Origin of the sequence: Paenibacillus residui, from assembly GCF_042677205.1 — a bacterium.
In the GTDB taxonomy this organism is placed as follows: Bacteria; Bacillota; Bacilli; order Paenibacillales; family NBRC-103111; genus Paenibacillus_L; species Paenibacillus_L residui.
In genome coordinates this window covers 191,360-249,030 of sequence record NZ_JBHTIU010000039.1, presented here as the reverse complement: position 1 = coordinate 249,030, position 57,671 = coordinate 191,360, and the positions used below count along the sequence as shown (strand labels likewise).

The window sequence follows — 57,671 nt, the reverse complement described above, 5'->3', positions numbered from 1 at the left end:
GGAACCGGTAAGACGGAAATTTTGCGAGGACTGGCCAATCAGGGCTTCCCTGTGCTGGATTTGGAAGAGCTTGCCGGCCATAGAGGCTCAATCTTCGGCCATATCGGCAAAAAACCGAGCAACCAGAAAAATTTCGAATCCATGCTGATCCAGGAGCTGCTGAAATATAAGGATGCGCCTTATTTGCTGATGGAGGCCGAGAGCAAGAGAATCGGCAAAGTGGTTCTGCCCGATTTCCTGGTGGAGGGAAAGAAGAGGGGCGAGCATTATATGATCGAGCTTCCCTGGGACGTTCGGGTTAGGAACATCCTTAACGATTATAAGCCGGAGGAGCACAAGGAAATGTGCGTGGAAGCTTTCCAACGGATCAAGAACCGCATCCATACGCCGGCTGCGCAGCAGATCGAAAACTGCCTCAAGGAGGAGCGGTACGGCGAAGCCGTCTCCCTGCTTCTAGAATATTATTATGATCCGCGTTATGACCATGCGGGACTGCAATATAACGGTGAAAGCAGAAGTATTCAGGCAGGCTCCGTTCAGGAAGCGACAGACAAGATTGCGGCACTGCTGCGGATGCGTACCGACCGGGCAAATCCGGTTCGGGAGCAGGTAACTAAATAAGCCTAAGCCCCACTTATCACAATTACGGCCCAAAGCCGGAATTTTGTCACCACATAGGAATTCTCAAGTTCTTTTCAGTGTTAATGTGTTGAAGATCGAGGATTCCTATTGGCATAACAAGCTGCCTCCAATACCGGGTTATTCATCTTCGAGAAGCTCCGTTAGGAGCTTTTTTTTATGAAAATTTGAATATTTGCGAAGTTTTTCCTGTTTTGCTGTGTCAAAATGAAATTACTAACTTATAATATTAGTAGTATATGGGCATCAACCCATCGGCGGAAGGAAGGGAGGAGTTCTATTGGCTGCTTGGGAGATTTGCTTGGCGGTCATTACGGCCAGCATCGTTGTTCTTGTCTTTTATTTAGTCCGTACTATTCAAACTGCGAAAAAATCATTGGAGATTACGCAAGAGACATTGCAGAAGGTTCAACAGGAGCTGGCTGAGGTTAGCAAGGAGACAACCCGCCTCCTTAAATCCACTGAAGCGGTAACGAACGATATTCACGAGAAATTGAGGACTCTGGACCCCGTCTGCCGTTCGGTCGGCGAGACCGGAGAAGCCTTGCGACAGGTAACGAATTCCGTCCGTCAGGTTTCAACGGCGGTCGCCACCTCCGCGAATACCGCTCAGAAAGCCATTCAGAGCAGTCGGGTAACCGATTTGATTGAATGGGCCGTATCCGGTGCCCAGCTATGGTCAGCCTGGAAGGAATACAGAGGGTCCAAGAACAAATCCAAATCTTAAGGAGAGTTGATACCATGTCTAACAAAATGAACGGAAAAGATTTTTTGGTGGGAGCCATGGTTGGTAGTGTGATTGGCGCGGTGACGGCTTTGCTGCTGGCTCCGAAATCCGGACGGGAGTTGCGCAAAGATATCGCGGATCAGGCGCAGCAGTTAAGCGACAAAACCCAGAAAATCGCCGGCAATATCGGGCATCAGACCAGTGAATGGTTCGGTAAGGCTAAAGAAGTAGCGGGTACGGTAGTGGAAGAAGTGAAGGCCTGGAAGGAAGCCGGCAAAGAAGTGGCTGTGACCGCTTTGGAAGAGGCGGAAGGGAAAGTGGCGGAAGAACGGGCGAAGCTGGAAGCGGATATGGAGGAGAGCAAGAAAGAATAACGATTGCTAGAAGAAGGGGCCGGCAGGGCCCCTTTTTTAATATAAATGTATAAGTTTTGCATGTTTATTCCGTTCTTAGTCTTAGATTGTGAAGAAACAGAGAATCTGGTAAGCTTGGATTATTCATATGTTTCTATGAGGCTTATGCGGGAGGAAATTACATGAACTGGAGAAAGTTCGTACTCAACAACGGTCTGCATTTGAGCTTTGCGGTCGCGCTGGTAGCGACGATGGGAAGCTTGTATTTATCCGAAATTCTCCGATACGAACCATGCAAGCTTTGCTGGATACAAAGAATTTTCATGTATCCGATGGTAGTTTTGTTTGCTGTCGCCACGGTCAGGAAGGATTATAAAGTGTATACTTATGCTCTGCCGCTAGCGATCGGAGGAGGCCTATTCTCAATCTATCATTATTCCATTCAGAAGATTCCTTTTTTACAAGATTCGGCCGCTTCATGTGGTCTGGTTCCCTGTAATACCGATGCGCTGGATTGGTTCGGCTTCATTACCATTCCGCTGCTTGCTCTTATAGCTTTTATTATCATTGCCGTTCTTCAATGGCTTATCCGTAAAGCTCAATAAAGGCCTGTGAGATATCCGCGCAGCAGGATGATTTTACTAGAGGTCTGCTAGAAGTCACAACCAGAGGTGATTATGATAAAGATCAAGTTTACAGCCTATATAGCCGTACTCGTAACTGCGTCAGCGTTATTGCAGGCCTGTTCCGGAGCAAGCCGTCCCGCTCTGCCGGAGGATACTCCAACAGTTACAGCAAGCCCTTCGCCAAGACCGTCCGAAGCTCCTGCGGAGACGCCTGCTGCTTCACCATCGCCGAGTCCGTCCGTCACGCCGGAAGGAACTCCCGAGCCTTCGGATACACCGGAGCCTGCTCCGACCGAATCGCCGAAGCCTTCTCTCACGCCCGCACCCACCCCGCAGCAGACGGCCAAGCCAGAGCCTTCTCCGGCTCCGGAAGACCCAAGCCGCAAAGCGGTCTCCTGGTACTATATGAAGAAGGGCAAGGGGGAAGTGCCCGGATTTCCGTCTGAAACCAAGCAGTATAAACCGGATCACAGGGTAATCTATGTCGGAACGGGCAAGAAGGTCTATCTTACCTTCGATACGGGCGGACCGCTCGGGGATGTGGATAAGATGCTGCAGACGCTCAAGGACAATGATGTTAAAGCGAATTATTTCCTGGCCGGCTATAATGTGAAGAAGCATCCGGATTTCCTTAAGAGGCTTGTAGAGGATGGGCATTTGGTGGGCAACCATACGATGACTCACAAGGACCTGACCACCCTGACGGATGAGCAGGTGAAGCAGGACCTGGAGGAATATGAACGCATGTATGAGGAAATTACAGGTGAGCCGATTCCGCGCTTCTTTCGGTTCCCTTATGGAAAATATAGCATGCATCTGCTGGATCTAGTTTCCGGGATGGATTATTCCTCGGTATTCTGGTCTACGGCAATGAGAGATTGGGAGCCCAGGGAGAATGGGGCCGAAGATCCGTATAACGACATAATGAATAATCTGCATGACGGCAATATTATTTTGATGCATCAAGGCTCCGAGGAAAATATTGAAGCGCTGGACCGCATTATTAAGGCCATCAAGGAAGAAGGCTACGAATTTGGGCTTCTGACCGATTTTGAGCAGTGAACCGCAGGCCGATAAACCCCTTCCCTTCGGCTGGAACAGGATGATCCCGACAGTGTATTTGAATGCTACAGACAAGGACGCTTTGGAAGTCACTTACATAGTCTATAAGGAAAGCAGCTAGTTATTTTACAGCAAAGGAAGCGTATAAATGTGCAGCGTGCCATAGCTATATTGGATTCCGGGGTGGGGGGATTGACTGTCGTCAAGGAAGTGATGAGACAGCTCCCAAGGGAAAAAATTATTTATTTCGGCGATACGGCCAGAACCCCTTACGGGCCCCGTTCATCCGAGGAAGTCGTAATGTTTACCCGGCAAATCGTTGATTATTTATTGCAATTCGGGCCGAAGATGATTGTCATTGCCTGTAACACAGCTACCGCTGTAGCGCTTCAGGAAGTCCGCAAATCCGTCTCGGTCCCAGTGGTAGGAGTCATACACCCGGGGGCTCGGACCGCGATCAAAACAACACGCACCGGGATAGTCGGCGTCATCGGAACCGAAGGAACGATTCGAAGCGGTGCTTATGAGCAAGCCCTTCAGGAAATTTCCCCGCAGACGGAAGTGTTAAGCTTGGCCTGCCCGACCTTCGTTACACTGGTGGAACGGGGATTGTTCAACGGGGAAGAGGTGCGTAAGGAGATTGGATGCGTTCTGGAGTTGTTCCGTAAGCAGCCTATGGATTGCCTCATTCTCGGATGCACTCACTACCCGTTCCTGGCTGACGTGATAGGAGAGGTCATGGGGCCGGAAGTATCCTTAATCAATTCCGCGGAAGAAACCGCCCGGGAAATAAGCACCATCTTGTCGCACAGCGGACAATTGGCTCTAACGGGTGAGCAGCCTATCCATCAATTTTTTTGCAGTGGGGACCCGAAGCTCTTTCAGAGGATTGCTCAAAGCTGGTTGGAGGAGCAAATTAAAGTCACACCCATTGTATGGCAGGTTTCCCGACTCTATTAATTTAGATTCGGGCATGAAGGATATAATTTTATCATATGTTTAGGGCATAGGCCATCTTCTGTGGAGGTGGGGTTTATGCCCTTTTCTTATGTCGTGCAAAAAGGTGATACGCTGTACCGGATAGGACGAAAATACGCGCTCTCGGTACCGGCTTTGCTGGCGGCCAACCCGCAATTATCGGAGCAGGACTACCTGGTTCCCGGGCAAGTCATCGTGATTCCAGACCGGACAACGAATCAGTACGTTATTCAGGCGGGAGATACCTTCTATTATATTGCCCGCCGGTTTAATATCGAGCTGAATGATCTGCTTGCGGCGAATCCGGGAATCAACCCGCGATATTTGCGCATCGGACAAACTGTTGTACTGCCCCCTGGCCGTGGAATGTCCATTGTGAATACGAATGCGCCTTACGGTTATAGGGAAATGATGGAGGACTTGGAACTGCTGAAACAGAGGTATCCTTTCCTGGAAATCGTTGTGATCGGCTATAGTGTCATGGGAAAACCGATACCGGCCGTTAAAATTGGCGGGGGAACGAGAAGGGTGCACTATAACGGGTCCTTCCATGCCAATGAATGGATCACGACCCTGCTGCTGATGAAGTTTATCGAGGAATACAGCTCGGCATATGCCGCTGGAGGAAGGATCAGGGGGAGGGATGCCGCTGAATTGTACCGGCAGACTTCTCTCTGGATCGTGCCTATGGTTAACCCGGACGGGGTGGAGCTGGTTCAGGAAGGAGTCACCCCTCAGCATCCGTTCTACCGGGAGCTGCTGCAATGGAACGAAGGATCGTACGATTTCTCGGGCTGGAAGGCAAATATTCGCGGCGTGGACTTGAACGACCAGTATCCCGCGTTCTGGGAAGTGGAGAAGGAACGACGGGAAGTCCCCGGACCCGGGCCGAGAGATTATCCCGGAACGGCGCCGCTTACGGAGCCGGAGGCCATCGCTGTTGCCCAATTTACGAGGAATAACGATTTTCGTCTGGTCATCGCCTTCCATACCCAAGGAAGAGAAATCTACTGGAATTACCGCGACCTGGAGCCGCCTGAATCGGAGGGAATCGCCGAGCGGTTCGCACGTGTGAGCGGATACCGGCCGGTCAGGCTGACAGGAAGCGATGCGGGTTATAAAGACTGGTTCATTCTGGAGTTTCGGAGGCCCGGATTTACGGTAGAGGCCGGGCAAGGAACGAATCCGCTGCCCATCAGCCAATTCCCGCAAATCTATAACGATGTGATCGGGATCATGCTGGAAGGGCTTGTCGTGTAAGAGGGGCCGATCAAGGCCGAATGGTCACTTCAGTACCGATTCCGACCAGGCGGGCAAGCTCCAGCACATCCTTATTATGCATTCGGATGCAGCCTTTGGACACCTGCTGCCCAATGGAAGACGGCTGGTTCGTTCCATGAATGCCGTAATGGGGCTTCGACAATCCCAGCCAGAAAGCTCCGTACGGCCCTCCGGGATTCGCTTGCTTATTAATAATCGTGAAATGTCCGACTGGTGTAGCGGAGACGATTTTACCGATACCGACGGGAAATTCCCGGACGACTTGGTCATTCTCCAGCAAGTACAGCTTCCGGTCGGACAAATCAACAATGATGCGATAGGCCGGCACACGATCTCCTCCTTATCCTAATCAAGCAATCCTGTGCTTGTCATCAGTCTATGTTTGGAGGAGTGCCCGGGTGCATGGAATTACAGTTCAAGGGCGTGATATTCTTCGATATATCCACACGAAGCATAGACGCCATGCGGCCAGAAATAAATAGACAAACACAAGAGCAACAGGCGCAAAGGTAGTGAAAGCCGGTTTGTTATATAAAATCCAGCGCAGAGCTAACGCCAGAGGATGGGTAATGATCCACGCGCATGCGGTAACGATGGCCGCTTTGCCGTATCCGGAATAAGCGGTGCGGCGGTAAGCTCCTGTCCATAAAGCGATGACAGGCCATACCAATAGATAGGGCATCGCAACGATGACTACGTCCCAGAGAGACAAGCCCATCCTGTGCTCCAAACCTCCCAGCATTGTAAATAAGAGAAGAACGGCCCAATCTCCTGCCAGAAGCAAGAGAACAGCCGTCCTGGATCTTTTCTGAACGTGCTTCATGGTTTGCTTTCTCCTCTCGGGAGGCTGCCAATAAGACCGGCGAAGGCTCTGAGCGGGCTAAGAATCCGAATCATGAATACCTCCGCCTCGACGCAAGGTGATCAGTGACTTTAGCTTGGCAAACACCTCAACCGCTTTCCCCATTTCTTCCTCCGTCAATTCGCATAGATATTCACGGAACCAGGCACCTCTTGCTTCGCGAATTTGATTGACCGTTTCCCGCCCTTTCTCCGTAATGGAGAAGAGCACGACCCTCCGGTCTTCCTCTGAGCGCTCCCTCGTAATAAATCCCATATTGACCAGCTTGTCGGTCATCCCGGTTACGGCCCCGGAAGTGATTCCTATGTGACTAGCTATATCCGTAGCTTTGCAGTAAGGAATTCTGGATAGAAGAATCAGCAGAAAAATCTGCCCATCCGCCAATTGGACCTTTCCTTTGATTTGTCGGAGCTCGTGTCCGACAAGATGGACGAATTCACCGGCCAAGCCCTCCAATTGGTCCAGCAACTCATTCTTTCTAGAGTTGTGCTTGTCGTTGATCCGATGAGTCATAACTTCACTCCTTAACTGCCCGCTAATAATAAATCGATAAATGACTTGCGCATGGGACGATCCAATACAACCGTCGGAAGAAACGTTACCTCCGCAGCCGAGCTGCCTCACAATTAAAGCCGGTAAAGTACTCGGCTAAATCATAAGGAAATTGCCATATGATGTCAAGTGATAGGATAGAAGCAATAAAGATGTCTAAACATTTCTGAGTATGGCACAATAGACATAGGAAGGAAATCCCGGCCAGGAGGGAAAATTCATGCGCAAGCTTCTGTCTCTAAAGCATTGGTCCCATGTCTTCCGAAAAGTATACCGTCTTCTTGCTGCCTCCCAGGTTCCCCTGAGGGTGAAGCTGCTCTTTCTCATCCCGGTATTGCTGTATTGGGTGCTGCCTGATGTACTCCCATTCATGCCGCTGGATGATATCGCCGTTACTATGCTGGCAGCGAACTGGTTCGCCGACCGAATAGGCAGCAAATATTTGGGCCCGGACAAGACGGAGTAATCATTGCCCTTACTCATATTCTTCTTCGGGGAGACGGATCCAGCTTTTTAAATAGCCCTGCTCATACAAAGCCTTAAGAGTAATAATAAGAATCGGCGACAGAATCAGGCCGGCCACGCCGAACAGAGACAAGGAGATAATCATAAAGGAAAGCATTGTGAAGGCTGATACTCCCAGCGTATCTCCGGTGATCTTGGGCTCCAGCAATTGCCGGACAATAATGACGGTAGCGAACAGGACCGTTAACCAAATCGCCATGGTCGTCTGGCCGACGATAAATAAATAAATGATCCAGGGGATGAAAACGGTCGATACGCCGAGCAGCGGCAGCAGATCAAAAATGGCCATCAACAGCGAAATCGAAAAGGCATTCTTCACTCCAAGCACTAGCAGGGCGGCGAAGATGACGATGAACGTGACCGAAATCATTTTGAGCTGGGCCTTTAAATAGCCGCCGATTCCGAGCAGAACGTTCTCCTTGATGAACTGGAAGGCCTTCTTGAAAGTTTTGGGTGTGTGGGTTTGGGCAAGTCGTTTCCAGTTCTCGCTTTCAATGCTGAGAAAATAGGCCAGAATAATCCCGATCAGGAAATTGACGAGAAAGGTCGAGACGGAAGTCAACCCGGTGAACAGGGCATTTAAGAAGCCGGTAGCTAATTTACCGCCCCTTTCAATAATGGTCGATGAGAATTCCTTGGCTCTCTCTATCCATTCCGGGGAGACGTTGCTCAGCTTCTTCTGCCAGAAGTCCACATTGTTAACGATTTGTTCCTGAAGGATACGTTGATAAACCGGAATTTTCTCTACAAGATTGTAAATTTGGCTCGTGAAGATCGCGCCGAGCCCGGTCAGGATGGCAAGAATGACGAGAATGAACACCAGGGTGGAGATGGTGGAAGCGATCGACTTTTTCACTCCCTTGCGGTGCAGGAATTTGGCCAGCGGTTCAATAATGACATAGATAACCAGAGCGAAAAAGATCGGAGTCGCAATTTTGTACAAATAGCTGAACAGGAGCATGAACAAGTAAATGGTAATGCCTATCAAGGCGATGTCAAAGATGGTTTTGTAGTATTTTCGATAGAACGACTGCATAACTGTGCTTTCACCTCGTTATATTAAGGGTGTTAGATCCGGCAACAAGATACCATAATGTTATCATAGCCGAAAAAATCGATAGTTACCACATGGAAAGACATGATACAATAGCAGTATGGGCAATTAGGTTATAATTTAGTTACAGGCTGAATGAGAGGATGAAAACTATGAAATGTAAAATTACCCGCAATGCGGCTAAAAAAATTTTGCAAGAACTGAACAAGGAAGAGAACAAAGAGCTGAAGCTGAGGGTCCTGGTTACTCACAAGCATGGAGACCATGCCCACTACGGCCTCGATTTGGACAAGCCCGGGGATAATGATGAAATCGTCATGACCGATAAAGAGATTGAGGTGCTGCTGGACCGAAACGAGCCGATGCTGGATGGAGTAAAGATCGATTATTTGTATCTTCCTCAGGAAGGTTTCGTTATTACCAACCCGTCCAAAGGCAACCACGGAGATCACTAGCGCTTTAGGAGGTAGAGCCAGGGATGGCCAGGAATGATATTCGAATATGCGAGAAATGCAGACACACGAAAGTGAAGACGCTTGTCCCCAAGCTGGAGAAGCTTGCACCCGGTACGGAAATTAAAATCGGCTGCAAATCGTACTGCGGCCCGTGTATCCGGAACGCTTTTATTTTTGTCAACGGTCGCTACGTGACCGCTCCGACGGAGGATGAAGCGGTGGAGAAAGCGAAGAAGTACATCAGGACATAAACCGGGAGAGCCTTGCTGCACCCATTGAAAACCGCCCGAATCCGAAAGAATATACTTCCGGACACGGACGGTTTTTATTGATATATAAGAAAGTATAAGTTTTCATCTATACCGGTTCTTATATTTCATCGGTAAACGCGCCCGTCCTAAGGACGGCGATAGCCGTTTATCCTTGATATTTGAGTTTTTATATGAATTCCATGGCAGTTATATGGGGTTAAGTGAAGCCTTCTATCCTATTTTCCGGTGTTTGCCGCTGCAAACTTTACAATATCGGCCAATTTCTACTATAGTTAGAGAAACTAACTTTGGTCAGGAGGGAATTCCCGTGCAACGAATTACACGACTTATGAAATCTTGGATGCCGTTTGTTTTGCTACTGGGTATTATGCTGTTTGTCAGAACGAATGTGGGACAGGCTGCCTACATACCTTCGGAATCCATGCTGCCTACCCTCAATGTGCACGATATTCTAATCATTGACAAGACGGTCAAACCGGACAAGTTACAATTTGGAGACATAGTTGTCTTCTACCCGCCGGAAGAAGCTCAGCTCGACAAAAAGCTCATTAAGCGCCTGATCGGCTTGCCGGGAGACACTATAGAAATAACGGAAGGAAAGCTATATCGCAACGGGGTAAAGGTAGAAGAGAGCTACATTAAGGAATCGATGCAGTATTATTTCGGCCCGGTAACTGTTCCGGATGAGCATTATTTATTCCTGGGCGACAACCGGAATGAGAGTCTGGATTCTCATCTGTGGTCGAACCCGTTTGTGGAGAGCAAACGAATTATAGGCAGGGCGGTTTTCCGGATCTTTCCCTTCGACCAAATCGAATCCATTCATTAGCCGGATTATTGTTGGGGCAGGCCGTGATAACTCCCCGGTGCAAAATTCAACCGGTGTGCTGACGGCGGATAGAAGTATCTATGATCATTATCAGCCTATTTTCAGTAGAAAATAGATTCCTGTCTAACAAAAACTAGTTATAGGTCCAACCCTAAAACAGAGTCAACTCATAAGATAAACCAGTTCTATAGGGAGGTGTCTTCATTGAGTTGTCTCATAGTCCGCAAGAAAAAGTCCGTTAGACTATGTCCGTCGTCAAAGGGAGTTTCCGGCGTTAGTGAAAAAAAGGCTGAAAAATTACGCGAGCTGCGCAAATTACGCGCGGAAATAGCCGCACTCCGCAGACTGCGGAGGCGGCGCGGCCTGCAAGGTCCTCCGGGTCCGCAAGGCCCGCAAGGTCCAATCGGTCCGCAAGGCCCCGCTGGTCCCCAGGGCCCGCAGGGAGTTCCGGGAACCCCGGGAGCACCGAGTACGAACGGTTTGTCGGCCTTTGCCCATTTCTTCAGAACTTCCACTCTTATTGATATCATCGGACCAGGGGCTGCGGTTCCATTCAACAATACAGGAGCTGTCGGAGGAACGGCTATCACACTCGCCACTCCAACCGACATCGTTATCTCTGAACCGGGCAGCTACCGTGTCACCTTCATTGTGAATACCGCGGGAGTATCGTTGTTGGGATCTTTCTCTCTAGAACTGGATGGGGCTCCGGTTCCTTCCCCGGCCGCAGTATTTACTCTGGTTTCCGCAGGACTGCCTGTTTTGGGAGACGTCATTATCAATGTTCCGGCAGGAACCCACATACTTCAGCTTGTGAACACAGGCCTTCTGGGAGTATCCTTGGTAGCGCTGAGTGCGATCAGCGCAAACATCGTCATCGAAAAGCTGACTCCTTAATTCGGAATGAACTCCCACAAGGATTCAAGATTAAGAGAATAATGAAGATTGCTTCGATCATAACTCCACTACTAAGTAGTGGGGTTATTTCTCTTAATTGCAATATATGTTAGAAGGAAGAATTGGTGTCCGCGAAAGTGCGATTTCTTCGAAAATCCACTGCCGCTGAGCGGCCCGTTTAATAGATTCATTCGTCATATTTCCGCGCAACCCAACATATTTTTCATTGGAAGCTTAATTCGTTCCAGCATGAAGGAGGCGGAAGATAGGATGGAAGATATTCTGGCGGCGGATCGTTCAACGGATGTGCTGTTCGAACACCGTTTTTGGCTGCAGGTGTTGGGGGATCATGCGCGCTTCATCTATGATTCCCTTACGGTGGAGGAAGGGAAGGCTCTAGGTGCTGCAAAGTATTTTATCAAGACGTTCGATGAACTGCTTAAGCAAGCCCGATCCAACCTGAATGCGAATGACATCATGAAGCTTAACCAGACAGCTTATTGGAGAGCCTGCGAGCTCCGTGCTTTCAAGTTGAATTTGCTGGAAAGATTGTTGATGAATGATATCCGGTTTCACTTGCCTCCAACCTTCGTCAATCATATGGTTAATGAATTAGAGGAATACCTGCGGATTCTGCAGGCGATTATGACTACCGGGAAAGTCCCCGCTTTCCATCCGGTGCATCTTCATCTGCTTTGGCTTGTGGATGCGGTAGGGCATGCCGAATCGATTCAGAGCTCCCTGGATATGGTGGAAAAACGGTTGATTGCCAAAAGCGGCGCCTTCGCCCATCATTTCTCGGATCTCTACAGCAAAGCGGTAGAGATGGCCGGCTATTTGCGTACCAATTTGCGAAGATTCCCGGCATTAAGCCGATTTAACAAAGAAGTCGAACTGGAGATGACATTGTTCCGCGAGTTTCTTCAGGAATTGGAGAAGATGGACCTCAATGCGGAGCTCCTTGGAACGCTGCAGCCGCTAATGGCGGATCATATGGCGCGGGAGGAATGCTATTATCTGATTAAACTTGCCCAGGTTTCCGATACGAAGTCCCCTGCCTGCGACCCTACGAAACCGAGAGTAGAGTAATCGATAAAATAACCCCGCCCTTCTCCCATATGCTATACTTTTCCTTGAGAGAACAAGCTGTGCAGGACTGGCGGACAGTTCGATAGGAAAGGAATGGCTATGAAAGAAAAAATACTTATTGTGGACGATGAACATGAAATCGTCGATTTTATACGCGATGCGCTTCTGGATGACGGTTATGAGGTCGCGGCCGCTTATAGCGGAGAGCAAGTATTCGAGCAGCTTGCGGCCCGGCCGGATTTGATCATTCTGGATGTGATGATGCCCGGTATGAACGGATGGGAAGTATGTCATGCCATTCGTGGAAGAGTATCGTGCCCGATCCTGTTCCTGAGTGCCCGACATGGCGAGGAGGACCGGATTAGAGGCCTGATGGTCGGCGGGGACGATTATATGGTCAAGCCTTTCAGCATCAAGGAGATGAAAGCCCGCATCAAGGCTCACTTACGCCGTGAGCAAAGAAACCGTACAGACAGGAGCCGCCTCATTCTTCATGACGGCGAGCTGGCCCTCGATACCGAAAGCTATGAGCTGTATATTCGGGACCAGCGGATTTCACTGACCGTTCGTGAATTCGAAATCGTCCAATTCATGCTGATGCACCCCAATCAGGTGTTTTCCCGCGAGCAAATCTATGAAAAAATATGGGGGTTGAATGCGGAGGGAGATTCTTCGACCATTACCGAACATATTAAAAAAATCAGGGCGAAGCTGGCTGATGCCGATCCGGATAGAACTTACATCAGTACCGTATGGGGAATCGGCTATCGGTGGGGGAGAGGCTGATCATGAACAAATTTACGTTCCGCAGCCAATTCACCATTGCCTTGATCCTCACCCTGATATTGAGCATTATCTGTACCGTGGCGGTATGGGGGGGAAGTCTCAAATTTCTTATCCACATGATCAATGTTATGAGTTTGTCGAACAAAAATATCGAGAATTTCCCGGAGGTCGCCCGCGTCGGTTTTGTTATCTTATTTGTACTAGGGAATATGGCGGCCCCCTTCGTATTTATCCTGCTATTCACCATTCTGTTTGCCCGAAGAATAGGTAAGCGGCTGGTCCCTCCGATCGTTCAGCTAATAAACGGAGCCGGCCGAATCCAGAGGAACGAGCTTGATTTCACCTTGTCCGTCATGGGGGGCTCCAAGGAATTAGTGCAGTTGACCGAAGCCTTCGAGGAAATGAGAAGCTCCCTTCATCAATCCCTGTCCGCCCAGTGGAAGATGGAGCAGGAACGCCGGGATATGGTGGCGGCTATTGCGCATGATTTGCGCACCCCCCTGACGATTATACAGGGACACGTGGACAATTTGCTGGAGAATAAAGCTAAGCAGGCTGAACGTCTGGACAGCTACCTGCTGACGATTCGCAAAAATACGGACCGGGCGGTTCGCTTGCTGGACGATATGGGCATCGTCTCGGAAATCGATCAGCCGGATTTTTCTTTGTCGGTTCGTCCGCTGGACGTGGTTGTTTTTTGCCGGGAAAAGGCGGAGGAATACCGGACCATTTGCTCTGCCAAATCATTGCATTTCCAAGCGGAAATACAAGTCGCGGACGGGTGCGACGGTTGGTTCAGAGCTGATGGGCTCCGATTGGAGCAAATGCTGGATAATGTCATCGGCAACAGCATTCGTCTAACTCCGGAAGGAGGGAAGATTGAATGGCGTGTGGAAATCCTCCCGGAATCCGTCGTTCTGGAGGTGAGCGATACCGGCCCGGGCTTCGCCGAGGCCGATCTGCTCCATATGTTCGAGAAGTTTTATCAAGGGGACGCATCCCGTTCCATTCACAAAGGTCATGCGGGGTTAGGATTATATATCGTGAAGACGCTGGCGGAGAAGCACGGAGGGAGTGTATCCGCCGGAAACCGCCCGGGAGAGGGAGCTTATGTGCAAATCCGGATCAGCGCGCAGACGTAATCCCTTTTTTTCGTAACGGTGAAATGGAGAGATAGGTAGCCATCCTCCAGACCCATTCCAGAGGGCCCATCCGGAATTTGCGAAGCCATAGAGCGCTCAGCACCATTTGCAAGAGAAATACGGCTATCGCCAGCAGCGATCCCGCCAATGGCCCTGCCTGCCCGTACAGTCCCAGGCCATAATGGTAAAAAATCAGCGTACAGAGGACGGATTGCAAAATATAATTCGTGAACGCCATACGGCCGACATTGGCCAGCGGTCTTAGCGCTCTTTGCCATGACGGCTTCTGTATAAGAAGCGCGAGTCCTGTAATATAGAACAGGCCGATGGACGGATTACCGATCAAATAGCGGATCACGTCCAGTCTATTGATCCATCCGCCGGCATTCGTTCCGACAGTCTGCTCCAGAACAATGGGGAGGAGTGTGGATACAAACCCGAAGCTTCCTGTCCAGATGCAGATTCGAATAAGGACAGACCGATTGCCCGATAGATTATGAAATAATTTCCTTTTGGCGATATAGGATCCCATCAGAAACAATCCGAGGATTTGCGGATAGAAAGCAATTTGATTCAATGCACTGGCATACCAATCCGACACTCTCTGCCGCTGAATTTCCCCAAAAGTGCCGCCGCCATAAATCGCTTGATCCCTCTCAATCCATTGCAGGACAAGCTGTTTAAATTCCGGGCTTAGCCGGGGGGTGGCTCCGGCGTTCCCTCCGCTAAACAGCATCAGCGCGGGAATCAGCATTAGGAAGCTGACAGACCAGACCAGCAAGGTTTTAGGCTTGCATTTGTGGAACAGCAGCAGAATGAATCCCAACAAGGCGTAATGAACGAGAATATCTCCGAACCAGATAAACCATCCGTGAATAAGTCCGAAGATCAATAACGCCAGCAGTCTCCGCAAATATAACGGGACAAATCTTCTGCCCTTCTCCAAGGCACGGTCTTTAAAAAGAATCATGCCGTATCCGAACAAGAAGGAGAAGATGGCGATGAATTTACCGTCAACCATTATACTAAGGATCGACTTGGCCGCCTGGTTCCAGAAGTCCGGCCAGAGGTTGATCTGGAATTGAATCGCCTGCAGGGAGCTGCTGTAGAACGTCATATTGACCAGCAGGATGCCGAGTATAGCCAATCCTCGGGCGATATCCAGCAGTTGGATTCGTTCGTTGGCTGCAACGGGTTGCATAGAAATCATCCTTCCATATTAATGATTTGCATGCCGGAGAGGGCTCCGGCCGCAAATTCATTGTAAGGACCATTTCTAAAGAATCTATAAAGAAAAGCTTCAATCAGACTTCTTTATAGCGAAAATAGGTCAGGCCGGACAGGAAAAAGAGAACGAACCCGCCGACGATGACGAAGAGCAGCGTTTCCAGCGATACATTGAACGCCCCATACTTGTCCGGGGAGACCGACAGCATCGATAAGACCGGCTGGGCCCACGGATAGTACGGTCCATAGGTTGAGGAATTCACGATAAGCATATTCGGAATCGTGAAAATCACATTGATCGCCAGCGGAGCCGCAAAGCTTGCCCAGGCAGTCGATACGAACATTTGCAAGGCGGCCAGAGGCAGTGTAGCCACCCATCCTGCAAAAATGCCGGGACCTATCAACTCCCAAGGAAAAGCCTCTCCAATCCCGCGCGCATACCCGGCGGCCAGCAGCACGAGAAGATATAAGAGCTGCGTAAGAGCCGGCAGCAGGATCACCACGAAGAATTTGGCCGTATATAGCGTGCCTCGGGACAAGGGAAGGGTGAGAAGCTGCTTCCAGCCGCCGGCAGCGTGCTCGTAACGGCATACGAAGGCGGCAAAGACACCCGTCAATAATGGAAGAAACATAAAAGCATGCAGACTGGCTGTCATCGTAAACAAGTACAGCCAAGGAGGCAGCGTTTCATCTAAAGGAAGTAACAATCCGGTGAAAGCCGATATGGCGGGACTGATAAAAATAAGCAGCCATATGTTCGATTTGCGCATTTTCAGCCATTCCGAGCTAAGCACCTTCAGAAAGGTCCTCATCATTAATTCACATCCCGTCTAGCAAAATGGATTGAACCGAGAAGAAAGATCATCAAGCCGACAGCCAGGCCTGTAATTACCGAATATTCGGGAATATTTGCTTTGTTTTCCAACAGAGGCAGCTTCCACATAAACCAGTCCGGAAAGGAAAAAGCCCACGGGGACAGAATCGCACCCGCTATGCCGAACGTTAACGGAAAGGCTTGATTTTTCATGATTACCGACAACCAAAGCTGCAGAGCCAATATCGGAAAGGCGGCAATAAACGGGTAGAAGCTGATCTTGGCTACATCCAGAATGGGGATATCCATTCCGAATTTCAAAAGCAGGCCGAGCCCGATTGTCCCTATGGCGAGAAGTACGCAGGAAACAAACAGCAGAGCGATACACAGCGTAATTTTGGCGCTAAACACCGAGAACCGTGAAATCGGCAGTGCCAGAAGCTGTTTCCATGAACTCATCTGATGCTCAATGTTGGCAATCATCGAGGCCAAAATCGTCATTCCCAGCAGCAAAGTAACGGGGAGCAGATGTTGTATGTCGGTAAGAAATCCTCCCCAAAGATCGGACGCATGAATTTTGGTCAAGTAATCATAACGCAGGCCGTAATTAGCGGCTTGCAGGGCTATGACCCCGAACGGGCCGAGGAAAATCAGAAACCAGATCGCTTTTCTGCGGATTTTGAGAAAATCGGCCGCCAAGACCCGTCTCATCATAAGCTGTTCCCCTCCCCGACCATTTCGAGGAAAATGTCTTCGAGAGAGCGTTTCTGTTCCTCTACCCGGTATATCGAATGACGGGCAAGCACCAGCAGTTCGACAACCTCGGCCACTTTGCTCTCCGGTATGCTGTCAAGCAGCAGCGCTCCTTCCTGCAATTCGACATGACACCCCGTCGAGGCTATAATCCGCCGTCCGTGCTCCGGATCGGATAGGACTATGCGGATCTTGCTTTTGGTCCGTTTCCGAAGATTGTCGATGCTATCCTCGAACAGCATGGAACCGTTGCGGATAATACCGACCCGATTAGCCATTTGCTCTACTTCGCTCAACAGGTGACTGGACACGAGAACGGTAATCCCGTGTTCTCCCGGCATTTTTTTAATGAGCTCACGGACTTCGAGTATGCCTGCGGGGTCCAGGCCGTTGGTCGGCTCGTCCAGAATAAGAAGCTCCGGGTTACCGAGCAGTGCCGCAGCGATGCCAAGCCGCTGCTTCATCCCTAACGAGAATCCTTTGACCGGACGTTTGGCTTCCTGTTGAAGCCGGACAATGGACAGCACTTCGTCGATCCGTGTCTTCGGTACATCCAGGATCCGGCGTAAGGCCTCCAAATTTTCGTAGGCCGACAAATGCCCGTAGTAAGACGGATATTCGACTAAAGAACCGATTTTACGCAGAATGGACAGCTTTTCCTTGCGCAAGTCCTTGCCGAATATTCTGATGGACCCGTGAGAGGGCTTGATTAATCCAAGCAGCATGCGGATGGTAGTCGTTTTGCCCGCTCCGTTCGGACCGAGGAAGCCGTAGATGTCGCCTTTGTTGATTTTTAGGCTGACCTGGTCTACGGCTTTTTTCGACGGGTAGTGCTTGGACAGGTTATAAGTTTGGATAACGAAATCACTCATTGTGCTCACCTCGACCTTAATCTTAACGGCCGAAGGTTAAAGTCAGGGGGGGCTGTTGTTTAAATTTCGTTTAAAAAAATGAGGTGAACTAACGAAAAGACAAAGGGGGGGAGCCGAAGCGGCTCCGGGAAAAGCCGATATGGAGCGAAGGGTTATATATTCCGTTTGGGATACAGGGAAATAACGGTACCCTCCGATGAACTGGAGACGTCCCAATTCAAGTTCATTTCCTTGACCATGATCGAGACGATCGTCAGGCCGATTCCGGCGCCTTTGTGCCCGGATGCCGCCCTCATTCCGGGGCCTCTATCTGCAATGACGATAGCTGTAGCCCCGTTCCTTACTTCTGCGCGTATACCGACATATTGCCCTATTCCGGCATGTCGGACAACGTTCTGGAGCAGATTATCCAGAATGCGGATGAACCACTGAGGATCGACCATCCATATCGCGGCCTTGTCCGGCAGATCGACTTCCACCTGGATCTGCTCCTTCTCAAAGACCGGATACCAGGATGCTATGGAAGTGCGGGTCAGGCGGATTACGTCGCTTTCTTCCATTTGCAGCGGGTACTTCCCGGCGGACAGGAGGGTGTAGGACATTAGATTTTCAATCAACTGCGCCAAATATTCAGTTTTCTCTTCAATGAGAGCAAGCGATTGTCTGCCGGATTCCGTCAACGTCTCCTTGTGCAAGGAATAGGCATGCCCCCGGATCGTCGTCAGCGGGGTTCGGATGTCATGCGATAAGTTGGCGATGAGCTGCTTGCGCAGTTCTTCTTCCTCCTGTTCCCGCTGCCGGCCGCTCGTTAGTTGTCCGATCATATGATTAAACGAATGCTCCAGTTGGCTGATTTCATCCTTCTTGTCCACTTCAACGGGCCGGGGTATGCCGGCATCGTCAGGGAGGGTCATCGCTTCCTGAAGCCGGATTAGCCGTCTGCGGATTTTGTAGAAGAACAGCCAGGATGCAAACAGGAAGAAGACGAAGATGGAGCATACAATCGCGTACAGAATACGGTTGTCCAGCGTGGCCAGCCATTCTGTTCGCATCAATGAACGCGGAATCTGAATGACCATGAAACCTTGATTCGAGTCCCGGCCGAGCAGTGCGACAACGGTGAACGGATCGGCTTCAATCCCTCTGTTGTCCTTCATGAACCGTATAATCTCCCCCGGCATCCATCGTTTCGGAAGGCCTTCCTGTTCGGGAAGCATCAGCTTCGTCTCGCCCGCGGCATCGACCCAGAACATAGAGGCGAGAGGATATTGCTCCTTCAGTTCTTGCAGCCGCTGACCGATAGCCGCCTCCGACTGCCCGTCAAGCTGTGCGGCTTCGCTATGCCACATTTGCTCGATGGTTTGTCCATTTCCATAAATATTGTCGCGAGAGGACGGTTGGGTAAATAGTTGCGGCGAGTAGTAAAGAAGGCCGGCGAGCGGGACGAGAACCGGCCACATGCACAAGGCGATCAGCACGATCAGCAAATACCGGGCTAACAGAGAATGACGGAATTTCATGATCTTACCCGGTATCCGATGCCCCGAATCGTCTCAATGATTTCCGGGTTGCCGGGATCCCGCTCGATTTTTTCGCGCAGATAGCGAATGTGCACCATTAATGTTTTATCCCCTTCCAGATAGGGCTCCCCCCATACCGCCTCATATATTTGCTCTTTGGTCAGAACTTGATTAGGGTGACGCAGTAAATAGGTGAAGATTTGAAATTGTTTGCCGGTTAGTACGATGTCTCCCCCGGTCTGCGTATCCAGAAACCGGTTTTCTTCCGGATAGATATGGAGATGGCCGAGCTGGAGGAAGGAGGGGGTCATTTTGCCATAACGCCTAAGCAGCACTTCTATTCTAGCGGCCAGCTCATCGGGATGGAACGGCTTGGTTACATAGTCGTCCGCGAACTGCAACCCCTGCAGCTTATCCTCGATCGAGGACCGCGCTGAAATCATCAGGACAGGCGTATCGGGATACTCCTTCTTCAATCTTTGGCCGATGGAGAAGCCATCGAGCCCGGGAAGCATGACATCCAGCAGGACGAGGTCCGTATCCGGCATGTGATTCGCCGCTTGTTCTCCGGAAGTCAGCCAGATCACCCGGAAGCCGCGATCTGTCAAATCATCGCTAACCCACCTGCCGATTTCCTGGTCATCTTCGAGATATAAAACCTGTTTGCTCATCTTCTATCAGGCCCTTTCCATGCATCTGTTAAAATTATAGCATGTTCCGATAACCGGAGCAGCGTAAGCGCCTTGGAGCCGATCCTGTTCAATAAATAATAAGCTCCGCCAGCGAACGTGCAATCAAAAATCCCCGCCTTCCTTAAAGAGGAAAGCGGGGAAAGCTTGAATCTTATTTCTCGGATTGCTTCTGGAGTGCCGCCTTTAACGCATCTCCAAGACTGTTCGACAGGCCTTCGTTATCACTATACTGCTGAATCAGCTTTCGGTTCATTCTGGCGGCCGCCTTGCCTCCGCCGCTATCGCTTAATGATTCTACAATATTGCACGGACGGCACTGGACGTATTTGCCGGCTTTCCCTTCGTGAATCTCCATCTTCTTGTGGCATTGGGGACATCTCTTGTTAACCAGCTTCGGTTCTGCCCCCCGGCGAAATCCGCATTCCCGATTCGGGCAGACGAGCATTTTGCCGCGCTTGGTCTTTCTTTCCTCCATATTTTGTCCGCATTCAGGGCATTTCTTATGGGTTAAATTATGCGGTCTATATTCGATGGTGCTTTGCTTAACCTCACTCACCATCCGAATGGTCTGTTTCCGGATATTTTCCAGGAACCGCTCCATCTGTCCCTGCCCTTTGGCAATTCGCTCCAGCTCAATCTCCCATTGGGCGGTCAATTCGGGAGAACGAAGCTCCTCGGATGCGAGCTCGATCAACTGCCAGCCTTTGCCCGTCGGAACCAGACTGTTTCCTTGGCGCTCAATCGTATCGGTGTTGAGCAGCTTCTCAATAATATCCGCACGGGTGGCCGGCGTACCCAGGTTGTGCTTCTCCATCTGGGTGAGCAGGGTCGCTTCCGTATAACGGGCCGGAGGCTTGGTGAAGCGTCCGGTTTCCTGGCAGCGTTTGACCGTAATCTTACCCTGCGGCTTCAATTCCGGCAGTAGCTGGGAAGAGGGTTCATCGGAAGACGCATCGTTATCGGCATCCTCTTCATTAAAATCGCTTGCCCCGTACACTTCCTTCCATCCGGTCTCCTTCATTTGCTTGCCCGTTGCCCAGAACGTCTCTTTCTCCACCTCGATTTGCACCGTTGTCTGGTCGTAGCGGCACGGAGGGTAGAACAGCGCCAGAAACCGGCGGACGATCAAATCATACAGCTTCCGTTCTTCGTTAGACAGAAGGTTGAGCTGCAGGGGCTGCTCGGTCGGAATGATGGCGTGATGGTCGCTTACCTTGCTGTCATCGACAATCCGCTTCGTCACTTTGAGAGGCTTCTGCAGCAGGGGTCGGGCCAACGGCGCAAATGGGCCTACGGCAACGCTTTGGACCCGGCCTTTCAAGGTAGAGACCATATCCGCAGTGAGGTACCGTGAATCCGTCCGCGGGTAAGTGACCAGCTTATGCTGCTCATACAGGCGCTGCAGGACGCTAGAGGTCTGCTTGGCGGAGAAGCCGTATCGTTTGTTGGCGTCCCGCTGCAATTCCGTCAAATCGTAGGCCAAGGGCTGCGGAATCGTTTTTTCCGTCTTCTTAATCTGAATGATTTGTCCGGTGCGGCCCTGAACCTTGTTGCGGATCGCTTCGGCCTGCGACCGGTCGAAAATTCTCGGCTCTCCCGAACCGGGCTTGCGCCATATGCCCTGGAAGCTTCCAAAATCGGCTTGCACCGTCCAATACTCAACCGGCTGGAACTTGCGAATTTCGTTCTCGCGCTGAATAATGGTGGCCAGTGTCGGAGTTTGCACCCTTCCCGCAGCCAACTGGGCATTATATTTGCTGGTAAGCGCCCGGGTAATATTCAGGCCGATCAGCCAATCGGCTTCGGACCGGCACACAGCCGATTGATATAGTCGGTTGTATTGTGATCCCGGTTTCAACTGGGCGAAGCCTTCCTTGATGGCGCGGTCGGTCTGCGAGGAGATCCACAGCCGTTTAAACGGCTTTTTCCAGCGGATCAATTCCATAATCCAGCGGGCAACGAGCTCTCCTTCTCTTCCGGCGTCGGTAGCGATGACCAGCTCCTTCAGGTCGTTCCTCCGGCTGAGCCTTTCGATAGCTTTGAACTGGTGAGAGGTTTCGCGGATGACCTTCAATTTCATTTTGGATGGAATGATCGGCAGGTCCTCGAGTTTCCAGGTGGAGAACTTCGAATCATAATCCTCCGGCTCCGCTAAGGTGACGAGATGTCCCAAAGCCCAGGTAACAACGTAGTCCGCACCTTCATAATGGGACTTGTGCTTCTGGCGGGCACCGAGCACGCGGGCTATTTCTTTGGCAACGCTTGGCTTTTCGGCAAGTACTAACGTTTTCATCATGGCTCTCCTTAAACGCTTATGTTTCGGCATTTCAGCCTTAACTCTGTCAGCCCATTGTAACAAAAGGAGCGGACTTTGGACAAGGAGGCGTTTCTTCGCTTCGTTCTTTCCGATTTCAGAGACTCAGAGATGGGGAGGCCGGATTTGTGCGCAAATGTCATAGCTAACTCGCTCGCTGAATTCTTCTTCTGTGCCCATTGGACTATTATCCCTTCGGCTCAGAAAATTCCACGCTAAAGGACCTGATACATATACGAGAAAATGAAAGGATTGAGCGTTCTCAGAGAACGATTTCTGACTCAAGGGGATAATAAATCGAAGGGCCGGGAAAAGAACATCCGGTTAGAGAAAACATCCGGTTAGACAAACCCGGAGAAGGATAGAAAGTACGGTTTTGGAGAAAGGGGCATGGACACAAAAACGGCATGACCGCTAAGTAACCCGATCATGCCGTAGTTTGAGCTTCAAATTCTAAGGCGATAAAAACCTCGTTAAAACGCGGTCGTTCACCCACGAAATACTCCAACAGCAGTTTTTCATTGCTGCAGATCGTTCTGCTCCGATGCTGCCTCCTTAGGTTTGCGGGGAGGAAGGGGACCGAAATATTGAAATAAAGTACATTCGATCCGCCCGTTAAACAGCTTGCGGCGTTTGGTCGGGGGCTGCGCCCAGTAATGCTCAAGCTGCTTGGTCGGACTGAGCACGAATGCCGACCAGGTAGGCAACTCATGAAAGACGGAGCCCAACTGTCGAAGTGCTTTTTCCGCTGCGGAGCGATCTCCCAATCTCTCGCCGTATGGAGGATTGGTGATAATGCAGCCGTAATCGCCGTTCGGCCGGATTTTGGCTACGGGAGTGACTTCAAAGCGGAGTTCCTTGCCTACACCTGCGCTTTTGGCCGCGGCTTTAGCCACTTCGATGGCGCTGGGATCGATGTCGGAGCCGGTAATTTGCAGCTCTATGTCATCGCGCACCAGGTCATAAGCTTCTTCCCGTGCCTGCTGCCATATTTGATCCGGCACTGCGGGCCAATGCTCGGATGGGAATGAACGCCGGATTCCCGGAGCGATATTCCAGCCCAACAGCGCCGCTTCGACCGGAATGGTGCCTGAACCGCAGAAGGGATCATACAGCGGTCGTTCCGGGTTCCAACGGCTCAGGAGAAGCATGGCCGCGGCCAAGGTTTCCTTAAGCGGAGCTTCGGTGACCAGCTTCCGGTAACCCCGCTTATGCAGGCTGGGACCCGTAGTATCCAGGGTCAGCGTGGCAATGTCATTCAGAAGCGATACTTCAATAACATATCTTGCGCCGGTCTCTTCGAACCATTCCTTCCGGTAGCGCTGCTTCATTTTCTCAACGATTGCTTTCTTGACAATACCTTGGCAGGCCGGCACGCTGGACAGCTGCGATTTATGGGAGCGGCCCTCGACCGGAAATTCCCCGTTGGCCGGAATCCAGGATGGCCAGTCCAGCGCTTTCGTTCCTTCGAACAGTTCATCGAAAGTAGTCGCCCTGAATTCGCCCATTCGGATCAGAATGCGGTCAGCCGTCCGCAGCCATAGGTTGGTTCGGCATATGGCCAGCTCATCTCCTCGGAAAATGATCCTGCCGTTCTCCACCATCATATCTTCATACCCGAGCTCCTTGAGCTCCCGGGCAACTATAGATTCCAGGCCCATAGGACAAGTTGCGATTAATTCGATCTCATTCACCCCATTTGTACAATCCTGTTTGCCGTATTGTTCTTCCCTATAAAAAACCATACAATACTTAAGTATAGGATAATCTGCCCTGCGTGACAAACACTTCGAGGGACAAGGAGGATGACAGAATATGAGTGCTTTGGATGAAGAAAAATATGCGGAGTCTCTGCTTGGGCCGGACCCGGATTTGGAAAGGGTGCTCGAGAGAATTCGCAAGAAGGATATGCCGGAAGTCTCCATTGCACCGGGGTATGGCAAGCTGCTTACGATACTGGTGAGAATAAGCGGAGCCCAACAAATTCTTGAAATCGGAGCATTGGGAGGATACAGCGGAATATGTCTGGCGCGCGGTTTGGGAGATGATGGGCAGCTGGTTTCACTGGAACTGAAGCCCGAGTATGCGGAACTGGCCCGGTATCATATGGAGGAAGCCGGTTTAGGGGATAAGGTGGAATACCGCATAGGAGAGGCGCTGATTTCTCTGGAGGCACTCGCTGCGGAGGGGAGAACCTTCGACTTTTTCTTCATTGATGCGGACAAAGGAAATTACCCTGCCTATCTGGACTGGGCCATAAAATTGGCCAACCCGGGCGCGATCATCGTAGGAGACAACACTTTCATGCGGGGAAAAACGGTTAATCCCGAAAAACAAGGAAATTCGGTCGTCAATATGAGACAATTTAACGAAAGAATAACCTCGGATGAACGGCTGGAAGGAGTGCTCTTGCCCGCTTATGACGGCTTGGCCATCGCCCGGGTCAAATAGAGGCTAGTGCAGACAATCTTAAAGTAGGAAGCCGCTTCATCTCTATCCGCATACTTAGGAAGCGGCTTTGTTTTACTGAGAATCGAGATCCGCCTCTCTTAATGATGAATCCCCTTACATCCCTGTACTGATTTTCTTTCTGTCTAAGGCTGCAGGGCCGGCTTGATCTTCTGGGCGTTCATTTCATGGAAGCTGCTTTCCTGGACGGATTGCGGCTGAATCAGGCCGATATAAAACAACAACAGCTCCGCACAAAGAAAGGTCACGAGCATTTTCTTTATGTTAATTTTCATCATGCGTTCCCCTCTCTAAACCCTGATTAACATTCCTACATACATAGACCATTTTAAAATCGATTTCGTTTCATTTATTTTTTAAAAAAGTTGATAATCTTTACAAAATCCATCTTTTGTCACAAAATCGTCAAAATTTTCCTGTTTCAGTTAACTAGACGATCACATTGGGCAAAAAAATAACCCTCCGAAGGAAACAGTTTCTCGGTGGGGTGATGATTTACAAATGCAGGATGATGGTCAGCCTGCGTCCTTATCGGCGGAGGTCGTTTTACGGAAGAGGGTTTTCTTGACCCAAAGCACATTTAGCAGCAGAAGTACGGCAGAGACGATAAACAGTCCGCGAATAGTGATCGTGGCCGTCAGAATTCCGCCGGTAATCGGCCCGATCAGATTGCCCAGACTTAACGTGCTTGTGTTGAAGCTGTAAGCGCGGCTTTCCATGCCGTCAGGAGTATATTGGCGGATAATGGCGTTAACGGAAGGAAGCAATCCGCCCATGAAAATTCCGAGGAAAAACCGCGAAATCAGAAGCTGCCATACATTCGTTACCAGAGCCTGCGGAATACAGGCGATCGCAGAGCCGATAAGACAGACTCCCAATATTTTCTCGGAGCCCAACCGGTCTCCCCAACGTCCAAGAATAGGGGAGGAGATCATGTTGGAAAATCCATTGACCGAGCCAACCAATCCGGCCATAAATGCCAGCATTTCGGGTCGTCCGTACAATTCCTGAACATATAAAGGCATTTGGGGCATCGGCCCGAGCAGCGCGAACTGGATCAGGAAGGTTACACAGAAGAGCGCGGGAAGCTGGGGAATTTTCCCCAACTGTCTAAGTCCGGCGAATACGGATACCTTCGGCTGAACCTTGGCTTCTTCTTTGTTAAAGTCTTCTTTCACAAGAAATGCGGCCAGCAGGGAGGCGATAAAGAGCATCACCCCGGTCAGATAAAAAATCGGTCGATAACCCATCGTCGATGCCAATAATCCGCCGAGCAGCGGTCCAAGAATAGTACCCGCCATCCCGCCCGACTGAACCATTCCCATAGCGAACCCGATTCTTTCCTTCGGCGTGTTCGCCGAAACCAGAGAAATCGCCGCAGGGACAAATCCCGAAATTGTTCCGTTCAGCATTCTCAGCAGCAGCAGATGCCAGGCGTCCTGCGCAAAGCCCATCAGTACCATGACAATAGCCATTCCAAATCCGGAGCGGAGCAGCATCATTTTTCTACCATAACGGTCCGCCAAACCGCCCCAAATCGGCTGAAAAATAAAGGAGGTTACAAAATTCGCAGCAAAGATCATTCCCGCCCACAGTGAAAGGTGGCTCGGATCCGACATTCCCATCTCTTGCAGGTAAAGAGGCAAAAAAGGAATGATCATCGTCATTCCCCCCATAACGAAAAACTGTCCGAACCACAGGACAAGCAAGTTAATCCGCCATCGTTCCAAAGTAGCTCGCCTCTTTTCTGTCCATTCCTTCAGTAAAATATTATTATATCAAAAAGCAAAAAAGATACGAAGCGCTAACGTGCCGGGAATGAAGGAGGAATAAAGAGGGATTGCACACCTCGCGAGCTCTATTCCACAAAGAGGGGAGCTCATTCCGTCATTTGGCCTCAGAGAGTACGGAATGGGCAGGGAATTTTGGGGGAATAGTAAGCTCTGGACAAATATCCCTCGAAAAGGAGTGCATGGCCATGCCTTTTGGCGCACATGAAACGATGGAAGCTCATGAAATGTTGAATGAAAAGGTTAATCTCATTAATCATTTCTCGATGTATGCGGAGCAATGCGAAGATCAGCGGCTCCGGCAGATGCTCCAGGCACATCTGAACACGGCGATTCGTCACTACGATCAGTTAGTCGCATACACACATGATTACTCTGCCGCGCAGGGCGGACCCCAGGCTTATGGCATGCCCCCGTCTTCCCCGCAGCAGATCAAATACGGGCTGCATCAGCCCATTCCGCAAATTCCGCAAATGCATGGGCGTCTTAACGATAAGCAAATTTTATTTGCGATGCTGTCCTTTCATAAGCAGTCGGCCAAATCACATATGGCGGCATCTCTGGAATGTGCGGATCCTAACCTGCGGCAAATGCTGATGGATGGGGCAGTGACCTGCTCGAATCAGGCTTATGAGGTCTTCTTGTTCATGAACGAGCAGGGACAATATCAAGTACCGACCATGAATGATCATACGGCCAAAACATTCCTTCACAGCTATAAGCCGATGGAAATGGGAGGGTATGCCGGCAATCCTGCGGGAAGCTCCATATCCGGCGCATACGGCTCATATCCGGCCTCCAATCGGCCTGGCATGACGCATTCCTCTCCGTATGCCTCCTCAAGTCAGACAGGCACGACATATTCGGGCCCGGTCATGAGCGGATACGGAGCTAGTCATAACAGCGGAGCGGGCTCCTTAGCGATGACTTCCGCAAGCTCTCCGGCAAGGCTGTCCTCCGGCTCTGCATCGGGACAGGGCTACTCCTCCTTGGCATCCGGAACGTCTGGGGCGGGGACTTCGATGACATCGGGAGCCGCAAATTCGGGAGCGTCTACAGTGACGTCCGGCTCTTCTACGGGGGCCGGATCCGCTCCATCTTCCTCATCCGCGGCCGGGGCTTCTATGGCTGGAGGCGGAATGTCTTCGGCAGCGCAGCATAACGGTTCCGGGATAAGCTCCGTTTCAGCAGCAAGCTCCTCCGAAACGGAGGATTCCGCAGGACACCAGTTTTAGTTATCACGGTACGGTAAAATCATAATAAAAGCTCCCTCTTCGCCGATGCGATATGAGGGAGCTTTTGCTTTAGAACAGGGGAGGGAAGAGGGAGGAGAAGCAAATTTGCCGGGTCACGACCGTTTTCTAGCCTGCTTTCTAATAAACCCTATGGATGACATCCTCGAAATCCGGCTCCTCCATATGTACATCGTCCACTTCTCCCCACTGGTTAAGAATTCGAAGGACCTCCATTGCGGTCGTTTCCTGTCTGTTGCATTGTATGGTAAGCGCCGATTCCTCACGCTCAAGGATGGTAAAGGGCAGGTCGGCGGTGGAGCCCTCCTCGGCGAAGGATTGCCGATAGCTTACTTTAATGATTGTAGGAAGCCCGATTCGGTCCCGGAGCTCCTGAATGCTTCCGTTATAAGCGAGGGTTCCGTGATTGATCACGATAACCCGCTGGCAGAGCTGTTCAATATCGTCCATATCGTGGGTCGTCAGCAGAATCGTTTTGTTCAGCTCCCGATTAATTTTCGCCAGAAATTCCCTTATATTGCGTTTCGCAACTACATCGAGTCCGATGGTCGGCTCATCCAGGAACAAGATGTCCGGGTCATGAAGCATGGAGGCCGCCAGATCGGCCCGCATTCTTTGTCCAAGGGACAGCTTGCGGACGGGGGTGGAGATAAATTCATCCAACTGGAGGATCTCGCTTAACTGGGCAAGCCGGGCTTCCTTGATCCGATGATCCAGCTTATACATTGCCGCCAAAATTTCAAACGAGTCCTTCACCGGAAGATCCCACCACAACTGGGTCCGCTGTCCGAAGACGACTCCCAGGTGGCGGACGACTTCCCTGCGGTGCTTTTGCGGACTAAGGCCGAAAATCCGCACTTCCCCGGCGGAGGGATGAAGAATGCCCGTGAGCATTTTGATCGTCGTAGATTTCCCCGCCCCGTTCGGACCGATATATCCGACAAATTCCCCTCTGTTCACCCGAAAGCTAATATCCTTCACGGCGAACTTTTCGGTAGACTCCCGAGATAACAGACTGCGTATGCCTTGGAATCGTCCTTCTTTAACGACCGGAATTTTGAAGCTTTTACTGATTCGCTCAACCTCGATCATTGTTGAACTCCTTTCATGTCGGTTTTTGTGCGGAGCAGCCCTGATTTAATTGCCGGTACTCTGATATTTGGACAGTCCCATTCGCCAGAAGCGGAGACCGAGCCATAGAGCGAATGCAGCCAAAGCAGTCGTCAGTACAAGCACCCACAGCCCGTATTGTCCCCGAAGAATATACAAGGAGGGGATATAGTTGACCAGCCCGACCGGCAGAATCGAGACCAGGAGGAGCTGCAGCCACTTCGGGTAGATCAGAAGCGGATAGCGGGCGGCCGTATGCGAGGCATCTTCCGTAATATTCTGTAAATCCCGGACACGGGTAATCCAGAAGCCCATAGTGGCCGAGACCAGACCGATCGTAAACAAGACAACCGCCCCGCTTAAAATGATAAGAACGGTCAGAGGGATGGACGCCACAGTTATTTGACCGGCGGCGAATAATCCTTGCATGGAGATAACCAGAATAATGATCCCCTGCAAAAATTCTCCCAGCATGATCGTAAAGTTCTGGGTCATTAACGCGAGCAGAATGGGGATCGGGCGGATCAGCAGCTGATCCATCTCTCCGCTGACAAGATAACGCTCGATATGGTGCACATCGGAAGCCAGGCTCCGGTAAATGGACTTGGAGAGGATAAGGACGGAATACAAATATCCGACCTCATACAAGCTCCAGCCCTTGATATTTCCGAATTTGTCCAGCAGGATGGCGACCAGCAAAAATTCCACGACATTAATGAAAGCGGCCATCAGCGAGGAGAAGATAAAATTGAATTTGTACTGCATCCGGCTTCGAATGCTGGCCCGGATTAGTATCCCGTACAGCTTGAGCATGCTCATCCTCCCTGCACCTCCAGTTTGCGCCGGACGATGGCGGTCGCACTAAGACAAATCGCGGTCAGCCCTGCGCACCAAAGAATCGATCCGAGCAGAACGATGCCATTATCGTATTCCAGATAGATGCGGGCAGGATAATACTGCAAATAAGGATAGAAGGAGTAACGGCTTATAGCTTGCAGCCAACCGGGAAGCCATTCGATCGGAATGAGGAAACCCGACAATAGAGTGGAGAGAGCATAATTCACCCAGGAGAACCAGCGGGATTCCGTTGTCCATAAGGCGCAAACTCCGATTAGATATTGGATGCAGATAGATATGTAGGCGGCGAATGCAACGGCCGCGGCGGTCAACAACCAGGTAACGAACCGGTCCGGTAACTGCATGGAAAGCAGAACAGTGTAAGCCAGGTAGATGGGGAATGCTTTGTAAACGAGATGATAGCCGATTTGTCCCCATTCCCGCGACATCGTCATGTAGAAGAGATGGACGGGCCTCATCATGTCAATGGAAATCTGGCCGCTTCTTACACTGGCTTCCAACCCCAGTCCGTTGGTGACAAAAACGGTTAGAGACAGAATCGTTTGATTGAAGGCGATGTAGCTGATCATACCGGAAATTCCGTATTCGCCCAGATTCTGATTCTCTCCTATCCCGACCCAGATCGAAACATAGATAAAGCCAAAGATGGCGCTGGCAAACGTATTCAGCGCATGAGAGCCGCGATATTGCAAATTGCGTGCATAGGCTTTGCGGGCCAATACGTGGAACAGCATGTGAACCTCCTGTTCATTGGTTTTGCTTTCTTGCTTGTCCCGGCTAATAGCCGTTGTTATCCCGGATGGGATGGGGACTGTGTAGATGCGAAAAGCCTGGCTTCCGAAGATGAAATAGAGGAAGAAGGGCGCAGCAAAAAAGAGCGCAAGCCAAAGCCGTTCCAGCGGAAAGCAAGAAAGGAGTTGCACTATTTGTTGTGAAAATATCAAGTGGAAATGAAGACTGGTTATTTAAAGCGGAAACTTGTTGTTGATGATTGAGTCTTACCAGAGGCTTCTTGCATCTTCGGGGCGGAGCATGCCCTTATGCGATGCGCGGTATATATGCGTAGATAAAAAAAGTGAGAACGGCCTCTATTATATCAAAGGAAGGGGGGCTGACAATGTTTTTTTGGGGGAGATAATCATCCGCTTCATCGGACGGATTCCTGGAGGTAACTGTTAAACGATCAAGGTCAGACCGCATGACGGACATTCTTTATCCGTTATCTTAACCCTTGTCCTGCAGGCCGGGCAAAGCTCCATTTCTGCGGGAATTGTGTCCGAAGCCTTCTTGCTGCTTAAGGACTTCAGTTTTCCGTACAGGCGGCCGACCTCCATTCCATCAATTTCCAGCACCTGAAGCTCCTCCGTATAAAACCAGTGAATGTTCCCAAGCTCATCGCAAACGGCGGCAGCGGGAATTTCTCCGGCTTCCTCATGCGGAAACAGGTTGCCTCCGAACAAGCTCGGCCGGGCCGCTTTATAAGCGCCAAACCCGGTCCCTAACAACAGATAACGCTCTCCGCTCGGTTTATGCAAAACGACAACAGCCATCTCATTCTCCTCCGATCCCATTAGTTCCTTATAAACCCGGATAATGACTAATACGTTAATATTTTTGATTTGTTTCGATAGCAGCAGCAAAAAAGCCCGCATGCTTCATCAAGACGGAAGCATGCGGGCCGAAAATCCGCGCCGCAGCGCGGGCAATTGGTTCTTAAAGGATGTTCTCAAGCGCAGGTTAATGCTGAAAATCAGGCATCCGGCTGGCTCTCCGTGTATCGGAGCAGCTCCTGCCGAACCTCCTCGGTCGTAGCCAGTTGCAGCAGGCGGTCGGTCAAGGTGCGGCAATCCCGGCTGTCCAGCCTGGAGATAGCCTGTTTAACCTTAACGATCGAGCCTGCATCCATGCTCCATTCGTCGAGACCGAGCCCGATGAGCAGCGGAGCGGCCAGGGGATCCCCGGCCATCCCGCCGCACATGCCCGCCCATTTGCCTTCGCGATGGGCGGCTTCGATGACCTGCCGGATCAGCAGCAGAACGGCAGGATGGAAGTAATCGTACAGATAGGAAACCTTCTCGTTCATCCGGTCTACAGCCAGCGTATACTGAACGAGATCGTTCGTCCCGATGCTGAAGAAGTCGACCTCTTTCGCGAACGAGCCGGCGAGGAGGGCGGAGGAAGGGATTTCGACCATTATTCCGACCTCGACCGAATCGGAAACGGAGACTCCTTCCTGTACCAATTCCCGGCGCGCCTGTTCGTAGAGCGCCTTGGCTTGCCGCCATTCCTCCAGGCTGGATATCATGGGAAACATGATCTTAATGTTTCCGTATTGGCTGGCCCTGAGCAGAGCCCGCAGCTGGGTATGCAGCAGCTCCTTCCGGTCAAGACCGATGCGGATGGCGCGATAACCGAGGAAGGGATTCGCTTCCTTCGGCAAATTCAGATAAGGAAGCTCCTTATCTCCGCCGATATCCATCGTGCGGATGACGACCGGACGGCCGTTCATCCGTTCCGCCACTTCCCGGTAAGCCGCGAATTGCGCATCCTCGTCCGGCAACCGGTTCGAATTCATGTATAAGAACTCGGTCCGGTACAAGCCGATGCCTTCCGCGTTCTGCTCCGCGGCGATAGCCGCTTCCTGAACGGTTCCGATATTCGCGGCCACCTCGACACGGACTCCGTCCTTCGTCTCGGCCGGCAGGGAACGGAACCGTTCCAGCGCGCTCAGCTCGCTCTGTTCGCTGCTTTGGCGCCGGCGGTACTCTTCGATCGTCTCCGGCTCCGCATGCCGGATGCAGAGCCCCCGGCTGCCGTCGACGATCAGCAGCTCCCCGTCGGCGATCTCGCGAACGGCTTCTCCCGCTCCGACAACGGCGGCTATGCCAAGCGAACGGGCCAGAATGGACGTATGGGAGGTCTTCCCGCCCATTCTTGTAACCAGCGCTTGTACATACCTCTTGTCGAGCTGGACCGTATCGGAAGGCGCCAGATCGTCGGCAACGACGATGACTTCCTCACGCAAATCGGCGAGTCCGGCGCGCTTACCTCCCAATAGCTGCGACAGCAGCCGCTTGCCCAGATCGCGAATGTCGGCGGCCCGCTCCTGCATGTATTCGTTGTCCATTCGCTCGAACCGTCCGGCGAAATGCTCCGTCACCGCACTGACGGCCTGCTCGGCGCTGAGGAGCTCCTCCCGCACCCGTTTCTCGATCTGCGGATAATAGGCCGGGTCGGACAGCATCCGCGCCTGGCCGACGAGAATGCCGGCCTGCTGCTCGCCAAGCGTCTGCTTGGCTTGCTCCGCCAGCTCCGTCAGCTCGGCCTCGCTCTGTTCTTTGGCCCGGTTCAGCCGTTCAAGCTCGGCCTCCACCTCTTCCGCGGCAATCTCCTCGCGAATGCTCGCCGGTTCCGTCTGTTCCCGCAGCACGAACGCTTTTGCGATTCGTATTCCATCCGAGACACCGATGCCCTGGATTAACTGTTCCGCCATTATTCTTCACCAAACTTGCTCTCGATCAGCTCCGCCAACCCGTCAACGGCCTCCTGCTGATCGGGACCTTCAGCTTCGAGCGTAATCTGTGACCCTTTGACAAGACCTAAGGTCATCAGCTCCAGCATGCTCTTGGCATCGGCTTCTTCGCCGGCGGCATTCTTGATTTTGATCGTCGCTTGATATTCATTCGCTTTATCTACGAAAAGCTGTGCGGGACGCACGTGAAATCCTTGTTCATTCTGTATGGTCAGTTGTCTCGCTACCATGTAATCTCCTCCTATCGGTGAACCGTCTCTATTTTATAAGGGTAGGGAATCAGGAAAGAAGAGAAATTCTTTCCCGGTAACGCTCGATCAGAGCGTTGTTATGATCATCGGCACCATCAATGTTGCCGCTTAAAAATACGGGAGGCTCATACCCCTGTTCAGCCATGAAAGCGATGGCTTGCGCCAGAATAGCATTAAGAATGGCAGCGCCTATCACCGTGGAGGTCGGAGTGAAAGGAATCGGTACGTCCGGATGGGTAAGGACGGCGTCTCCTTTGACCGCGTAATTGTCAATGACCAGATCCACGGAGTTGTACAAATGCTTGCCGCTGGAATGCCGCGAAGGCTGGCTTCCGGAATAGTCCAGAGAAGTTATGCCGATCGTGAAGGCACCTTTGGCCTTGGCGATTTGGGCAACATCGACCGGAACCGGGTTCCGTCCCGAAGTAGAGAGGACGAACATCACCTCGCCCGGACGAATGTCCTGATCATGCATGAAGGTTTCAGCCAGCCCATTCTGTCTTTCCAGCTCCGAGGAACGGACCGCCCCTTCGTGAAGCATCAGCTTCTCGATGAAAATAGGGCGGATTGGAACAAGCCCGCCGGCCCGGTAGAAAACTTCCTCCGTCAAAATATGCGAATGCCCGCAGCCGAAGAGGTGGATAATTCCGCCGTTCATAATGGCTTCCGCCGTCTTCCGGGCGGCTTGGGAGATCGTCTCGGACTGCCGGCTCTCAATTTTGTTCAGCATTTCATGAAGATGATTAAAATAAGTTTGAAACATCCGGCATCATTGCTCCTTTCCGGATAGTATTCGTTTTTTGGCATTCTCAATCATCGTAGTCATCGTTCGCAGGGTCGTTTCGATAATTTGCTCGCCCTTCTCCTTCGTGGCCAGCGTGGCATTTCCCAGCACCGCGGTTGAGGTAAATTCCTCCCAGGGGGTCGGGGTACAGTCGGCCTCCAGATCGATCGTCGGGATGTCGTTAATAGCTTTTGTCATATCTACATATTCCCCCGCCAAATATAGCATGTAGGAGGTTTCCAGCTCGCAAGCATGGAAATAGGAAGCATGGGAGGACGGGGTTTCCCGTACCTTCTCGATCGCTTCCTTGGAGCCGGGGTAGAAGAAATAGTACACTTTCAATTCCGGATAATCCCGGTAGAGCAGACGGGCTGCATCCTTCAGAGCGGGAGCGTTGCCGAGGTGCCCGTTCAGCATCACGAAGATGCGAAAGCCCTGGCGGACAAGACTTTCTCCGATGTCATACAGCATTTGGATCAGCGCCTCGTTGGAGACGTTGATGCTGCCCGGGAAGTTCTGCAGGCTCCATACTTGTCCATAAGGAAGAGTGGGCAGGACGAAGCTGTCCGTTCGCTCCGCCAGGCGCCGGGCCAGACGCTCCGCCAGGAAATTGTCCGTACCCAGGGGGAGGTGGGGGCCGTGAGCCTCCACGGCCCCGATGGGCAGGATGGCGCACGGCCTTTGTTCAATTTTAGCGGCAATCTCAAATGCATTCTCTTCTTGAAAGTTCATTATTCTGTCTCCTTACAGCTTAAAAGCGAAGCAATTTGCCGGATTCGTCACGAAAAATTTCTCAATCAATTGATGGCCGTCGAAGCCGGCCCGGTTCGCCTCGTCGATAAATCGCGGAACCCACTTGGCAATAATATATTCCAGCCCGAGACCATGATCGTAATGCTTGTAGTAGGTTTTGCGAGCCGTATCGCCGCTGATCAGAATCTGGTTCTCGTAGCCTTTGCGGACAAGCTCCAGAATAAGCTGAATTCGCGTGCTTTCAGGCGCATATTTGATTTTGGCGATTCCGTCGAAGGAGAGGTAGGCTCCGGTTCTCGCAATTTGTTCATGATAATACGGGTCGGGATTGCGATCCATATGTCCGAGGCTCAGGAAGCTAATGTCGATGTTCTCGCTGCGCAGCAGCTCGATCTGCTCCAGCCCCATCGTGCCGACTTCGGTATGGGAGTGAATCGGCGCCTTCGTTTCATGATGGGCGCGGGCGACGGCCCGAAGCGTCTTCTCCTCAAGCGGCGTAATCCGGTTGTAGCCGGTGCCGAACTTGACCTGGCCGGCCTTGAACGGAGTTCCTTCGAGGCCTTCCTCAACTTCCCTAATGACGAAATCCGCCAGTTCGTTAATGCTCTTCGCTTCTATCCATTCGTAATAAGTCTCATAGTCGCCTATAAGCGGCTTAAGCTCTTCTTTCACTTTGGCATCCCACAGAAAGCTTTTGTTGAAACCGGCGGTGCCGATAATCCGGACGCCCGTCTCCTGCATGATCCGGTATACGGCGGGAACATCACGGCCGTAATCGATAGCGGTGGCGTCTACGATCGCCTGGCCGCCATGCTTTTTGAAATCGAGGACGTCCAGCTTAGACTTCTCCGGATCGTCCAGCAGCAGGTCATCCACGCCGCGTTCCGACCAATGGGCCGGACGGCAGACGATATGCTCGTGGGAATAAGTGAACCCTAATTGCTCTTTGGAAATATCTGCATCAAGCGTACGTATAAAACTCATCCTGTATGCTCCTCCTGTCCTATCCTGTAATGTTTATCACATAGGAAACTTTAAGTTCTTTACAGCCTTAATGCGATGTACTTGTTTCCTGTCGTTATAAAAAGCTTCCGCCAAAACCGGGTTGTTCCTCTCCAACTCCGGGGCTCCCTGCAAAGTACAGGAATGCACTTCGAAGGTTACGCGTCACTTTGTGGGGGATTACAAGGAACCGTAAGACTCTTTTTTTAAAAAAATAAGAAAGTATAAGTTTTACCTTATACCTGTTCTTACCACATTAGAAAGTTTAAGTTCATTACAGCATTGAAATGGAACAAACTTTTTAATTGGCATAAAAGGCTACCTTTATAACCGGGTTATTCGTCTTCGAAGAGGCTCCGTTAGAAGCTTTTTTTATTTTTCATCGTTAAGCGCCCCTGTCCAAAGGACGTAGCCGTTTATCCTTGTATAAATGTGATTGCAGGAAGCGATAGATATGGTCAAGTTTCACGGACTTTAAGTGCCCTAGAATAACAACTGGGCCAGAAAACGGATGATCGGTCCGATAACGAACATGTCGGAATCGGCCGCCCACATCGCCGTATCCGGTATGGTGGACGAAATCAGGAAGCGAACCATGACAAATTGCCCCCAAGCTACGATGGTTGCGGTAAAGAAGCCGCCCAGCAACGCTCCCCGGACTCCGCCGGTTGCATTCCCGAACACTCCTGCCGTTGCCCCATGGAAGAACAGAACAATCATGGTCGGTACGAAAATATAAGCAACGGTGCTGCCTAAGACGACGAGCCAGATCAATGCGCCGACGAACGCTCCGATAAATCCGAGAATAACCGCGTTGGGAGCGTAGGGGAATGTTACGGGAGCATCCAGCGCCGGCTTCGCACCGGGAACGATCTTGGTAGCGATCCCGTTGAAAGCGGGGACCAGTTCCCCGATGAACATCCGCACACCCATCAGAACAATGGCAATCCCACCGGCGAAGGTCAGAGATTGGATAATAGAGTACATGATGAAATTCTGTTCTCCGGCTTGAGCCACCAACTCCTGGGCACCCGGTGTCCCCTTCGTAACAATAACGACAGCGCCGACGAGGAACAGGACACCCATGCTCAGCGCGGTAATGACGTTCGAATCGCGGAGAAATTCCAGTCCTTTAGGGACTTTAATTTTTTCCGAGTCGTTGTTTTTATTGCCGAACAATTTGCCGAACAGCGCACCCAACAATGCGACGGAGGCGGAAGTATGTCCAAGGGCAATGTTGTCGTTTCCGGTAATTTTGCGCATAAAAGGCTGCGTTACCGCGGGCTGCAGCGTCCAGTACAGTCCCAAGATGACGGCAAGGAAAAGAACAAGCTTCCACTGAGCTACATCTCCAGAGGTATGAACGACGATTCCGGCAAAGATCGATGCGGTCCAGAACATCATGTGCCCGGTTAAGTAAATATATTTAAATTTCGTAAAGCGGGCCAGCAGCACGTTAATCAGAAATCCTACCAGCATGGCGAGAGTGACGGCGCTGCCGAATCTGGCGTTGAACCCTTCCTGGCCGAGAAATTGTCCCAGAGATTCGGCTTGCAGCCCGAATACTTCCTTCCACATCGGTTCGAATACATTCAAGGCATTGACGATAACGCCGGAACCGGCACCGATAATAAGAAAACCGATGACCGCCTTGAATGTCCCGCTGATGATTTGGCTGGTCGTTTTCTTCTGCAGCAGCAGGCCGAGCAGAACGATAAAGCCAAGCAGAATAGCGGGGGTACCGAAGATGTTAGTGGCTATCCAAAAAATGACTTCCATTGGACACTCCTCCTATAGTAATTACATGGCTTCCTTTAAGCTTTCCTTGATTTCATTCAAGTCGAAATAGTTATTAACGATAACAATTTTGGCCGAATGCCCTTGCAGGCTTTGGGCAAGCTCGTTACTGGTCACGATGTAGTCGGCCGACATGCTGGAAGCCGTGGATACATCCGTATGCTCTACGTCTGCCTGAACGCCCATCTCCCTCAGTACATTTTCCACGTTCATTCTCAGAATCAGGCTAGTTCCTTGTCCAAGTCCGCATACACATAAAATTTTCATAAGATAACCTCCTAAGTATTTTTAAAATCCGGTTAATTTTCCTAACTCTCGCTAAATGAGCAAAGTAGCTGCATATCATCCGGCTAAACGTTCAAGCAGCCGGTCGTTAAGCTTCTGCCTTGGCGAGCAATGCACTTACCTCATCGGGTGTCGCAGCTTGTTTCATAGCTTCCACATTAGCCGGGTTATTGAGCAGGGTAGTCAATTTGCGCAGCAGCGTTATATGCTCTTCGCTAGATGAGGAGCCAAGGGCGAAGACGAGCTCCACGGGATCGTTATGGGCATGTCCGAATTCTATCGGCTGTTTCAACCGGACGAAGGAGACGGAAGCTTCATTCACCCCGTCTTCCGCTTTCGCATGGGGCAGGGCGATTCGTGGAGCGAGGACGAAATAAGGTCCTTTCTCCCGGTAGGAAGCGAGCATTGCTTCTATATAACTATTCTTCGCAGCTCCGCTGTCCACCAGAAGCCGGCCGGCTGCACGAATGGCTTCTTCGGCATTCTTAGCCTCGACATCCAATGAAATCAGGCTTGGTTCCAGAAAACGCATGGTAAAATCCTCCTTAGTGTGTCCTATGATGTAAAGGAATATTGATGGAGCATTCGCATTATTTCATCTTTATCGCTCGTATTCCCCAACAAGAATCTATTTTGTTCATCCTTGAGCATATCGGTTAATTGAGTCAGCGCCTTCAGATGAGATTCGCCGTCCAGGCTGGCTATAACAAATAACAGACGGACGCGGTGCTTCTTCAGACTGCTGAACGGAACCCCTGACCGAATAGAGAGAAGCGCCATGGAGGTACGAACGACACCGTCCTCCGGTTTGGCATGTGCAATCGCTATTCCAGGCGCGATGACGATATAAGGACCATGCTCTATGACTTTATCGATCATGGCCTGAACGTATTGCCGGACTATGCTCCCGTCATTCAAGAGCGGCTGGGAGGCCATCTTTATGGCTGAGCGCCAATCCGTAGCATCCTTGCACAGAACGATCCGGTTAGGGGTCAACAAATCCTTCAGTGTCGGCCTGTTATCCTGGATCGGCCGATTGCGGGCAGCCGTCAGATAGCGCTGAATCTCCTCCTGTAGAGCGGATTCATTAAGGACGCTGGAATGCTTCTTGACCAGCTCCATAATCGCCTGTGCGGAAGGGCCGGGGCCTTCTTCGCTCCCTCCATCCAGATAAGGCTGTACCTGGTTAAGCAGATGGACTTTCTCCGCATCGCTCAGGATGGGATTGACGATAAACACAGGGACGTTGCTCCCGGACAACGGAACGGTAGAAAAAATAAAATGAACCCATTCTGTAAATTTCTCATACTCCCGCAGCGAGAGAACGGCAACGAAATCAATGGCGGGGAATAAGCGTTTCAGCTGGATTCTAAGCATGCGCGAGGCTGAAATGCCATTAACGCAGACGATTGCGGCGGTTTTCCCCTGGACCGGCTCGACCTGCTCTCTGCGCAGCCAGCCGCCGAAGTGCATGGACAGATAAGCGATTTCCTGGTCATCCACCGGCTTTCCGAGCAGCTTCTCCAGTGGAAGCACCGATTTCTTGGTCAGCTCGAACACTTCCCGGTATTTCTGCATGATCGTATCCGCCAGGGGATTCTCGATTTTCAGATCATATTTGATCCGATAGAAGGCCGATTTCACGTGAAGGAACAACTGGTCTTCCAGTGCATTGCGTTGCTGGAAATAAACGCAGCCGAGCTGTTCGAAGGTTTCGATCATTTGTCTGGTGGCCACGCGGAGCCTCTTGGTTTCGGGATTATGCGATTGTTCTCCCAGCTTGTTGACCTTGGCGGCCAATAAATGAACCGTTATATAACAGATCTCGTCCTCGGGAAATTCAATTCCGAACAAGGCTCCAAGCTCCAGGGAAATTTGTAAGGCTGCTTTAAATTGCGGTGTTTCCCGCAGGGCGGCTCTCTCATCCTGATCCATTGTGACTGCTTTGCCTTCAATCAGCCGGTTCGTAAACAGCAATAGACGGGCGGCCAACTGCAGAATCGTTTCGTCCGTCAGCTCCATCCCGATCGTTCGTTCCCCGGAGGCGATGATATCGTAGATGGAAGATAGCTGCTCGGCTTGGAAGGCAGGGGCTTGAGCCTGATACAGATTGGCATTGATCAGGCCCTGGATTTGCAGGACGAAATCTTTCCAGCTGATATGGGATAACAGCTCGGATAAAATATGCGAAAGTGCCGCTCTCTTATCCTTCTCCTTCCCCTCGACGATATAACCGTGCTTGCGGTCAAACGTCACCGTCAGTCTGAAGCCGGCCAATTCCTCCCGAAGACGTTTTAATTCGGTGTGGGCGGTTCCGCGGCTGACGTTCAGAAGCTGCTCCATGTCCTGAAGAAACAGGGGCTCTGTCCGATGGATCAGATGAAGTCCCAGCCAAGCCTTCCGTTCGTTACGGGACAGATAATACTGAGATGGCTGAACGGTTTTCGCGATGGCCGGCAGCTGCCTGCGGGACTCTTCCGGAAGCACGAAGCCCGCGCCGCGGACATAGTGAACGGGAGCCAGTTGATTCGCCTGGAGCCATTCGTTAATTTTACCCATATCGTAATAAACCGTCCGTTTGGATATATGAAAAGCATCCATCAAATCCTGCAATGGTACATAATCTTCCCTCTCTTGCAATAAGGCAAGAATGGAAGTGCTCCTCTCGTCCAGAATAGTCCCGCACCCCCTCTATCCTTACGAATCCGACCCTCTTGCTAGTCATTATACTTAATGCCATGCTTGTGAAACAGCGCAATCATTGTCCCCTTATTTTTGCAAAATTATACGGATGTCATATTTTTTGATAAGTCGGCAAGTTTCTTGGTCGGGGATGTCGGATGTTGGCGGATCTCGAAGAAAGTGGCAGTATTTTCTGGTATAATATTGATTATGGATGATACGAAAGCGGGTTGAGGGGAAATTATGAATCTTTCACGGACCGAAAGAAAAATGTCGCAGCGCAAGAAGATGTATCAATCGATGATGAGAGCGACCGTCATTCTTTTTTTTCTTATGATTGTAACGATTATTGGACTGTACATATGGATGGAAAAGCAGTCATCCGCCCCTTCCTCCGGATCCGGGGGCGGGCCTGATGCGGCAGCTATAGATCCGGCTTCTTCTCCCAAGCCTTCTACAATGCCGAGTCCTTCGCCTTCCGAAGAGCCCGTGAGCTCACCATCACCATCCCCGTCCCCGGAGGATAGCGGTGAATCCGCCCCTCCCGCGGAGCCGGACCGTGGAGACGGGCCGAAGAAGCAGGTGACCCTGTCCTTCGTGGGGGATGTTCTGTTAGGAAGCACGGTGAATAATTTATTATCGGCTCACGGCTACGAGTATCCGTATCAGGATGTCCGGGAGCTTCTGCAGAAACCGGATTTAACGATTGCCAATCTGGAAACTCCGATTACGGACCGGGGGACAGCGGAGAAGGATAAAACCTATATTTACCGTTCTTCCCCGGAGGTTCTGCCTGCTTTTAAGGAAGCGGGGTTCGATTTGGTCAATCTGGCGAATAATCATACGATGGATTATGGGGTTGAAGGGCTGCTGGATACACTCGGCCATCTGGATGAGCAGGGGATTCTGAGGGTAGGGGCCGGAAGAGATGCGGACGAGGCGTTCCAGCCGGTAATTGTAGAGAAGAACGGGCTCAAAATCGCTTTCCTCGGATTTACGAAAGTCGTTCCCGATGCTTCTTGGAAAGCCGGCCTTGCGTCGCCCGGATTGGCAGACACCTACAGTCATATCCGCCCGGTACGGGAGATTGAGAAAGCAAAGGAACAGGCGGACCTGGTCATCGTCATCGCGCATTGGGGCGAGGAGCGTAAGGACCACCCTAACCAGGAGCAAATCGATCTGGCCCATCGATATATAGATGCCGGCGCGGATTTAATCATCGGAGGACATCCGCATGTGCTGCAAGGTTTTGAGCAATATAACGGGAAATGGATCGCGTACAGCCTTGGGAATTTTATTTTCACAACGAATAACAACGCCAAAACGCTCGAAACCGTCATTCTGGAGGCGACCTGCTCGACCGACGGCTGTGATCTTAAGGCCGTGCCGATTTTTACCCAGTGGGCGAAGCCTGTTGTCATGGAAGAGCAAGAAGGGCAGCAGCTTTACGAGCGATTGACCTCCATATCGAGGCAGGCTTTTGTCGATAAGGACGGATACATTCACGCAGAGGAATAGCTGACTTTGCAGTAAACAGGTTGAGGTGTAGTAAGAGTAAAGGAAGTCGCGCCTCAAGGCCCTAGAACATGGTGAAATTGATCTTATATGCACTTATTTTGATGTGAGAAACCAAGGCCGTGCGAACTATATTTAGAATCATACGCTTATTCCGCTTTGCGAAAGGAGGAGCCGAAGCAATGTTCGAACAGATCAGAAATGTATACTGCGTTGGCAGAAATTATCGCCTGCATGCCGCAGAATTAGGCAATGCCGTTCCGGATAAGCCGATGCTGTTCATGAAGCCAAGCCACGCTCTGGTTCCCATGGATGGCCGAACTATCGGACTTCCCTCTGGCGTCGGCGAGATTCATTATGAGGCGGAGCTGGTCATTCATATTGGACGCTCTTATGAACCGGGAATTTCCGTGGACGAGCTCGTGGACAAGATGGCTCTGGGGATAGACTTTACCTTGCGGGATGTTCAAACGGCACTGAAAGCGAAAGGGCAGCCTTGGCTTCCGGCCAAGGGCTTTCTTCAATCGGCGCCGATTGGACCGTTTCGGGCTTTTCCTGGCATTGCAAGAGCCGGAGAGGGTACGTTCCACTTACGGAAGAACGGGCAGATGGTACAGAGCGGACAGCCTCGGGGTATGATCTTTGACCTGCAGGGGATCGTGGATTTCTGTGCGGAGCATTATGGAATAGGGCCGGGTGATTTGATCTTTACCGGAACTCCGGAGGGTGTCGGTGCGGTCGCGGATGGAGATAGGCTTCAGCTTTACTGGAATGATGAGCCTGCGGGGGATATATTGATTTCTGTTAAATGAAATTAACCGACAAGACCGCCTCGGTCACTTGACCCTATGATGAGGCGGTCTTTGTATTTGAATGACCGGGTTATTCATCTTCAGTTCCGGGGCTCCCCGCAAAGTACCCGGAATACGCTTCAAAGGTCATACGTCACTTTGTGGGGATTGTAGGGCTCCGTTTGGGGCTTTTTTTTAATTTAGCTGTGTGTACTTAAGAGCTATCCTTTTCTATGGAAAGTAATGATTTTATTAACTATTCAAATATTTGTATAAGAGTAAAAGAAAAGAAGATTTCTCTCAGCCTGACTTTATTTTAACGTAGAAAAAGAATGTTAGCGGAGGAGGGATTGAGAGCTTCATAGTTTTGAAAACGCTTTACCATGCTGACGGCAAATTTACTGAAAGGGGAATGAGAATGATTTGTACTTGGAAGTGGGTAGGGAATCGGGAGAAAAAGGCTATAAGTATGCTATGGATTGTCTTGTTGGGTACCGCTTTGGCGGTTCTGCTGATCCCTTCCGCAGCTCGGGCCGAAGCCGCCGTAATGATCGATTCACATCAAGATGGCGAGGAGGTACCGGCAGGGAAGGTCACTTTATCGGGAACCTACACGGACTCTTATCAAGTTCAATTAATGGTTAACGGCCGTTTGGTTGCGGATGTTCATATGAATGATCCGGATGGGGATGATTCGGGTGATTGGTATTACATTCTGGATACGGCAACCAATGACGGGGAATTTCAGATTGCGGCCAAAAGCCTCGACAGAAAAACGCGTTACGGCGTCTGGTCCGAATGGATGACGCTAAAGGTGGATAACCCGCCGGCAAGCCTTCCCGTCGTGACCATTGCAAGTCCTTCGGATGGAGCTTATGTTCATGGGAAGGTTCCGATAGAAGTTGAAGCGTATGGACGAAATCCGGTGGAAAATGTGGAGGTTAGAATTAACGGGGGACCATGGAATCGGGCCGAATCGTTAGGGAAGGAGAACAGGTATCGCTATATCTGGGATTCCTCGGGACAGGGAGACCGAACATTGAGCGTGGAGGCGAGAGCGGCCGATTCCAACGGCAACATCGGCAGAAGTATGACAACGTACGTGAAATCCGGGAAGGGAACCCAGGAAGAAGTGAAGGTTATTCATCAGGATAGAGCCATCTGGATTTGGGAGCCGGCGGCCTACAACCTCTTGCTGAATCCGGGCTCGCGCCAGGTGCTGGACGCGATGGCGAAAGATACCGAAACTTTCGGTTCGCAGCCGGTAACCACTCTGTATCTTGCAGTAGACAGTTATGCGGGGGTGGATATCCTGGAAGATGACCCGGGGAAGGTACGCGAGTTCATTGCTTGGGCTCATGCCAACGGCTATCAGGTTCATGCCTGCATTGCAGGAGGAACCTCGCCGCCCTATCTCGGGGCACTGGCCCCATATCACGATCGTGCGGTCCGATTAATGGAGAAAATAGTGAACTATCAACTGGCATCGGAGAAGGAAGAACGGTTCGATGGGGTCAATGTCGATATTGAGCCATATATTATGCCGAGTTTCAAAACAGACGCGCCTTCTGCGCAAATCGAATACTTGGATGTCCTGGCTAAAATGATTGAACGCCGGGATACGGCAGGCGTCAACCTGGCCTTTGGACCCGCGATTCCAAGATGGTACGACTCATCGGATCAGGCCAGAGATATTCCCTGGAATGGCTCGACCCAATGGCTGTCCGAGCATATCCAGGACATTAGCGACTATATTGCGATTATGAATTATCGCGATACGGCGGACGGTTCCGTCGGGCTTATCCACCAAGTGGCGGGGGAGATGGCCTATGCCGAAACCATCGGCAAGCCGAACTCGGTCGTTATTGCTGTGGAGACGCTGGATATCGCCAACAGCGGCGACCCATCATCCATAACTTTCCGGGAAGAGGGAAGAAGGTACATGGAGAATGAGCTTGCCAAAGTGTACGCAGCCTACTCCGGCAGCCCGGCATTCGGCGGAATGGCGATGCATCACTATGACTCGGTCCGCGAGCTTCCTTCGGATTGGAGCCGGGACCGGTACTATTGGGAGCCTCCTGCGGATAATGAACGCCCTTCCGCCCTGACAGCCCCGCCGACGGCATCCGCCTTCAATCATGAGCGAATCGATCTGCGTTACGGAATGGCTTACGATAATTTGGAGGTCGCCCGCTACAATATTTACCGCGGTACGGAAAGCAGCTTTGAGACGGGGCCATGGAACCTGGCCGGGACGTCCCGCTCACTGCGCTTCACGGATGAAGGCTTGCTTCCGAATACTACGTATTATTACAAAGTGGCTGCCGTCGATTTGCAGGGAAATATCGGTCCGGCTTCCGATGCTGTGCCGGCTACTACAGGAAGCACGGAGCTGAAGCCGATGATCATTGACGGCATGACGGTAGAGCCCTCCGGTACAGGAGTTAAGGTGTCATTGAAGGTTGTCGATTATAAGACGGGAGAGGGAATTGCCGCTTCCGCACACGGCCGGTTCACCTATGCCGGCGGTAGATATGTTGATTTCGTCACAGGAGCGGACGGGACGGGAAGCGCCTTATCCGAAAGAATCGATGCCGGAGAGCAGGCCGGCTTTGAGCCGAGAAGAATAATGGCTCCGGGCTATTATTGGGCCAAGGCGTACGACCGTCCGCATACGGCGGAGCTTTATTCCACAAACTCTTATTTAAGCAGCCTGCAGGTTGGCGAAGAAACCCTATCCCCCGTGTTTCATCCGGATACGAAGGCATACGCCGTTACCGTTTCGGAGAGCGTATATGAACTGGGAGTGACTGCAACAGCGATGGATGAAGCGTCCGAGTTAACTATCAACGGGCAACCCGTTGAAAGCGGGCAGCCGTCCGGCCCGATTGCCGTGCCCGAAGGAAGAAGTATTATAACGGTGCAGGTTAAAGCGGAGGATGGCTCCGCCAGCCGTTATATTATTGAAGTAAGGCGTCCGTCCGCCGAAGCTGAAGTCGTGCCGATAACGGAGGATACTTATGCCAGAAGCGGTCCGCAAGCGAACAAAACCTTCGGAAACGACAAATGGATTGAGGTGGGCGAGCATCCTAAAGGGGCGGCCGTCAAGCATGAGAGAATCGGGTATATGAAAGCAATCCTGCCGGAAGATTCGGCCCGATCCTATGTTACAGCCAAGCTTCACTGGTATGTCGATAAAATAGGGAAATCTTCTGTGCCGCTAACAATATACGCCTTCTCGGGCGAGTCATGGGCCGGCCGAGACCTGACCTGGAATACGGCTCCTGAAGCCAGTAACGCGGTTAACTGCGGTTCGGTGACGATAAACGGCGAAGGCTGGTACGAGTTGGAGATTAGCGGATGCTTGTCGGGGCTTGAGGCTGCCGAAGGAGAGATTTCGTTCATGCTGCTCGATGAGAGCGCAGCCGGTTCGTTAGTCAGGATTAACAGCATAGAGAACGCCCGACATTCACCGTATCTGGAGCTGCGTTAATCGAAATCGCAGGGTTGAGGGATTACTTATTGCATCGGCAATATTATAAGGCCGGTTAACGGATTCGTTCGGGTTAAAGACGTGCGAATCCGAATAACCGGCCCTTTTTATTGTAACGGTGCAACAATCATCTTTAACTGCAATTCGTTTATTGCCGGAATTACTCCTGCAATCGTATTATCAGCTTCCCGGCGAAATGGCAATGCTCTGTATCGGCTTCAGAGTCTGCAGGTCATTTGCCCGGATTTCGGAAGGCGATAAAGTGTACAGAGTATTTCCGATATAAAGAATGCGCTGCACATTCTTGCGGCTGTCATACCAGTACTGTCCCGCTTTCGCCATATCCTCCTCGGACAGATGCGAAATTTTGCCCCGCAGTTGGAAGCCGTTCACCGGGTCAAGGGAATAAATATATGCCCCCTGGAAAACAAAATCGCCATGGGAGACTACATCCATCCTATTCTTCTTGTTCTCGCTCACCTCAGCCACCGTTACCGGGAAGGCCAGCAAATTTTTCTCCTTAGAGAACAGCAGGGCCCGATGGTTGTGGAGCAGCTCCGATTCCGTGCCGCGGTCGCCGATCGTCTCATTAAACAGTTCGATTGGCCGGGTAATGTCGCTCACATCGAACAGGGCCACCTTCATCCCTTGATAATAGGCCTGCGGCTGGCCTACAGCCCGGCCTGAGGCGTCCTTCTCGACGACTTCCACGGCTTCCTTGCCGAAGCCGATCAAGTGGTTCTCGTCATACGGATGCAAATAGTCGCTGTAGCCGGGAATTTTAAGCGCACCCAGTAATTCAGGCGAGGCCGGATCAGACAGATCGAAGGCGAACAACGGATCCACGGTTTTGAAGGTGACCATATAGCCGCGATTTCCCATAAATCGAACGGAATAAATTCGTTCTCCCGGAGCTATTCCTTCTATTTTACCCGTTACGTTCATAGCTTCATCGAGAATATATAGGTTGTTCTTGGATGTATGCTCATCGTTCCGCCACATATCTCCGGTCGTCGTCGCAATTCGGAACCTGCCTTCGTATTCGTCCATTGCAAACTGGTTGATAGGAGTCCCCGGAACGGTTCCGCTGGCAACATAACGGGTCTCTCCTTCATCCAGCCTGAATTTAAAGATTTGGCTGTTAGCCTTAAGCGGGCGGGAAGGAAGCCGCAGCTTCATGCTCTGCTCCGTGCTCTCGGAGGCTGCAGCCTCGTCTTTGTCATATTGGGTCAGGGTCACGTACAGATGATTAAGCGATACGTAGACCTGCTCGCCCGCCCCCAGATAAGTTGACACATTAACGGGTTCAGTTCCTTTGTCTAACCGGAATCCGGCGACATGCAAGTAATTCGATCCGGAGAAATCCGGGAAATAAGTGATTTGCTCATATCCGATTTCAATAGGCTCTTCCGATTGGGCGGAATCCTTATACTGCGGTGCCCGGGTTTCTTGGCCTTTCTCTAGGATCGCATAAGCGTTCAGATATTGTTGTGTGACAAAATATAAGCTGTCGCCGATTTTACGGGAGGCGACGTAATTACCTTCCAGCTCCACTTCCCGAACGAGGGCCGGATTGCTTCTATTTTCAAGACTGTAAACCACCGCTTTGGTTGAGTTCGGGAATATGGCCGGCATTACCAAGTCCTGGGTTCGCGCTTTTTCCTTGGTCATCGGCAGCACTCTATTTTCAACAGGCGCGGAGCCAACTACTACCAGAAAACGGTCATCCACATAGATATCAGCCGGATGGATAACGTCATTGAGGTCGATGGTCGACAGAATTTTCATATCGGTGGCGGGTACCGCCGAAGTAATGATCACCCGGTTCTCGTTGACCTGATAAATATATTCTCCATCCGTTTTGACAAGGTCTCCTTCATCGACACCCTCTACCTGGAGATTGGTTCCGGAAAAATCGGCACTTGAGCCCCCCGTTGCCACAGCGGCTGATTCCATCGCCATGGGGGATTTAATTAAGGCAGAGTCCCCCTGCAGCTTCAGATTGGTTTCTTCCTTCTGAACGGTAGCGGCAAGCAAAGCCTTCAGGTTGTCATAGGTCCCCACCTTGGGAAGAAATAAACCTTCGTCATCCACCAGTACTTGTTCTCCCACCGAGTCCCACTTCACAATATACCCCAGTCCCTCGCTCATCGCCCGCAGGGGCACCATCAAGTGATCGCCGTTAATCACAGCCGGTTGTTCCATTTCATGAGAAGTCCCGTTACGGTATGCCGTTGTCTGGTTAACGGAGACCTTCCATTCCTTTCCTTCCCGAACAGCGGTCGCCGAATGAGTGGAAGCATCCCATTCGACCGATGCACCGAGCTTATTTGCCCATTCCCTCATCGGCACCATCATCGTTCCGCCTGTTTGGAAGGGAGCGGTTTCAAAATAAACGGTTTCCCCGTTCAGGACTACAGGATATCCGCTGCTTTCGACAACGGATGCCTGGAATGAGGAAGAAATCAGGCAAACCGCCAAAATCATCAGCAGAATCGGAATCCGCCGTAATCTTTTCAATGGAATCGACCTCCTAGAAAAAATTGCTTATTTTTCCTCCTAGACGGGCCCGGCTGGTAAAATGTTGCAAAAAAACGTGAAAAAGAAAAGAGCTCTTTGATAGGCAGAAAAAGATAATGGGTGAAGGAAATAACCGGGGAGCGGGGCCAAAAGAAGCGGAGCTTTTTAGTTCGTTGGCATTATGAGGTCGATATTTAGAGGGATTGTAAGGGGTTAAAGAAAGCCCTCCCGCCGAAAGGAGACGGGCGGGAAGGCAGGTGAATTACACTTCGATTTTATTAAACCAGTCGGCACTCTTGGCAACAACGAGCCGATACAGCAGGAAATTGATCAGCCCGAAAATAATCAGCAGACCGAAGAAAACAAAGGGCAGAGACAAATCCAGGAACAGAATAGCGATAACGACCAGCGCGGCGGTCAAAAAGCAGATCAGCGTGGAAAATAGAGAGTTGATGTTTTGCTTAACCGCCTTTTGTTCATTGTCCCAATTCAATTTGGGAAAATGAATATCGATGATAATGCCGATGAAGGACGCAAATAATACGGCAGGAATGCCCAAGGCCACAAGCAATATGGCATAGTAGACCGGAAGCCCCAGCAATATAACCGCCACTATAATGGCCAGAACAACCGTTATCATGCCGAGCAGCAAACCGGACAGTACTTTGGCCATCACCATTTTCGCAAAAGGAACGGGCAAATATTTATTGACGAATATCCCTTGGCCTTCCCGTGAGATGGCAGTGGCCGCAGTCGGATTCATCCCCCCGGAAAATAAGAAGAAAGCGAAGGCAATCCCCAGAACAATACCTGCTGTGCTTTCATTAAACATATGCGGGCTCAAATTTTTGATCCCCTGAAGATTGCCCGATTGGGCAACCAATGGAATAACAAGAAGGATGGGCCAGAGAAAAGAAATGAGAACACAGTTTGTAAAATAAGCCGGTGTCCGAAATAGCAGCTTCAACTCTTTCACCGTATAAGCTTTGATCACGGAGCTTTGCTGTGTCATCTTGTCCATCTTCTCGTCGCTTACCTTCTCTCTGCGAGCCGACGATTCAGACATGCCCATGACTGCTTTGAAATAGAGCCAATCGCCAAGCAGCATAAAGATCCAATAGGCTACTGCGGAAACGGCCAGGAAGGCAAGCAAATACCCTAATCCGGCCAGTGCCGGTCCGTTAATCAGGGCCAGTGCTGCCAGCTTGGCATTGGGGAAGAACATGGTCATGGCATTCATAATGGAATTATTGCCTTCGGTCACGATCTTCTGCATCTGTTCCGGATCCAGATTATTGTTAGCAAACCGTTGAAAGAAGAAGTTGAAGCTGACCGCCAGGATGATGGCGGCGGCTCCGCCGATCATGCGATAACGGTCCTTATGCTTGGAAACATTCGTAAATCTCATGATCAGCATGGCAATGACCGAAGCAAGAAGCAGCGGCAGAAGCGGCAGTACAAGAAAGATAACTACGGAAAATACGTAATACAATATGCCTGCACCGCTAACGATTCCGTAAGAGACTAAGATCGGCATGAGAATAAAAAGCTCGGTTAAATATTCGTACGTAAGAGCTACCGAAAATTTAGCCGTCAAAATCTGTGAAGGCTTAAGCGGGAGCGGGAGCAAATGCTCCAGATCCTGGGCGAAGAAAAAAACATTGATTACGTAAAAAATTCCGAAGAAGAAAATGACGACGCTGACGATGGACAGTCCCAATGCGAGAATGAGCCCTTCTTGCTGGATGGCAGCCAGCCCTTCGTATAAGACAGAGACTAAGAAATAAAACATGGAAAAAACCGGGACCAAACCGACCGTGATAAGAAGGGGAACCAAAAATCCGAGAGGAATCCTTCTCTTTTTGTTTTTACTTCCCCAGTTTCCGCTTCCGTTTTTGAGCAGAATTCTGGTTAGCGATAAGGTCTTATTCATGTCCAGTCATCTCCAGGAAGATTTTTTCCAGCGATTCATTCGATTTGAAGTGCTCTTGCATTTCCTTGAAAGTTCCGCAGAAGCGAATCACGCCTTTATTGATAATAGCGACGCGGTCGCATAATTTTTCGGCTACCTCCAACACGTGAGTAGAGAAAAAAACGGTTTTCCCGGCGTTGGTATGCTCCTTCATCATTTCCTTTAAAGTATAGGAAGACTTGGGATCTAACCCGGTTAGAGGCTCGTCGAGAATCCATACGGATGGGTTATGGATCAATACGCCCATTATAACGATTTTTTGTCTCATTCCGTGAGAATAACTCTGAATAGGATCGGAAAGCACGTTTTCCATACTGAAACGGCCGGCCAGTTCATCAATCCGCTGTTTGCGCAGTTCTTTGGGCACGTCATACATATCGGCCATAAAATTCAAATATTCCAGCCCTTTCAGCCGTAAGAAGAGATCCGGACTGTCCGGAACGTAACCGAACTGCCTCTTGGCTTCTAATGAATTGTGTATAGCGTCTACGCCATTGATCAGAATGGAGCCCTGATCGGGGCTGGTAATCCCGGTAATCATCTTGATGGTCGTAGTTTTGCCTGCGCCGTTAGGACCAAGAAAACCGAATATTTCACCTTGCGGAATGGTCAATGTCAGATTATCAACGGCTTTGTGAGTTCCGTTATAAGTTTTGGTCACATTCGTTAACTCAATCATGTGCCTATCCCTCCGTATTTGTCTAATAATGATGCCATGAGATTAGTAGGCTTCTCTCTGCAGATAATACGTTTATCTTCCTCCCTTCGTTTCATCCGTATAAAAAAAGTTCCTCGGACACTCTCCTCCGATTCATAATAAACAAGAACATCAGAAAACAAGCACCCGGATAAGGACCGGACGCTTGACAGCATATCCCGATGTTTACTTGGAAAGCTCCTCCATCTGCTCGATGATATTCCGAAAGACGCTCATAGCTTGCTCGATTGGCTCAGGGGTGGACATATCTACCCCGGCCCGCTGCAGAATCGAGATCGGATAATCGCTGCCGCCGCTGCGAAGGAAGCCCAGGTAGCGTTCTACGGCCGGCTGCCCTTGATCCAGAATCTGCTTCGCAAAGCTGGTCGCCGCAGAGAAGCCGGTGGAGTACTTATAGACGTAGAAGCTATTGTAAAAATGTGGAATTCGTGCCCACTCCATCTCTATATCCTGGTCAACTACCATGTGATCGCCATGGTACTTTTTGTTTAAATCATAATAGATTTGACTGAAGTCCTGATGAGTAAGAGATTCTCCCTGCTCCGTCTTCTCGTGGATGATTTTCTCGAATTCGGCGAACATGGTCTGGCGGAAAAGAGTCGTCCGGAATTGATCGGCATAATACGTGAGCAGGTACATTTTAGCTTTCGGATCGGTCGTTTTCTTCAATAAATAGTCCATAAGCAGAGCTTCATTCAACGTAGAAGCTACTTCGGCCAGGAAAATCGGGTATTGGGCGTAGCGGTATTCCTGGCTTTCATCGGACAGATACGAATGCATGGCATGACCCATCTCATGAGCGAGCGTAAACATGCTGTTCAAGTTATCCTTATGGTTTAACAGGACGTAGGGGTGGGTTCCGTAGGCTCCCCAACTGTAGGCGCCGTTTCGCTTGCCTTCATTCTCGTAAACATCAATCCAGCGATCCTCGAATCCTTGCCGAAGGATATTCAAGTAATTGTCTCCCAACGGCTTGAGACTGTCGAGCACCATTTCCTTGGCTTCCTCATAAGAAATATCCCACTTGAATTCTTCAACGAGCGGTGCGAACAAATCATACATATGCAGCTCATCGACCTGAAGCAGCTCCTTGCGCAGCTTCATATAGCGGTGAAGAAGTGGCAGAGAATCATGGACGGTGTCGATCAGATTGGTGTATACCTCCTTCGGAATATTATCACCGAAGAGAGCCGCTTCCAGAACGGAAGGGTATTTTCGTACTTTGGCATAGAAGACATTTTTCCCGATGTTGGAGCTTAAAGTCGCGCCGAGCGTATTTTTGTTCTTCCGGTATGTGGCATACATGGCGTCAAAAGCGCTCTTGCGGACATTGCGGTCTTTACTCTCCAGAAATTGAATGTAACGGCCGTGAGTCAGCTCAACGTCCTGGCCTTCTTCATTCTTAATCGTCGGGAACTTCATATCCGCATTGTTCAGCATCCCGAAGATCGTCTCCGAAGCGCGGGAGATGCTTCCCACCTGAGCCAACAAGGCTTCCTCCGATTTGGACAGGATATGGGCCTTCTGGCGAAGCATCTCTTCCAGAGTCCGCTTGTAAAAGCCAAGCTCCGGATGACGGATCAGAGCGTTAATTTCTTCCTCCGACAGCGCTAATATTTCCGGGGTAATAAAAGAAAGAGCTTCGTTCACTTCGACACTTAATTTTCTGGCTTTCTCCGACAGCGCCTGGTAGGTGGGATCCGCCATATCTTCATGATGCTTCATATTAGAGTAAACATAGAGTCTTTCGGTATGTAGGGAAATCTGATCTTCCAGCTCGAAGCAGCGTTTAATTTCAGCGGGATCGTGCAGCTTGCCTTGAAATTGTGCGGCTTCTTTAATCAATCTCTTGACTTCGTCATATTCCTTATCCCAAGCTTTCTGATCCGGAAACAGGTCTTCCAGTTTCCAGGTATGTTCCTGTGCTACTTCCGAACGCTTGACTACTTGATTCATATTAGCCCTCCTTAACAAATTCAATGTTTTCTGTGCCGAAGCCGCCGGGAGGCCAGTGGCCGCAAGGATCATACAGAAGGCGGTAACAGCAGGAATTACCCGCATGGTACATCCCCCCTATTATTTTCCTCTAGTATGAACCGGCACTGCTCATATTATAAAACAATATCCTCCCTAATGGTTCCTATTTCCAATTGGACCCGGCAGTAAAAAATAGATAAACGATGAGAAAAAACGAAAAACAGACGAGAAGCAGCGCACATATGGCAAGAGGCCGCTTCATCTGATCAGGAATCGAGTCCCGTTTAAAAATAAGGACCCCTGCGAGGCAGAATGATACGATAATGAAGGTGATGACGGTTCCGGAATCAAGCAATAATATTCACCTCAAACAAATAGTATGCCTATTAATGTTCTCCAAATCCATATTGAATTCCTGCTCGCCCCCGAAACCGAATGGGAGACAGGGAGGGAGGTCAAACTATACCCGTAACGACAAACTAAGGAGAAGACAGCCTGTGAATATATTAACGGAAGAGAAACTGAATAAACCTGTGCTGGCGGAAGAGGCCGAACCGATATCTATGACGGTTGCACAATATATTGTAAAGCAGTTGTCCGCGTGGGGGGTACGCAGAATTTACGGAGTCATTGGCGATACGACCTTCGATTTGCTGGATGAGTTGGCCCGGCAGAACGAAATCGCCTATATCGCGTGCCGGCACGAGGGAGCGGCCGCCCTGATGGCATCAGCCGAAGCCAAGTTAACCGGAGGAATTGGTGTATGTCTGGCAACAAGCGGCCCGGGAATCGCCAACTTGCTCAACGGTCTGGCGGATGCCGCAGCGGACCGGGCCGGCGTACTGGCGATAACCGGTCAGGTCGACTCTGACCAAATCGGAACGGGAACGAAGCAGGAAATCAACCAACAGCTATTGATCCAGCCCATTGCCCGCCAGAGCGAGCTGCTGGCGCATCCTGACGCACTGCCGCAATTGCTGCAGCGGCTGCTGGTCCATGCCGTACTTCATGGCGAGGTAACACATCTGTCCATCCCGAAGGATGGATTTCGTAAGAAAGTAAGGGGAGAAGTCGTCCCCTACTTTCCACATCTCCATCAGGCGGTAGAGACCCCGCTGCAGCTTTGGGAGGATGCTGCCCGGCGTCTGGATTCGGCGATGCGCCCCGTCATCTATGCGGGACGTGGCGCAGAGAGCGCTTCCCAAGAGCTGATTCGATTGGCCGAGAAGCTGGGTGCCCCGATAATTACTTCCCTTCCGGCAAGAACGTTGGTCCCGAACGATCATCCGCTCTATGCCGGAGGTTTGGGTCAGGCAGGCAGCGAATGCTCCAGCCTTATTCTGGCCGAATGCGACCTGGTCCTGATGCTGGGGGCCACTTGGTGGCCGGACGATTATGTGCCTAAGCAAGCGTCCGTGCTCCAAATCGATATCGATCCGTCCCAGATGGGCAAGGGGCATCCGCTCGTTCAAGGAATCGTGGCCGATCTGGCGAGTGCTCTTCCGAAAATAAATGAGCGTCTCGGACAACAGCCGGATCGGACCTCCTGGAAGGAACGGACGGCCAAGCTTCGAGAAGCCTGGAGGCTTCGCATCGAGGGGGAAGCGGCACTCGAAGGAAGCCCGACCCCGCCTCAGGCGATCATGGCGGAGCTGTCCGATTGGCTGGAATCCGATGCAATCATTGCGGTAGACACGGGAGACCATACTCTATGGTTTAACCGTATATATCAAGCCAAGCGCGAGCAGCGGATTCTGATCTCCGGACGATGGAGGACGCTCGGCTTCGCCGTACCCGCTGCTATCGCTGCGAAGCTGTGCTGCCCGGAGCGCCAGGTGGTAGCTGTGGCCGGGGACGGAGGCGCCGTACAGACGCTGCTTGAATTTCAGACCGCTGTGGAGCAGGGGCTCCCTATAACTGTTTTGATCATTAATAACGGAGCTTATGCGATGGAAAAAAACAGGATGCTTGCAGAGAGGATGAATACACTGGGAAGCGTTATTCGCAATCTCGACTTCGCTGCGGTAGCCAAGGCGTTGGGAGGATATGGCCGAAGAGTTGAGGACAGGAATGGACTGAGAGAGGCATTGACTGAAGCGCAGAAGAATCCGCAGCCTGTCCTAATTGAGGTGATGACCGCAGATACGGTCGTTCCGCATACGTCGGCTTGAGAAAGGAAGTCGGTCGGGATCCCGACAAGGCTAACTAAAGACACTTCGTCGGCAAGGAACATTTTCGGCTGCGGAGGAATAGAATGGAGAGCAATAGGGTTCATTGCGCGAAAAAAAGCTTGGCCGCTATTCGCGTTGAATAGCGGCCTGTTTTGTCTGCTGAATCCTATCCTTATTGGCCTGCGGGGCTGGGTGTGCTCTGCATCCGGTTTTTGCGCAAACCGAGCAGCAGGACAGCCACGATGACTACAATTACGAAAGCCCATTTGGCAATGGGGGATACAAACAGCAAATTATGAACGAAAGGCTCATCGGTAATCATTTTGGCTGCCGTAAAGGCTAGAACCCCGGAGCCGATATAAATGATCCATGGAAAACGACTCATCCATTTCAGGAAAAGTGTGCTGCCCCAAATCATTATCGGGACGCTAATGAGAAGGCCGATAATGACGAGCACATAATTGCCATGCGCTGCTCCTGCGATCGCTAGTACGTTATCCAGCCCCATCAGGACGTCGGCAATCAAAATGGTGGAGATGGCTCCCCAAACACTCGGTTTAGCCTGCATCTCATGACTTTTGTTATCGACCAGCAGCTTATAGGCGATCCAGACGAGAAGAACGCCTCCAACCAGCAGAAGTCCCGGAAACTTCAGCAGCCAAGTGACGGCCAGAGTAGCTGCGGCACGAATGACGACAGCACCAATAGTACCAATGATAATGACTTTCTTCTGCATTTCTTTGGGAACGTTGCGAGCGGCTAATCCAATGACGATCGCGTTGTCCCCGGCCAGCACCAGGTCGATTATGATGATATTGACAAGTGCCAAGAGGAAAGTGACGGAGAATATGTCCAAGTGTACCACTCCTTAAATAGTATAACCTCATGAAGAATCATTGCCCATCACTATTTATCCGTCAGTTTTCTGGAATCATATCCGGCCATCGGATCAGGCAGGGAACCCGATGTCCGGAGCCAGAGCCGTTAGCAAATTTTCCTATCCTAAGGAACGCAATGCTCCGGAACAATACGTTCATGGATAGGGTGCCCCCGGACGGGACAAGGACACAGGAAAATTTATATAAAAAAGACCTTCACCGAGCTCGGCAAAGGTCTTAAGCAAACATAAAAGACCCTTACCTAATCGGCAAAGGTCTTGCTAACAACGTAATGTTGCCAATAAAGCCGGGGACAAATATCCCGAATTGACGACTTTATTGATTACTAGCTACTCCCCTTTGGGACGATACATATTTTTCTATTTCAGTATGGCATGGAAAAGCGATTTTTGTCAAGCCTATTTTTTGTCGGATGATCCTCCGTTAAAGAAGCCAAATTTTGTTAGCCTTCTTGCGTTTTATACTTCCTGGAAGGCTCTAATTATTTCTTCACGTTCTTCCTCCGAACCGTCAAAACGATCGTCCGCAAACCGCTCGCTGACCCATTGCATCATAGCGGGGCGGCTTAGGAAAATGTGGCTTTCCTCTCCCCATTGATCCGATATTTCACGGACAATGAGCTGTTTGCCGTTGACTTCGACGGACATCATGTTCCAGTTGTCTTTTTTGTAAATCATATGCTTTTTCACACGATTGTTTTTCAAGGTTATTTCCTCGCTTCATTCATT

Annotated in this window: 54 protein-coding genes (1 of these 54 cut by a window edge); 21 read left to right on the top strand and 33 right to left on the bottom strand. The window is 50.8% G+C overall.

Going from position 1 to position 57,671, the window contains the following annotated elements; all coding sequences use genetic code 11:
* The 7 genes from mnmH to ACFQ03_RS13125 all read left to right on the top strand — a co-directional run.
* Nucleotides 1–621: the 3' portion of a tRNA 2-selenouridine(34) synthase MnmH gene (gene mnmH / locus ACFQ03_RS13155; protein WP_379288603.1), read on the top strand. The gene continues 450 nt to the left of window position 1, outside the view; only the last 621 of its 1,071 coding nucleotides appear in the window; its start codon lies off the left edge, out of view; the stop codon is at nt 619–621.
* A 298-nt stretch (nt 622–919) separates the two neighbouring features.
* A complete protein-coding gene (locus tag ACFQ03_RS13150) occupies nt 920–1,366 on the top strand; it encodes a DUF948 domain-containing protein (protein WP_379288601.1) in 447 nt (148 codons plus the stop codon).
* 14 nt (nt 1,367–1,380) lie between these two features.
* Nucleotides 1,381–1,740 (top strand): YtxH domain-containing protein, encoded by a 360-nt coding sequence (locus ACFQ03_RS13145; protein WP_144932044.1) that lies wholly within the window; start codon nt 1,381–1,383, stop codon nt 1,738–1,740.
* Between the two features lie 161 nt (nt 1,741–1,901).
* Nucleotides 1,902–2,324: a disulfide oxidoreductase gene (locus tag ACFQ03_RS13140; RefSeq protein WP_144932042.1), complete on the top strand. Its 423-nt coding sequence runs from the start codon at nt 1,902–1,904 to the stop codon at nt 2,322–2,324.
* A gap of 72 nt (nt 2,325–2,396) precedes the next feature.
* On the top strand, nt 2,397–3,407 hold the full coding sequence (locus ACFQ03_RS13135; protein ID WP_379288598.1) for a polysaccharide deacetylase family protein: 1,011 nt from the start codon (nt 2,397–2,399) through the stop codon (nt 3,405–3,407).
* Between the two features lie 150 nt (nt 3,408–3,557).
* Nucleotides 3,558–4,367, top strand: a complete 810-nt coding sequence (racE, locus tag ACFQ03_RS13130; RefSeq protein WP_150959561.1) for a glutamate racemase — start codon at nt 3,558–3,560, stop codon at nt 4,365–4,367.
* 75 nt (nt 4,368–4,442) lie between these two features.
* Nucleotides 4,443–5,645 (top strand): M14 family metallopeptidase, encoded by a 1,203-nt coding sequence (locus tag ACFQ03_RS13125; RefSeq protein ID WP_379288596.1) that lies wholly within the window; start codon nt 4,443–4,445, stop codon nt 5,643–5,645.
* A gap of 10 nt (nt 5,646–5,655) precedes the next feature.
* Here ACFQ03_RS13125 and ACFQ03_RS13120 read toward each other — a convergent pair whose 3' ends face one another.
* The 3 genes from ACFQ03_RS13120 to ACFQ03_RS13110 form a co-directional block, all read right to left on the bottom strand.
* Nucleotides 5,656–5,994 (bottom strand): L,D-transpeptidase, encoded by a 339-nt coding sequence (locus tag ACFQ03_RS13120; RefSeq protein ID WP_379288594.1) that lies wholly within the window; start codon nt 5,992–5,994, stop codon nt 5,656–5,658.
* An 87-nt stretch (nt 5,995–6,081) separates the two neighbouring features.
* A complete protein-coding gene (locus ACFQ03_RS13115; RefSeq protein WP_379288592.1) occupies nt 6,082–6,489 on the bottom strand; it encodes a DUF3054 domain-containing protein in 408 nt (135 codons plus the stop codon).
* A 57-nt stretch (nt 6,490–6,546) separates the two neighbouring features.
* On the bottom strand, nt 6,547–7,041 hold the full coding sequence (locus ACFQ03_RS13110; protein ID WP_150959563.1) for a MarR family winged helix-turn-helix transcriptional regulator: 495 nt from the start codon (nt 7,039–7,041) through the stop codon (nt 6,547–6,549).
* 259 nt (nt 7,042–7,300) lie between these two features.
* On the opposite strand from ACFQ03_RS13110, the gene ACFQ03_RS13105 reads away from it, so the two are divergent.
* Complete coding sequence (locus ACFQ03_RS13105; protein WP_144932028.1) at nt 7,301–7,546, top strand: hypothetical protein; 246 nt, start codon at nt 7,301–7,303, stop codon at nt 7,544–7,546.
* Between the two features lie 9 nt (nt 7,547–7,555).
* Here the strand turns inward: ACFQ03_RS13105 and ytvI are convergent, their stop codons facing one another.
* A complete protein-coding gene (gene ytvI, locus ACFQ03_RS13100; protein ID WP_379288589.1) occupies nt 7,556–8,641 on the bottom strand; it encodes a sporulation integral membrane protein YtvI in 1,086 nt (361 codons plus the stop codon).
* Nucleotides 8,642–8,811: 170 nt separating this feature from the next.
* Between ytvI and ACFQ03_RS13095 the strand changes: the two genes are divergently transcribed.
* The 7 genes from ACFQ03_RS13095 (at nt 8,812) to ACFQ03_RS13065 (ending at nt 14,129) form a co-directional block, all read left to right on the top strand.
* Entirely contained in the window at nt 8,812–9,114 is a 303-nt protein-coding gene (locus ACFQ03_RS13095; protein WP_379288587.1) for a HesB/IscA family protein, read from the top strand.
* Nucleotides 9,115–9,137: 23 nt separating this feature from the next.
* A complete protein-coding gene (locus ACFQ03_RS13090) occupies nt 9,138–9,365 on the top strand; it encodes a DUF1450 domain-containing protein (RefSeq protein ID WP_144932022.1) in 228 nt (75 codons plus the stop codon).
* Nucleotides 9,366–9,693: 328 nt separating this feature from the next.
* Nucleotides 9,694–10,215 carry a signal peptidase I gene (gene lepB, locus ACFQ03_RS13085; RefSeq protein ID WP_144932020.1) on the top strand — a complete coding sequence of 174 codons (522 nt, stop codon included), beginning with the start codon at nt 9,694–9,696 and terminating at the stop codon, nt 10,213–10,215.
* Nucleotides 10,216–10,419: 204 nt separating this feature from the next.
* Nucleotides 10,420–11,112: a BclA C-terminal domain-containing protein gene (locus tag ACFQ03_RS13080; protein WP_191964320.1), complete on the top strand. Its 693-nt coding sequence runs from the start codon at nt 10,420–10,422 to the stop codon at nt 11,110–11,112.
* 270 nt (nt 11,113–11,382) lie between these two features.
* On the top strand, nt 11,383–12,201 hold the full coding sequence (locus tag ACFQ03_RS13075; protein WP_150959568.1) for a DUF2935 domain-containing protein: 819 nt from the start codon (nt 11,383–11,385) through the stop codon (nt 12,199–12,201).
* A 99-nt stretch (nt 12,202–12,300) separates the two neighbouring features.
* Nucleotides 12,301–12,987 carry a response regulator transcription factor gene (locus ACFQ03_RS13070; protein ID WP_150959569.1) on the top strand — a complete coding sequence of 229 codons (687 nt, stop codon included), beginning with the start codon at nt 12,301–12,303 and terminating at the stop codon, nt 12,985–12,987.
* Between the two features lie 2 nt (nt 12,988–12,989).
* Nucleotides 12,990–14,129, top strand: a complete 1,140-nt coding sequence (locus tag ACFQ03_RS13065; RefSeq protein WP_379288584.1) for a sensor histidine kinase — start codon at nt 12,990–12,992, stop codon at nt 14,127–14,129.
* Here ACFQ03_RS13065 and ACFQ03_RS13060 read toward each other — a convergent pair.
* The 8 genes from ACFQ03_RS13060 to ACFQ03_RS13025 form a co-directional block, all read right to left on the bottom strand.
* On the bottom strand, nt 14,113–15,330 hold the full coding sequence (locus ACFQ03_RS13060) for a DUF418 domain-containing protein (RefSeq protein ID WP_379288582.1): 1,218 nt from the start codon (nt 15,328–15,330) through the stop codon (nt 14,113–14,115). The genes ACFQ03_RS13065 and ACFQ03_RS13060 overlap by 17 nt on opposite strands.
* 103 nt (nt 15,331–15,433) lie before the next feature.
* Nucleotides 15,434–16,168, bottom strand: a complete 735-nt coding sequence (locus ACFQ03_RS13055; protein WP_379288709.1) for an ABC transporter permease — start codon at nt 16,166–16,168, stop codon at nt 15,434–15,436.
* A gap of 2 nt (nt 16,169–16,170) precedes the next feature.
* Nucleotides 16,171–16,884 (bottom strand): ABC transporter permease, encoded by a 714-nt coding sequence (locus ACFQ03_RS13050; protein ID WP_379288580.1) that lies wholly within the window; start codon nt 16,882–16,884, stop codon nt 16,171–16,173.
* Nucleotides 16,881–17,795, bottom strand: coding sequence for an ABC transporter ATP-binding protein (locus tag ACFQ03_RS13045; protein WP_144932006.1), 915 nt, complete (start codon nt 17,793–17,795; stop codon nt 16,881–16,883). The genes ACFQ03_RS13050 and ACFQ03_RS13045 overlap by 4 nt, the downstream gene beginning before the upstream one ends.
* 152 nt (nt 17,796–17,947) lie before the next feature.
* Nucleotides 17,948–19,315: a HAMP domain-containing sensor histidine kinase gene (locus tag ACFQ03_RS13040; RefSeq protein WP_379288578.1), complete on the bottom strand. Its 1,368-nt coding sequence runs from the start codon at nt 19,313–19,315 to the stop codon at nt 17,948–17,950.
* Entirely contained in the window at nt 19,312–19,986 is a 675-nt protein-coding gene (locus ACFQ03_RS13035; RefSeq protein WP_379288576.1) for a response regulator transcription factor, read from the bottom strand. The genes ACFQ03_RS13040 and ACFQ03_RS13035 overlap by 4 nt, the downstream gene beginning before the upstream one ends.
* 172 nt (nt 19,987–20,158) lie before the next feature.
* A complete protein-coding gene (locus ACFQ03_RS13030) occupies nt 20,159–22,300 on the bottom strand; it encodes a DNA topoisomerase III (RefSeq protein WP_379288574.1) in 2,142 nt (713 codons plus the stop codon).
* Nucleotides 22,301–22,839: 539 nt separating this feature from the next.
* Nucleotides 22,840–24,015, bottom strand: a complete 1,176-nt coding sequence (locus ACFQ03_RS13025; protein WP_144931998.1) for a THUMP domain-containing class I SAM-dependent RNA methyltransferase — start codon at nt 24,013–24,015, stop codon at nt 22,840–22,842.
* A gap of 121 nt (nt 24,016–24,136) precedes the next feature.
* Here ACFQ03_RS13025 and ACFQ03_RS13020 point away from each other — a divergent pair, with 121 nt between their 5' ends.
* Complete coding sequence (locus ACFQ03_RS13020; RefSeq protein ID WP_379288571.1) at nt 24,137–24,772, top strand: O-methyltransferase; 636 nt, start codon at nt 24,137–24,139, stop codon at nt 24,770–24,772.
* Nucleotides 24,773–24,915: 143 nt separating this feature from the next.
* Here the strand turns inward: ACFQ03_RS13020 and ACFQ03_RS13015 are convergent, their stop codons facing one another.
* Together ACFQ03_RS13015 and ACFQ03_RS13010 are read right to left on the bottom strand one after the other, a co-directional pair.
* Nucleotides 24,916–25,065: a hypothetical protein gene (locus ACFQ03_RS13015; RefSeq protein WP_186328131.1), complete on the bottom strand. Its 150-nt coding sequence runs from the start codon at nt 25,063–25,065 to the stop codon at nt 24,916–24,918.
* Between the two features lie 240 nt (nt 25,066–25,305).
* Nucleotides 25,306–26,520: an MFS transporter gene (locus tag ACFQ03_RS13010; protein ID WP_379288569.1), complete on the bottom strand. Its 1,215-nt coding sequence runs from the start codon at nt 26,518–26,520 to the stop codon at nt 25,306–25,308.
* Between the two features lie 248 nt (nt 26,521–26,768).
* On the opposite strand from ACFQ03_RS13010, the gene ACFQ03_RS13005 reads away from it, so the two are divergent.
* Nucleotides 26,769–27,815, top strand: coding sequence for a spore coat protein (locus ACFQ03_RS13005; RefSeq protein WP_379288567.1), 1,047 nt, complete (start codon nt 26,769–26,771; stop codon nt 27,813–27,815).
* Nucleotides 27,816–27,953: 138 nt separating this feature from the next.
* On the opposite strand, the gene ACFQ03_RS13000 is transcribed toward ACFQ03_RS13005, so the two are convergent.
* The 13 genes from ACFQ03_RS13000 to ACFQ03_RS12940 form a co-directional block, all read right to left on the bottom strand.
* Nucleotides 27,954–28,925, bottom strand: a complete 972-nt coding sequence (locus ACFQ03_RS13000; RefSeq protein ID WP_144931990.1) for an ABC transporter ATP-binding protein — start codon at nt 28,923–28,925, stop codon at nt 27,954–27,956.
* Between the two features lie 45 nt (nt 28,926–28,970).
* Nucleotides 28,971–29,762: an ABC transporter permease gene (locus ACFQ03_RS12995; protein WP_379288565.1), complete on the bottom strand. Its 792-nt coding sequence runs from the start codon at nt 29,760–29,762 to the stop codon at nt 28,971–28,973.
* Nucleotides 29,759–30,535, bottom strand: coding sequence for an ABC transporter permease (locus tag ACFQ03_RS12990; protein WP_379288563.1), 777 nt, complete (start codon nt 30,533–30,535; stop codon nt 29,759–29,761). The genes ACFQ03_RS12995 and ACFQ03_RS12990 overlap by 4 nt, the downstream gene beginning before the upstream one ends.
* A gap of 441 nt (nt 30,536–30,976) precedes the next feature.
* Nucleotides 30,977–31,441 carry a hypothetical protein gene (locus ACFQ03_RS12985; protein ID WP_379288561.1) on the bottom strand — a complete coding sequence of 155 codons (465 nt, stop codon included), beginning with the start codon at nt 31,439–31,441 and terminating at the stop codon, nt 30,977–30,979.
* 110 nt (nt 31,442–31,551) lie between these two features.
* Nucleotides 31,552–33,294, bottom strand: a complete 1,743-nt coding sequence (ptsP, locus tag ACFQ03_RS12980) for a phosphoenolpyruvate--protein phosphotransferase (RefSeq protein ID WP_379288559.1) — start codon at nt 33,292–33,294, stop codon at nt 31,552–31,554.
* On the bottom strand, nt 33,294–33,563 hold the full coding sequence (locus tag ACFQ03_RS12975; RefSeq protein WP_144931980.1) for an HPr family phosphocarrier protein: 270 nt from the start codon (nt 33,561–33,563) through the stop codon (nt 33,294–33,296). Before ACFQ03_RS12975 ends, ptsP begins: the two co-directional genes overlap by 1 nt.
* A 49-nt stretch (nt 33,564–33,612) precedes the next feature.
* Nucleotides 33,613–34,347 carry an SIS domain-containing protein gene (locus ACFQ03_RS12970; protein WP_379288557.1) on the bottom strand — a complete coding sequence of 245 codons (735 nt, stop codon included), beginning with the start codon at nt 34,345–34,347 and terminating at the stop codon, nt 33,613–33,615.
* Between the two features lie 6 nt (nt 34,348–34,353).
* Complete coding sequence (locus tag ACFQ03_RS12965) at nt 34,354–35,100, bottom strand: creatininase family protein (RefSeq protein ID WP_379288555.1); 747 nt, start codon at nt 35,098–35,100, stop codon at nt 34,354–34,356.
* Between the two features lie 12 nt (nt 35,101–35,112).
* Nucleotides 35,113–36,105, bottom strand: a complete 993-nt coding sequence (locus ACFQ03_RS12960; protein ID WP_379288553.1) for a phosphotriesterase family protein — start codon at nt 36,103–36,105, stop codon at nt 35,113–35,115.
* A gap of 501 nt (nt 36,106–36,606) precedes the next feature.
* A complete protein-coding gene (locus ACFQ03_RS12955) occupies nt 36,607–37,902 on the bottom strand; it encodes a PTS ascorbate transporter subunit IIC (RefSeq protein ID WP_144931972.1) in 1,296 nt (431 codons plus the stop codon).
* Between the two features lie 21 nt (nt 37,903–37,923).
* Nucleotides 37,924–38,187 carry a PTS sugar transporter subunit IIB gene (locus ACFQ03_RS12950; RefSeq protein ID WP_144931970.1) on the bottom strand — a complete coding sequence of 88 codons (264 nt, stop codon included), beginning with the start codon at nt 38,185–38,187 and terminating at the stop codon, nt 37,924–37,926.
* Between the two features lie 106 nt (nt 38,188–38,293).
* Nucleotides 38,294–38,737, bottom strand: coding sequence for a PTS sugar transporter subunit IIA (locus ACFQ03_RS12945; protein ID WP_144931968.1), 444 nt, complete (start codon nt 38,735–38,737; stop codon nt 38,294–38,296).
* Nucleotides 38,738–38,760: 23 nt separating this feature from the next.
* The gene (locus ACFQ03_RS12940) at nt 38,761–40,857 is read right to left on the bottom strand and encodes a BglG family transcription antiterminator (RefSeq protein ID WP_150959583.1); all 2,097 of its coding nucleotides are present in this window, start codon (nt 40,855–40,857) and stop codon (nt 38,761–38,763) included.
* A gap of 273 nt (nt 40,858–41,130) precedes the next feature.
* Here ACFQ03_RS12940 and ACFQ03_RS12935 point away from each other — a divergent pair, with 273 nt between their 5' ends.
* The 3 genes from ACFQ03_RS12935 (at nt 41,131) to ACFQ03_RS12925 (ending at nt 46,686) form a co-directional block, all read left to right on the top strand.
* Nucleotides 41,131–42,405 (top strand): CapA family protein, encoded by a 1,275-nt coding sequence (locus ACFQ03_RS12935; protein ID WP_144931964.1) that lies wholly within the window; start codon nt 41,131–41,133, stop codon nt 42,403–42,405.
* 179 nt (nt 42,406–42,584) lie between these two features.
* Nucleotides 42,585–43,214, top strand: a complete 630-nt coding sequence (locus ACFQ03_RS12930) for a fumarylacetoacetate hydrolase family protein (protein WP_144931962.1) — start codon at nt 42,585–42,587, stop codon at nt 43,212–43,214.
* Nucleotides 43,215–43,611: 397 nt separating this feature from the next.
* Nucleotides 43,612–46,686: a CBM96 family carbohydrate-binding protein gene (locus tag ACFQ03_RS12925; protein ID WP_379288549.1), complete on the top strand. Its 3,075-nt coding sequence runs from the start codon at nt 43,612–43,614 to the stop codon at nt 46,684–46,686.
* A 180-nt stretch (nt 46,687–46,866) separates the two neighbouring features.
* On the opposite strand, the gene ACFQ03_RS12920 is transcribed toward ACFQ03_RS12925, so the two are convergent.
* The 4 genes from ACFQ03_RS12920 to pepF form a co-directional block, all read right to left on the bottom strand.
* On the bottom strand, nt 46,867–49,206 hold the full coding sequence (locus ACFQ03_RS12920) for a beta-propeller domain-containing protein (protein WP_379288547.1): 2,340 nt from the start codon (nt 49,204–49,206) through the stop codon (nt 46,867–46,869).
* A 262-nt stretch (nt 49,207–49,468) separates the two neighbouring features.
* Complete coding sequence (locus tag ACFQ03_RS12915; RefSeq protein WP_379288545.1) at nt 49,469–51,139, bottom strand: putative ABC transporter permease subunit; 1,671 nt, start codon at nt 51,137–51,139, stop codon at nt 49,469–49,471.
* Nucleotides 51,132–51,857, bottom strand: coding sequence for an ABC transporter ATP-binding protein (locus ACFQ03_RS12910; RefSeq protein ID WP_144931954.1), 726 nt, complete (start codon nt 51,855–51,857; stop codon nt 51,132–51,134). Before ACFQ03_RS12910 ends, ACFQ03_RS12915 begins: the two co-directional genes overlap by 8 nt.
* A gap of 204 nt (nt 51,858–52,061) precedes the next feature.
* A complete protein-coding gene (gene pepF / locus ACFQ03_RS12905; protein ID WP_379288543.1) occupies nt 52,062–53,852 on the bottom strand; it encodes an oligoendopeptidase F in 1,791 nt (596 codons plus the stop codon).
* A gap of 518 nt (nt 53,853–54,370) precedes the next feature.
* Between pepF and ACFQ03_RS12900 the strand changes: the two genes are divergently transcribed.
* Complete coding sequence (locus ACFQ03_RS12900; RefSeq protein WP_379288541.1) at nt 54,371–56,044, top strand: thiamine pyrophosphate-binding protein; 1,674 nt, start codon at nt 54,371–54,373, stop codon at nt 56,042–56,044.
* A gap of 172 nt (nt 56,045–56,216) precedes the next feature.
* Here ACFQ03_RS12900 and ACFQ03_RS12895 read toward each other — a convergent pair whose 3' ends face one another.
* Both ACFQ03_RS12895 and ACFQ03_RS12890 read right to left on the bottom strand, forming a co-directional pair.
* On the bottom strand, nt 56,217–56,900 hold the full coding sequence (locus ACFQ03_RS12895; RefSeq protein ID WP_379288539.1) for a TerC family protein: 684 nt from the start codon (nt 56,898–56,900) through the stop codon (nt 56,217–56,219).
* A gap of 501 nt (nt 56,901–57,401) precedes the next feature.
* Nucleotides 57,402–57,620, bottom strand: a complete 219-nt coding sequence (locus tag ACFQ03_RS12890; RefSeq protein WP_144932238.1) for a hypothetical protein — start codon at nt 57,618–57,620, stop codon at nt 57,402–57,404.
* Nucleotides 57,621–57,671 lie beyond the last annotated feature (51 nt).

Coding starts and splice junctions, on each gene's coding strand:
- ACFQ03_RS13145 (WP_144932044.1), top strand. CDS start 1,381: ATGTCTAACAAAATGAACGGAAAAGATTTTTTGGTGGGAGCCATGGTT.
- ACFQ03_RS13140 (WP_144932042.1), top strand. CDS start 1,902: ATGAACTGGAGAAAGTTCGTACTCAACAACGGTCTGCATTTGAGCTTT.
- ACFQ03_RS13135 (WP_379288598.1), top strand. CDS start 2,397: ATGATAAAGATCAAGTTTACAGCCTATATAGCCGTACTCGTAACTGCG.
- ACFQ03_RS13125 (WP_379288596.1), top strand. CDS start 4,443: ATGCCCTTTTCTTATGTCGTGCAAAAAGGTGATACGCTGTACCGGATA.
- ACFQ03_RS13115 (WP_379288592.1), bottom strand. CDS start 6,489: ATGAAGCACGTTCAGAAAAGATCCAGGACGGCTGTTCTCTTGCTTCTG.
- ACFQ03_RS13110 (WP_150959563.1), bottom strand. CDS start 7,041: ATGACTCATCGGATCAACGACAAGCACAACTCTAGAAAGAATGAGTTG.
- ACFQ03_RS13105 (WP_144932028.1), top strand. CDS start 7,301: ATGCGCAAGCTTCTGTCTCTAAAGCATTGGTCCCATGTCTTCCGAAAA.
- ytvI (WP_379288589.1), bottom strand. CDS start 8,641: ATGCAGTCGTTCTATCGAAAATACTACAAAACCATCTTTGACATCGCC.
- ACFQ03_RS13095 (WP_379288587.1), top strand. CDS start 8,812: ATGAAATGTAAAATTACCCGCAATGCGGCTAAAAAAATTTTGCAAGAA.
- ACFQ03_RS13090 (WP_144932022.1), top strand. CDS start 9,138: ATGGCCAGGAATGATATTCGAATATGCGAGAAATGCAGACACACGAAA.
- ACFQ03_RS13075 (WP_150959568.1), top strand. CDS start 11,383: ATGGAAGATATTCTGGCGGCGGATCGTTCAACGGATGTGCTGTTCGAA.
- ACFQ03_RS13070 (WP_150959569.1), top strand. CDS start 12,301: ATGAAAGAAAAAATACTTATTGTGGACGATGAACATGAAATCGTCGAT.
- ACFQ03_RS13065 (WP_379288584.1), top strand. CDS start 12,990: ATGAACAAATTTACGTTCCGCAGCCAATTCACCATTGCCTTGATCCTC.
- ACFQ03_RS13060 (WP_379288582.1), bottom strand. CDS start 15,330: ATGCAACCCGTTGCAGCCAACGAACGAATCCAACTGCTGGATATCGCC.
- ACFQ03_RS13055 (WP_379288709.1), bottom strand. CDS start 16,168: ATGAGGACCTTTCTGAAGGTGCTTAGCTCGGAATGGCTGAAAATGCGC.
- ACFQ03_RS13050 (WP_379288580.1), bottom strand. CDS start 16,884: ATGATGAGACGGGTCTTGGCGGCCGATTTTCTCAAAATCCGCAGAAAA.
- ACFQ03_RS13045 (WP_144932006.1), bottom strand. CDS start 17,795: ATGAGTGATTTCGTTATCCAAACTTATAACCTGTCCAAGCACTACCCG.
- ACFQ03_RS13040 (WP_379288578.1), bottom strand. CDS start 19,315: ATGAAATTCCGTCATTCTCTGTTAGCCCGGTATTTGCTGATCGTGCTG.
- ACFQ03_RS13035 (WP_379288576.1), bottom strand. CDS start 19,986: ATGAGCAAACAGGTTTTATATCTCGAAGATGACCAGGAAATCGGCAGG.
- ACFQ03_RS13030 (WP_379288574.1), bottom strand. CDS start 22,300: ATGAAAACGTTAGTACTTGCCGAAAAGCCAAGCGTTGCCAAAGAAATA.
- ACFQ03_RS13020 (WP_379288571.1), top strand. CDS start 24,137: ATGAGTGCTTTGGATGAAGAAAAATATGCGGAGTCTCTGCTTGGGCCG.
- ACFQ03_RS13015 (WP_186328131.1), bottom strand. CDS start 25,065: ATGAAAATTAACATAAAGAAAATGCTCGTGACCTTTCTTTGTGCGGAG.
- ACFQ03_RS13005 (WP_379288567.1), top strand. CDS start 26,769: ATGCCTTTTGGCGCACATGAAACGATGGAAGCTCATGAAATGTTGAAT.
- ACFQ03_RS13000 (WP_144931990.1), bottom strand. CDS start 28,925: ATGATCGAGGTTGAGCGAATCAGTAAAAGCTTCAAAATTCCGGTCGTT.
- ACFQ03_RS12995 (WP_379288565.1), bottom strand. CDS start 29,762: ATGAGCATGCTCAAGCTGTACGGGATACTAATCCGGGCCAGCATTCGA.
- ACFQ03_RS12990 (WP_379288563.1), bottom strand. CDS start 30,535: ATGCTGTTCCACGTATTGGCCCGCAAAGCCTATGCACGCAATTTGCAA.
- ptsP (WP_379288559.1), bottom strand. CDS start 33,294: ATGGCGGAACAGTTAATCCAGGGCATCGGTGTCTCGGATGGAATACGA.
- ACFQ03_RS12975 (WP_144931980.1), bottom strand. CDS start 33,563: ATGGTAGCGAGACAACTGACCATACAGAATGAACAAGGATTTCACGTG.
- ACFQ03_RS12970 (WP_379288557.1), bottom strand. CDS start 34,347: ATGTTTCAAACTTATTTTAATCATCTTCATGAAATGCTGAACAAAATT.
- ACFQ03_RS12965 (WP_379288555.1), bottom strand. CDS start 35,100: ATGAACTTTCAAGAAGAGAATGCATTTGAGATTGCCGCTAAAATTGAA.
- ACFQ03_RS12960 (WP_379288553.1), bottom strand. CDS start 36,105: ATGAGTTTTATACGTACGCTTGATGCAGATATTTCCAAAGAGCAATTA.
- ACFQ03_RS12955 (WP_144931972.1), bottom strand. CDS start 37,902: ATGGAAGTCATTTTTTGGATAGCCACTAACATCTTCGGTACCCCCGCT.
- ACFQ03_RS12950 (WP_144931970.1), bottom strand. CDS start 38,187: ATGAAAATTTTATGTGTATGCGGACTTGGACAAGGAACTAGCCTGATT.
- ACFQ03_RS12945 (WP_144931968.1), bottom strand. CDS start 38,737: ATGCGTTTTCTGGAACCAAGCCTGATTTCATTGGATGTCGAGGCTAAG.
- ACFQ03_RS12935 (WP_144931964.1), top strand. CDS start 41,131: ATGAATCTTTCACGGACCGAAAGAAAAATGTCGCAGCGCAAGAAGATG.
- ACFQ03_RS12930 (WP_144931962.1), top strand. CDS start 42,585: ATGTTCGAACAGATCAGAAATGTATACTGCGTTGGCAGAAATTATCGC.
- ACFQ03_RS12925 (WP_379288549.1), top strand. CDS start 43,612: ATGATTTGTACTTGGAAGTGGGTAGGGAATCGGGAGAAAAAGGCTATA.
- ACFQ03_RS12915 (WP_379288545.1), bottom strand. CDS start 51,139: ATGAATAAGACCTTATCGCTAACCAGAATTCTGCTCAAAAACGGAAGC.
- ACFQ03_RS12910 (WP_144931954.1), bottom strand. CDS start 51,857: ATGATTGAGTTAACGAATGTGACCAAAACTTATAACGGAACTCACAAA.
- pepF (WP_379288543.1), bottom strand. CDS start 53,852: ATGAATCAAGTAGTCAAGCGTTCGGAAGTAGCACAGGAACATACCTGG.
- ACFQ03_RS12890 (WP_144932238.1), bottom strand. CDS start 57,620: ATGATTTACAAAAAAGACAACTGGAACATGATGTCCGTCGAAGTCAAC.